The sequence below is a fragment of the Kocuria atrinae C3-8 genome (assembly GCF_000286355.1).
In the GTDB taxonomy this organism is placed as follows: Bacteria; Actinomycetota; Actinomycetes; order Actinomycetales; family Micrococcaceae; genus Kocuria; species Kocuria atrinae_A.
The window spans coordinates 1-57,671 of record NZ_AJXN01000110.1 but is presented as its reverse complement, the minus strand read 5'-3'; the positions used below and the strand labels follow the sequence as shown (position 1 = coordinate 57,671).

Genomic DNA, 57,671 nt, shown 5'->3' with positions numbered 1-57,671 from the left:
GGCCAGCGTTCGCGAGCCCCAGTTCAATGGCCTGCCGACAGGACTGTTCCGAAGGCACCGGGAGTTGAGCCAAGCGGGCGGACGCGCAGAGCCGGCGGTAGTGCGCACCGAACTTGTAGACCTCGCCGTCCAGAGCGTGCATTGTCTCGAAGACACCGTCGCCGCGGGTCAGCCCCTCGTCGTCGATGAGGACCAGCGGTCGAGAGGGATCGACCAGGTGAGGCTCTTGATCCACGGGGGCCATCATGACTACCGCGCGCTGCACATCACTCATGACTGTCCCTGTCCGTCTTCGGGAGATGTTGCTGATTCCGGGGCCGGTCCGGGGTGCAGAACTTCCGCGTTCTCCCAGACCGGATCCGCAGCGAGATAGGCCTGTTCCTGTTCGGCCCAGATATCCCAAAATTTCTCGTAGGAGCGGCCGTCGCGCTCCAGGGCGCGCAGTTTCCGCAAGTTTGCCGGGAGCTCGACCCACACCGAGGTGTCGAGCAGGGGGCGGGCGAGTTCATTGCAGGCTCCCACGCCCTCCACCAGCACTATTTCTGCGGCGCGAGTGAGCCGGGGAGTGCCGGGCTCATTGGTCAGCCAGTCCCACGCGGTCCAATGAGCATCTTGCCCATTGCGCAGGGGTTTCAGGACCTCGTTCACGTACTGGTCGATGCCCTCTTCCAGGCCGTTCCACCCCGGGTAGATGTCCTCCAGGTGGAACACCGTGACATCGTGGCGACGCTCCAACACGGCGGCGAGCTGTGCGGTCAGGGTGGTTTTTCCGGCACCGGACCGGCCGTCGATGCCGACGATGAACGGTCGCTGCGTGGGCACGGGAAGTAACCGGGCCAAGTTCACGCCCTCGGGATAGCCGCGAACAGGGCGTCGTCGAAATTTTCCTCGGGGTCGATCACGATGTCTTGAGCCTCTGCGAGACCTCGGAGACCACGTGCGGGACCGCCGCCTGGATTTGTTCCCAGGCCAGGTCGAAGTCTTCCGCGCCGCCGTACCAGGGGTCGGCGATGTCCAGGTCGTCCCCGTCGCTGTCCTGCGCACCGAACGAGCGCATGAGCCGCACCTTCTCGGCGTGGTCATCGCCCAGCCGACGGCGCAGCTCGGCCTGATGTGCGGCCGTCATGGCCAGCAGCAGATCGGCGTCCTGGAGTTCGTCGTCGGTGATGCGGTGGGCCTGATGGTCCGGCAACTCGAGATCGTTGCGGGACAACACAGTGACGGCGCGGGAATCCACGGGATTGCCGTGCTCCTCATCGCTGATTCCAGCGGAGATCACGCTCACCCGGTCCTGCAGACCCGCCTTGGCCAGCTCTGCGTCGAGCAGGGCGTGGGCCATGGGGGAGCGGCAGATGTTGCCGGTGCACACCGTGACGATTTTGAACATGACCCCCACTTTACGAAACTTTGCATGAATGTGACGGCTCCGGTTCGATCCGCCCACAAAAATGGGGGCCTGGTGCCGATCCGCACCAGGCCCCCAATTCAGGAACAGTCAGCTAATGACCGCAGATTACTGCTGTGTGGGGGAGTCGTTCCCCTTCTTCCAAGGAGCCTCGCTGTCCGGAGTGGTCTCCGCAAGGTCGTCCACGGGGGACGAGGACCACGCGGTCTCGTACTCGAACGGGATCTCCTTGCCGTCCTCATCGGTCTGCCGGTACCACTCGGTGACCGAGGGGTCGTGGGAGTCGAAGTCCTGGCCGGCGGCGCGGTGGCCCTCGGCATGTTCGACCTGCAGCGCGAAGTCATCTCCGTGCTCGGCCAGACCCGTGGAGACTGCCTTGTCCACTGCGGACGCTGCGAAGCGCGAACGCAAGGTGGCCGGGTCCTTCCGGAGATCCTTGAACAGCGAGATCATCATGCCGGCCATGATGATGGCGAACGGCAGCGCGGAGACAATCACCAGATTCTGCATCCCGGCCAGGGCGTTGTCGCCGCCCACGAGCAGCATCACGATCGCGATGCCGGCCAGGCACAGGCCCCAGAAGATGACGATCCACTTGGACGGGACCGGCTTGCCCTTCTGCGTCATGGTGCCCATGACCACGGACGCGGAGTCCGCACTGGTCACGAAGAAGATGCCGATCACGATCATGGCCAGCACGGAGGTGATGGCCGACAACGGCAACTGGTCCAGCAATCCGAACAGCATGGACTCCGCGCCGCTCTCCACGGTCAGATCCGCACCGTTCTGCGCGTAGTACATGGCCGAACCACCGAAGACGATGAACCACAGGACACACACGGAGGCGGGCACCACGAGCACCACGGTCACGAACTGACGGATGGTGCGGCCCCGGGAGATCTTGGCGATGAACATACCCACGAACGGCGCCCAGGACATCCACCAAGCCCAGTAGTACACGGTCCAGGTGCTGGAGAACTCAGCAGCGGCGGGTCCCCATGCGGCCGACTGGCCGGTCATGAAGAGGTACTCGGAGATATAGGTGGAGAACACGGACGGGATCAGGCTGAGCATGAATACCGTGGGGCCCACGACGAACACGAACAGGGCCAGGATGAAGGCCAGCACCAGGTTGGTGTTGGAGAGGTAGCGGATGCCGCGGGACACACCGGACACCGCCGAAACAATGAACGCGATCGACAGAATGCAAATGACCACGATGGCCGTCGAGTTACCGGCCGAGCCGATACCGCCCACGATGTTCAGACCTTGGGAAATCTGAATCGCGCCGAAGCCCAAGGACGCAGCGGTGCCGAAGAGGGTTGCGAAGATGGCGAACACGTCGATGAGCTTGCCCAGCGTGCCTTCTACCTGACGCTGGCCGAGAAGCGTGGTGAAGATGCGGGAGATCAACGGCGCACGGCCACGGCGGTACGCACCGTAGGCCACGGAGACACCCACCACTGCGTAAATGGCCCAGGGGTTCAGTGCCCAGTGGAACGCGGTTTGGACCAGGGAGTACACGACGATGGAGTCGCTGCCGGCATCGGCCACGCCCTCGAAACCGGGGATGCCGCCTTCGAAGTAGGTCATGGGCTCGAACGCGCCGTAGAACATCAGGCCGATGCCCATGCCCGCAGCGAAGAGCATGGCGAGCCAGGAGAAGAAGGAATACTCGGGCGGCTCGTTGTCACGACCGAGCTTGATGCGGCCGGTGCGAGTGAAGCCGATGACCAGCATGAAGAGCACTGCTGCGGTGGAGAGCAGGATGAAGAACCAGCCGGTGTTGGCAGTGACCCAGGCCAAGGCGGTCGTTGAGACGTTGCTCAGGGTTTCCGTGGAGAGGATGCCCCACAGGATGAAGGCCAGGATCAGGGCCGCGGTGACCAGGAAGACCACCTTGTCGGTACCGAAGGACAGCTTGCGGTCCTCCACGCCCACGCCCGGGACCAGCGCCGGGTGGATGCCGTGGGGGTAGGTCAGCTCGTCGAAGATTCGGCGGGGACGGCTGCGGTTGTCCCGGTAGATGATTTCACCGTTGGGGGATTCGGTGGTCGTGGTCGAACTGGAACCGGGTTGGTTCTCTGGAGAATGTGGCGGCGTGCTCAAGACGGTCCTCCTGGACATGGCGTCGAGTGGATGAATCGTGGAGTCGAGTAGGGGTGCATCTCCTCTGAAGAGCGGGGTCCTGCGCTACCTAGCTAGCGCCGAAAAGGAATCCCCGCGCACAAACACACGATTGTATCGAGTTCGCAGTGATTAGTCAGACTGCCTGAATGTGACCTTGCTGGTGTTAGGTCCGTCACATTGAGTGGATCTGACTCAACTTTGCTTGACTTCTGGCGCTCACGTGGCAGACTTGAGTCATAACAACTCAAGTTTGGACTTCTCTCGATCGTCCGCGAGTGCAGCGGCGTCGGGAACAAGCAGAACAAGCAGTCGAACGAAAGGACCCGCAACTATGTCTCGTGCAGTAGGTATTGACCTCGGCACTACCAACTCCGTTGTCGCCGCCCTCGAGGGTGGCGAACCGGTAGTTATCGCCAACGCGGAAGGTAACCGCACCACTCCCTCCGTCGTGGCGTACTCCAAGGACGGCGAAACCCTGGTGGGTGACGTCGCCAAGCGTCAGGCAGTGACCAACGTTGACCGCACCATCGCGTCGGTCAAGCGCCACATGGGCACTGACTGGAAGACCCAGGACATTGACGGCAAGAAGTACACGCCGCAGGAAATCTCGGCTCGTACGCTCATGAAGCTCAAGAACGACGCCGAGTCGTACCTGGGTGACAAGGTCACGGACGCCGTGATCACCGTTCCCGCGTACTTCAACGACGCAGAGCGTCAGGCCACCAAGGAGGCCGGTGAGGTTGCGGGCATGAACGTGCTCCGCATCATCAACGAGCCCACCGCTGCGGCTCTGGCCTACGGCCTGGAAAAGGGCAAGGAAGACGAGCTCATCCTGGTCTTCGACCTCGGTGGCGGTACGTTCGACGTCTCGCTGCTGGAAGTTGGCAAGGACGACGACGACTTCTCCACCATTCAGGTGCGCGCCACCGCCGGTGACAACCGCCTGGGCGGTGACGACTGGGATCAGCGCATCGTGGATTGGCTGCTCCAGCAGGTCAAGTCCAAGACCGGTGCGGACCTGTCGAAGGACAAGATCGCTCTGCAGCGCCTGAAGGAAGCCGCTGAGCAGGCCAAGAAGGAACTGTCCTCGGCCACCTCGACCAACATCTCCCTGCAGTACCTGTCCGTGACCCCCGAGGGTCCGGTGCACTTGGACGAGAAGCTCACTCGCGCCAAGTTCCAGGAACTGACCTCCGACCTGTTGGCACGCACTGAGAAGCCCTTCAAGGACGTCATCGCAGAAGCAGGCATCAAGGTTTCCGACATCGATCACGTGGTGCTCGTGGGTGGTTCCACTCGTATGCCCGCCGTGGTCGAGAAGGTCACCGAGATGGCCGGTAAGGCTCCCAACAAGGGCGTGAACCCGGATGAGGTCGTGGCCGTTGGCGCCGCGATCCAGGCCGGCGTGCTCATGGGTGACCGCAAGGACGTCCTGCTGATCGACGTGACCCCGCTGTCCCTGGGTATCGAAACCAAGGGTGGCGTGATGACCAAGCTCATCGAGCGCAACACGGCCATCCCCACCAAGCGTTCCGAGACCTTCACGACCGCTGAGGACAACCAGCCGTCCGTGTCCATTCAGGTCTTCCAGGGTGAGCGTGAGTTCACTCGGGACAACAAGAACCTGGGCACCTTCGAGCTGACCGGTATCGCACCGGCTCCTCGCGGAATGCCGCAGATCGAGGTCACCTTCGACATCGACGCCAACGGCATCGTGCACGTGTTCGCCAAGGACAAGGGCACCAACAAGGAACAGTCCATGACCATCACCGGTGGTACTTCCCTCTCCAAGGAAGACATCGACCGCATGGTCAAGGATGCTGAAGCCAACGCTGAGTCGGACAAGAAGCGCCGCGAAGCCGCTGACCTGCGCAACAACGCCGAGCAGACGGCTTACTCCGTGGAGAAGCTGCTCAACGACGACGAAGGCGCACTGCCCGAGGACGTCAAGTCCGAGGTCCAGGCCGACGTTGACGCCGTCAAGGCCGCACTCGAGGCACTGACGACGACGCAGTGAAGACCGCGTTCGACAAGCTGCAGTCCTCACAGACCAAGATCGGTGAGGCCCTGTACGCGCAGTCCCAGGCTGACGGTGCAGCTGATGCCGGTGCCGCCGGTGCGGAAGAGGCTCCCAAGGAAGACGACGACATCGTTGACGCCGAGGTTGTCGACGATGAAGAAGACAACAACGGAAAGAAGTGAGCATGAGCGATTCCGAGAACACCAAGGGCCACGGCCAGTCCGTGCCGGAGGGGGACCCGGAGCACTCCGCTCACGCCCAGTCCGGTGAGCAGCAGTCTCAGGGCGAACCGGGGTTGACCGTGGATGACATCCTCGACACCCCGCAGTCCGAGGGCGTAGAAGCTGCCGACGCGGCGTCGTCGAACCCCGAAGACGCCGCCCCGGGCGGCGACAGCGCCGCGCAGGAGCTCGCGGACGAGCGTCTTGAGGACCTGCGCCGCTTGCAGGCGGAGTTCGTGAACTTCAAGAACCGCACCACGCGGGAACGCGATCAGCTGCGAGACTTCGTCTCCGCGGACATGATCACCGCGTTGCTGCCGGTTCTGGACGACATCGAAGCCGCTCGCAAGGCCGGTGACCTCACGGATGGACCGTTCGCCGCGATCGCCAACAAGCTGGACGAGACGTTGACCCGTCAGGGTCTGGAACGGCTCGGCGAAGTGGGCGAGGTATTCGACCCCAACATTCACGAAGCCGTGTTGCAGCAGCCCACCGATGAGGTGGAACCGGACCATGTGTCCATGGTGTTGCGATCTGGTTTCAAGATCGGTAACCGGGTGGTCCGCGCGGCTCAGGTAGCCGTAGCGGCACAGCCGTAAAGCGACACAAGGTCAGGGCGGGTCTTCATGACGAGACCCGCCCTGACTCGCACAAAACACATATTCTTAATTGAAAGGAGGCGTCATGGCCAGTCAGGACTGGATCGATAAGGATTTCTACAGTGTCCTGGGCGTCTCCAAGGACGCATCCCAGGCCGATATCAAGAAGGCCTATCGCAAGCTGGCCCGCAAGTATCACCCGGACCAGAACCCAGGGGATGCTGCTGCGGAGAAAAAATTCAAGGACATCACCGAGGCCAATTCGGTGCTCTCCGACAAGGACGAACGCGAAGAGTACGACGCGATCCGAGCCATGGGCTCCGGTGCTCGATTTGCCGGTTCCCCGGGTGGCGGAGGCGCGGCCGGTGACGCGAGCTTCGAAGACATCTTTGGCGGAATGTTCGGCGGTGGCGGCCGCGGTGGCCGTCGCACGAGCTACTCCACGTCCGGCGGAGGGTTCTCCGGCGGGGGCGGATTCGAGGATCTGTTCGCGCAGTTCGGCGGTCAGGACGGTGGCACCCGCTTCACCACGTCGGGTGGCCCCGCGTACGGCGCCCCGGGTGGTTACGGTGGCTATCAGGCCCGCCCGCCAAGGGCGAGGACATCCACACCACCACGACCATTCCGTTGCGTTCGGCCTACAACGGCACCACCGTGAAGCTGCGCCGTGGCAACGGCCAGACCACCACGGTTCGCGTGCCCAAGGGCGTCAAGGACGAACAACGCCTCAAGGTCGCGGGCAAGGGGCATTCGGGCCCCGGCGGCAACGGCGATCTGTTCGTGACCATCAAGGTCAAGGACCACCCGTTCTTCACCCGTGACGGTCAGAACGTGGCCGTTACCGTGCCGGTGACCGTGAGTGAAGCCGCCCTGGGCGCCACCATCGAGGTGCCCACCTTGGACGGCAACCACGTGAACGTGAAGATTCCCGCGGGTACGTCTTCCGGGCGTCGCTTCCGGGTCAAGGGCAAGGGGTTCACCTCCGGCTCCAAGACCGGGAACATGATCGTCACGGTCGACATCGAGCTTCCCAAGACCCTGGATGATCAGGCGAAGGAGGCTGTGGAAGCGTTCGCTAAGGCCACCGAGGATTTCGATCCCCGTGCAGGTTTGAGCGAGAAGGCGGCTGAGTGACATGGCCCTTGATTTCACGCAACCCGTGTTCGTGATCTCGGTAGCCGCCGAGCTCGCGGACATGCACCCGCAAACCCTGAGACAGTACGACCGGTTGGGGCTTGTCACGCCCTCTCGCGCGTCGGGTCGGGCGCGGCGCTACTCCCAGATGGATGTGGAGAAGCTGCGTCAGATCCAGGGGTTGTCCCAGCAAGGGGTCTCCCTGGAGGGCATCAAACGGATCATCCAGCTCGAGAACCAGGTCAGTGCCCTGCAATCACGGATTACGGAACTATCCGAGGAGCTGGAACGGGAACGCGAGAAATCACGGGTCTTCGCCGCGGACACTTCCGGGGATGTGGTCAGGCTGACCCACGGAGGCCATCGCGCGCCTCGTAAGGTTTCCCAGTCGCTCATGTTGTACCGCCCGGCCAAGGTGCGCAGCAAGAAGAAGTAAGCGAGCGGCGTCGTTGTAACGTCGCATGAGAAACGCGCCGGTCTCCCAGAGGGGAGGCCGGCGCGTTTCGCTGTTGTGGCTACTTGTCGGAGCGGTCCTTGGAATCAACGACGTCGTTCGGCTCGGTGTACTCGCCGGTCTCGTAGTCGTACGGGATGGGATTTCCGTCCTCGTCGGTGCGCTGGTACCAGTCGGTGACCTCGGGGGCGGTGGAATCGAAGTCCGCACCCGCGGCCCACTTGCTCTTGTCACCGGAAGCGCGCTCGACTGCCAGAGTGAAGTCGTCGCCGTACTCGTCGATGCCGTGGCGGACCGACTTGTCGATGGCCCAGCGGGAATACTTCTCGCGGATGATCATGGGGTCGCGGCGCAGATCCTTGTGGAAGGCCACGACCATGCCGAACATGATCACGGTGAACGGCAGTGCGGTCACGGTGATCATGTTCTGCAGACCGGTGAGCGCGTTCTGACCGCCCACCAACAGCATGACCACGGCGATGCCCGCCATGCACAGGCCCCAGAACACCGTGACGGTCTTCTTGGGCTCGGGGTTACCCCGCTGGGACATCTGCGAAGCCACCACCGAGGCGGAGTCCGCCGTGGTGATGAAGAAGATCGCGAGCATGATCACCACGATGCCCGCCATGATTCCGGCACCGGGCAGGCCGTCCAGAACCACAAAGAAGATTTCCTCAGGGGCCGGCAGGGTTGCTGCAGTGCCGTCCGGGGCGATCGCGTTGGACTCCATCTGCTGGTGGATCGCGGTTCCGCCGAGCACGGTGAACGCGAGCACCACGATGGACGAGGGGATCAAGAGCACGCCCAGAATGAACTGGCGGATGGTGCGGCCGCGGGAAATTTTGGCCACGAACACGCCCACGAAGGGTGCCCACGAAACCCACCAGGCCCAGTAGAACGTGGTCCAGGAGGACAGGAACGCCTGCATGTCTTCCCCATCCGCCATGGACGCGGACAACATGTCGGGGAGTTCGCCAAAGTAGGTCACCACCACGGACGGCACGAAGTTCAGAAGGAAGGCCGTGGGGCCCACGATGAAGAAGAACAGTGCGAGGCTCACGGCCAGAACCATGTTGATGTTGGACAGCCAGCGGATGCCCTTGGCCACACCGGAGACCGCGGAAGCGATGAAGCCGGCGGTCAGCACGGCAATGATGATGAGGGCCGCGTTATTGCCCGTGGGGCCCAGTCCCGCGAAGATTTCCACGCCGCGACCGATCTGCAACGCGCCGATACCCAACGAGGCTGCGGTGCCGAACAGCGTGGCAATGATGGCGAGCATGTCGATGATCTTGCCCGCAGTGTTATCCGTATTGCCGTTGCGGAAGAACGGGGCGAACACGGAGCTCATGAGGGGCACTCGGCCGCGGCGGTAGGACGCATAGGCCACGGCCACACCCACCAGACCGTAAATGGCCCAGGCATTGAGTCCCCAGTGCAGGGCAGCTTGCGCGGCGGCCTTGGTCATAGCGTCCACGGTGGCGGGATCAGCGGACCCGGGACGCGGAGACAGGAAGTAGGTCATCGGCTCGAACGGGCCGAAGAAGATGATGCCGATACCGATACCCGCGGCGAACAGCATGGCCGCCCACGAGGCGGTGGAGTAGGTGGGCTTGTCATTGTCCAGGCCCAGCGGGATGCGCCCGTACTTCGAGAGCGCCACGTATAGCAGGTAGAGCAACAGGCCGATGGCCAGCACGTTGAAGACCCAGCCCATGTTCACCATGGTCCAGTTCAACGCTGCGGTGGACGCCGCAGTGAGTGACTCGGTGGCCACAACGCCCCAGATGATGAAGCCAACGATGAGCGCACCGGCAACACCCACCACCAGCTTGTCCACCCCGTAGCGGACCTTCTGGTCATCCACGGACACACCGGGCACCAGCGCCGGGTGAATGTTGTGGGGGTAGCTGATCTCGCTCAGGAACGAACGCGTGGCGTCCATGCGGCTCGCTGGCCTGCGAACATCCACACGAGGTGGCGAAGGATCGGCCTGCGCATCAGCTGGATTGGGTGGTCGCTTACTACTGGAAGACACGGGGACTCCTGCGGGGGTAGTCGGTCAGCAACCTTTCCAGGTTAGGGTGGCGAACCACTTTTCCCCACATTTGTGTGCCGGGGTGCGGTATGTGTCCGGGGTGCATCCGAGGTGGCGCTGGAACCATGAACTACACCTGAGGGGCCGTTAGAACCCTTCTGCGGTGGCGAAAAGGTTCCAACGGCCCCTCAGGTGTTGGGGGAGGCGCTATCGGCACCTCAGATGTTCCTCTGTGACTGAATTACTGACTGCTGGGGGAGGACGTGCTCTCCGGGGAGGCGGATTCGCTCGGTTCTTCGGAAGCGCTCTCCGAAGGGTCGGCCGATGACGAGGAATCCGTTGAGTCCGAAGAACTTTCCTTCAACCCAGTCGCCTGGAAGTCACCGAACACCAGGCCGCAATCGCCTTGTTCGCTGGTCAGCCGGGCATCGATATTGAGTCGAACCACGTCTGCCACGGAGAACTTCACATCAACGGGGTTGGAGAACGTGACGTTGTAGGTCCCATCGCCGAGTGGGCGACCCTGTTCATTGGTGAACGAGACGGTTGCCTTGCACGCGGTGTCACTGTCTGAGGTATTGATGCCGAGTTTGCCTTCCACCTCGCTGTAATCCCCGGCGAGATTGACGCCGAACTCAGAAGACGACCTGCCGTACGACTCGAGTACCCAAGCTTCTGCGTACTCCTCGTTCCCGATCTGGCACTGTCGACCTGGGGGCCGGAGCCGCCGCCGGAGGTAATGGGCTTCGTGTCCTTGAACGGCATGCTCTGAGGCGGGCGAGCCACCTCCAAGGTCACGGTGGCGGCATTACTGTCACCCGCGTCCGGATCCTGTCCCACGACCTCACCGTTGGGTGCATCGGGTGCGAAGACGTCAGTTTCTTCGACCGTGAAGCCGAGTTTTTCGAGGTCTCGACGGGCGTCGTCTACTGGTGAACCCATGACGTTGGGAACGGCAGGTGGATCCCCGGCCACAGTGAGTGTCACTTGCGGGCCATCGCCTTCGACCGGGGTGCCTTCTTCAGGATTCTGCGCGATCACTGTTCCGGCCTCTTGGGAGGAGGACTCGATCTTGGAATCGAATCGAACGCCCAGCTCTGTCAGCTGCTCCTCTGCGCTGGACTGATCTTCGCCCACGAGATCCGGGATCTCATTCGCAGTTGCAGCTTCGGTAGTTGCTTCGACTGCAGCTGATTCGCCGCCGGAGTCGTCGGATGAACCACCGCCCCCGCAAGCGGTAATAGCGAGCAAACAGGCTAGCGCCAAGCCAGCTCCGGCCGTCGATCGTGAACGCATCTGTAACTCCTAGGGGTGAGGGGATGGATGAGTTAGTTGAGGACAGCGTCTTCTATCGCCAAAACTTCATTGGTTGCATCGCAGGAGGATCCAAGGTCTGGCCGGTGTTGCGCGGAAATTGTGATGTTTAAGTCTCCGTTTTCCTGGGCGCTCGCTTGAATTCGCTGGATTGCACCGCGGGATATCCGGTAATTCTCTGATATCCCTGCACCGTGAGCAGTGACGGCATATGATCCGGAATCGTTGTCACCGGGGAACCCCTTGAGGGAGAAACTCACCCGGTCGCCCTGTTCCAGAGACTTGATGGTGAAAGAAGAGGTCTCCTGCGGGCAGGACTTAGCCTGCATCTCCACGCCGCTCACGGTTGCAGTGCTGCCATCACGTTGAACCTGGAACTTCTGCGGCGTAGGTTCGATGCTCTCCATGAGCGTCCGGTCGCTTGTGCCCCCACCGCCTGGAATATTCGGCTGGATAAGCGATATCAGGAGTGCTACGACTCCGCACGCTGTCAACACGATGGTCGCGATAATCAATAGCTTGGTTTTAAATGTGGATCGTTTCAAGCTTGGCAGCCACATGACCATTGTGAGACCCGCGCCAAGGAACGCGGCCATAGACAAAAAGCTCAATATGGGGATCGAATTGAAATTAAAGGTGTCGCTGTCAATGTTGAAAAACCCCAGAATGGTGATGATTGAGGACAATACGGCGAGTATCCCGATGAGCTTTCCGCCGGGACCTTTGAGTCGATCAACCAGCGCCGACCAACCTGATTGGCTGGTCGGATCATCACTCTCATCCCCCATGTGTGTCCCCTGACCTGCATGAGCGCCCCACTCATGTCTTCTCCAGTGAGTGTGGGCAGTAAGGCCCACCGGGATCAATAGGTCAAGGCAATAAATGGCGAAAAACAGCATATAAACGCCATTGTTACGCGTGAGTGACTAGGGGAAACGCAATTTATGTGTAATTACATGGAAATTGACGAGTGTCAGTGGACGTCAACCACACATACTCGACAGTTCATGTGCCATTAGGACCCTCGGATGCACCTCAGGTGTCGTGAGAACCCTTCTGCATCCGCGAAAAGGCTCTAACGACACCTGAGGTGTTGGAAGTGGTTCTTGCAACCCCTGGAATGTTCCCCTCGACGTCTCACACGCGGAGTAGCAGCCCAGGCCACGTAGAAATCGTCACCCGCTACGCCGAAGATCACCGACGGCGGTACGTCAGGTCTCTCGGAATCCGCCCGGCCTCGGTGGCCTTGCGCTCGAAGCTCGTGAGGATGCGGCCGTCCCAGCGGGGAGCCCAACCCTGCTCGGGGTTCTCGTCGGTGGCGGCGGGGCCGGGGTTGACGTTCTCGAAATCATCGGAGGCGCCGTCGAGCACCTCGCGCATGACCACCGCGTACTCCTGCCAGTCGGTGGCCAGACGCCACAGCCCACCCTGCTCCAGCACACGGGCGGCGAGTCCGGCGAAGCGCGGGGACACCAAACGCCGTTTGTGGTGGCGAGTCTTGTGCCACGGATCCGGGAAGAACACCCACAATTCATGGACGGAACCGGGCTCCAGCATGTGCTCGAGCACCTCGGGGGCATTCGCCTGGGCAACCCGAACGTTGGTCACACCCGCCTGGGATGCCTTCATCAGTAGGTCTGCGATGCCCGGCTTGTAGACCTCCACGGCCAAGTGTCCAACTCGGGGTGCGCCAGCGCGTGATTGACGATCGCTTCACCCAGGCCCGAGCCGATCTCAACGACCAGCGGTGCCTTGCGGCCGAACAGCGCCTCGTGGTCCAACCGGAAAGAGGGATCCACAGAGGTGTCCGGCATGACGCGCGGAATGTCCAGCACCCACTGCGAGGCGTACTCATCCCAGGCTTTTTGACGCTTGGGGGAGAGGCGGTCCCCACGGCGCACGAACGAGTACGGCTGCTTGTGGAAGACCGGGCGCTCGCCCGAGGTCTGCGAATCAGGGGTCTGGGAGGAATCGTTGCTGGAGTTCATCGTTGAACATCCTAAGTCCCCGAGTGACATGTTGGCCCACGAGCAATCGGTGAGGCCCTAGCATTGAGTGGCCCGCGGCATCCTCGACAGCCCAGAACAACGCTGGGCACACGCAAAGCGGGACACCACCTAAAGGAGCAGGACACCCATGAGTCAGAGTTCCGCCGAGTCTCACCCGTTCCGGAGCCGTTTGGCGCTGAAACCGCGGGTGGATCGTGTGGTGCTGATCGGTGCGCTGGGCATCCTCTCCGCGGTCAGCCCCATGGCCACGGACGTGTATCTCGCGTCCATGCCGGACATCGGTCAGTACTTCGAATCGACCGCCTCGCTAGTTCAGCTCACCCTGACCACCTACATGATCGGCATCGCCTGGGTCAGTTCGTACTGGGCCCATTGTCCGATGTGCTCGGTCGGCACAAGCTCATGGTTGCCGGCAACGCGTTGTTCGTGGTGGCGTCAGTGGGCATCGCCTTCGCGACGTCCATTGAAATGGTCCTGGTCCTGCGCGGAATCCAAGGAATTGCCGGTGCGGCCGGGGTGGTGATCGCGCGCGCCATGGTGTCGGACATGACCTCGGGCCGCACGGCAGCGCAGCTCTACTCCGTCCTGGCGCTCATCACCTCACTTGCGCCGGTGATCGCACCCTTGTTGGGCGGCGTGATTGCCACGGTGGCCCAGTGGCAGGCCGTGTTCTGGTTGCTCACGGGCTTCGGGCTGTTGATGCTCGCGTGCTCGGTGTTCGTGATTCCGGAAACGCTTCCCAGGGCACGGCGCTCGCAAGGTGGACTGGGCCGCATCGTGCGCAACGCGATCACGGTCGTGAAGGACCGCCGGTTCACGCTGTACGCCATGGCCTTCGCCTTCGGTTTCGGCTCGTTGTTCGCCTACGTCTCAGCCTCCTCCTTCGTGATCCAGAACGTGATGGGTTACAGCGCGCTCGCATACTCGGTGATTTTCGCGGTCAACGCCGCCGGCGCGATCGTCACGGCCACGCTCAACACCAAACTCGTCAAAAACCACGAACCGCGCGCGCTCCTGCTCATGGGCGTGACGGGCATGAGCGTGACCGCGTGCCTCAACATGATCCTGGTGCTGCTGGGCGTCGTGGGCATCCCCACGCTGATCCTGCTGTTCCTCATGCAGTCCTGCATCGGCTTCATCTTCGGCAACGCGGTGGCCTGGCTCAGCAACGCGCACACGCTCACGGCCTCTCCGGCACCGGTTCCGCGGTGGTCGGCATGTCCCAATTCATCTTGGGCGGCATCGTCTCGCCCCTGTCCGGCCTGGCCGGGGACCACTCCGCAGTTCCCATGGTGATCACGATGGCCGCGTGCGCACTCGTCGCGCTGGGCGCAGTTCTCGCCGCCCGAAAGTAACGCACCTCCAGATTCACGACAGACGACGACGCCGCTCACGCGAGCGGCGTCGTCGTCCCGAAACGCCCGCTAAGCAAGCTACGAGGTCGACACAACCACCCGGGAAACGCCCGATCCCTGGTGATTGGCCCTGAATGTGGTTCAATTCCACCCAACGAGATACAGCTCACAATTGGTGACGTATCACAGATCCCACCTCACGATCAGAGGCTTCTCCATGATTGATTCACTCACTAATGCCCTGGATGCTGCCGGCGCCTTCATCTGGGGACCCTGGTTCCTCATCCCCCTGCTGTTGGGAACCGGTGTTTATCTGACCATCCGTCTGGGTGGTATTCAACTGTTCAAATTGATCCCCGCGCTGCGGCTCGCACTGTTCGAGCGCAAGGACAAGGATGCTCTGGGCGGTGACGTCTCCCAGTTCCAGGCTTTGACCACCGCGCTCGCGGCCACCGTGGGCACGGGCAACATTGTGGGTGTTGCCACGGCAATCGCCATCGGTGGTCCCGGTGCACTGTTCTGGATGTGGGTCACCGGCGTGGTGGGCATGGCCTCCAAGTACTCCGAGGCGTTCCTGGGCGTTCGATTCCGTACGCGTGACGCCGCCGGTGAGATCTCGGGTGGCCCGCAGTACTACCTCAAGCGCGGTATCCCCAACGGTTTCGGTACGTTCCTGTCGCTGTTCTTCGCGATCGCGGCAGTGCTCGCATCATTCGGTATCGGCAACATGACCCAGGGCAACTCGATCTCCGCGAACGTGGAGTCCTCGTTCGGCGTGCCCGTCTGGATCACCGGCCTGGTGCTGGCCGCACTGACCCTGTTGGTCCTGGTGGGCGGCATCAAGTCCATCGGTAAAGTCACCGCCGGCTTGGTTCCCATCATGATCATCTTCTACGTGCTGGGCGCGCTCTACATCCTGATCGTGAACGTGGACGCGGTTCCCGCAGCCTTCGGTCTGATCTTCGGTGACGCCTTCACCGGAACCTCCGCCGTGGGCGGCTTCGCAGGTTCGGCCATCATCCTGGCCGTCCAGATGGGTGTTGCTCGAGGCATCTTCTCCAATGAGTCCGGCATGGGCTCCGCGGCCATCGCAGCTGCAGCAGCGCAGACCACCCACCCGGTGCGTCAGGGCCTGGTGTCCATGACCCAGACCTTCATCGACACGATCATCGTGGTGACCTGCACCGGCCTGGTCATCGTGACCACCGGTGTGTGGGATCAGGGCAGCGACAGCGCCGCGACCATGACCGGTGAGGCCTTCACCCACGGTCTGCCCGGCGTGTGGGGTCACTTGATCGTGACCGTGGGCCTGGTGCTCTTCGCGTACTCGACCATTCTGGGTTGGGCCTACTACGGCGAGCGTTGCATGGAGCGTCTCTTCGGCCGTCGCGCCGTGATGCCCTACCGCGTGTTCTTCTCGATCGTCGTGTTCATCGGCGCCACGGTTCCGTTGGCTCTCGTGTGGTCCTTCTCGGACGTCATGAACGGCCTGATGGCGCTGCCCAACCTGTTGGGTCTGCTGATCCTGTCCGGTCTGATCGCCCGCGAGACCAGGCACTACCTGCGCAACGACCCCAAGCTCCGGGCCACCCGGAGCGACGTGGACAGCTTCATGAAGGACCACGAGGGCGGTATCGACACGTACGAACACACCAATCGCTGATCGAGCAGGCTCGGTTCGCGCAGTGAAAATCGCTCTGTGAACTGATCACGTAGCCTGACTTTCGTCAGCCATCTCAACGGCCCCCGGTCTCCGAACCGGGGGTCGTTGCTATGTATCCGCAAGCGCCGATTCCGGCTTCAAGGGCTTGACGGTCGATGAGCAAAGTTGCGCGATCTGCTGGGAGCATCCAGCGCTAGCCAGTGCCTAAGCTGGATGCATGACTCGACTTCCTGCGCCCTTGACCTTCTCCAGCCCGTCCGGATCCGGGACGGTTCGCACCTATGGTGCGCACGTCATGTCCTGGGCGCCCACCGGACTCGACCCGGTGCTGTGGGTTTCGTCCCAGGCCAAGGACAGCGTGGGGATGCGATCCGCGGCGGCGTACCGATCTGTTTCCCGTGGTTCGGCCCCGGTCGCTCGGTAGACATGAAGCCCGCCCACGGCTTCGCGCGCGTCACGGAGTGGAAGGTCGCAGATGGGATAAGCAACGACGACGCCGCTTCTACCGCGTGCTTTGTCCTCACCCACGAGGACATCGACCCCCGGCTGCGCGGCGAATTTCTGCACGAGTTCCGTGCCGAGTACACCGTGGATTTCGGTGCCGACCTGACCATGTCCCTGACCGTCACGAACACCGGCTCCACCGCGTTCGAATTCGAAGAAGCCCTGCACACCTACTTGTCCGTGGGTGATTCCCAGCGGATCAGCATCGAGGGCCTGGATGGCGCACGGTATTTCGACAAGGTCGCCCAGCAGGAACAGGAGCAGTCCGGGCCCATTGCGATCACGGATGAGACGGACCGCGTCTACTATTCCGAGGACACCGTTCAGGTGAAGGACCCGGCCCTGGCTCGCACCATCACCGTGGCCAAGGAGGGCTCGGCCAATACTGTGGTGTGGAACCCGTGGACCGAGAAGTCCAAGGACATGACCGACTTCGCGGATGACGAATGGCAGACCATGGTGTGCGTGGAAACGGCCAACGTGCTGGACAACGCCGTCCGCCTGAACGCGGGCGAATCCCACACCATGACCCAGCGGTTGTCGGTGAGTCGCGGGGCCTAGAACAGAACCGCTGCAGACGCGGAGACGAAAGTGGCGGGTGTCCGGGCAATCCGGGCACCCGCCACTGTTTCTTTACCTGGATGGTTCAGTGCGTCGCTACTTCGTGGACGAGGTAGCGTCCGGACGGTGGCGCGAACTCGACGTGTCGTCCGTCTTGACGATCGGCATGGACCCGGTTTCGGACAGCGCGGGTTGCTCCGAGCTCAGGTCGACCGTGTGGTCGATCTGAGCGTCCAAGGCGCCGGGTGCTCACCCATGAACCGGTCGATCTCCTCGGTGGTCGCGGTGAAGTGCGGATCGTGCTTGAGGTAGAGCCGGGTCTCACGCACCACCAGGCCGGACAGGATCACCAATCCGATCAGGTTGGGGATGGCCATGAGCCCGTTCATGATGTCCGAGAAGGACCACACGAGCGTCAACGGTGCCAGCGCGCCCAAACCTGCAGCGATGGAGAAGAGCACGCGGTAGATGACCGCGGCCTTATAACCGGCCAGGCGTTCCATGTTGCGCTCGCCGTAGTAGGCCCAGCCGAGCACGGTCGAGTAGCCCAGGAGCACCAGGCAGATGGTCACCACAATGCCGCCCCATTCACCGGGCAGGCCGGTGGAGAAGGCGATGGAGGTCATCGTGCCGGGGTCACCCTGATCCCACACGCCGGTGGTGAGGATGACGAAACCGGTGATGGAGATGACCACCAGGGTGTCCACGAAGGTCTGGGTCATGGAGACCAGGCCCTGGCGTACGGGGTGGTTGGTCTGGGCCACGGATGCGGCGATCGAGGCGGTGCCCATGCCGGACTCGTTGGAGAACAGCGAGCGAGCAGCACCCATCTGAATGGCCATCATGATCGTAGATCCCACGAAACCGCCGGTGGCACCCATGGGGGTGAACGCACCGGTGAAAATCAACCCGAAGGCCTCCGGAATTCCCGAGAAGTTCACACCGATGATGTACAGGCCGGCACCGATGTAGAGAACGATCATCAGCGGCACCATGAGCGTGGTGACCTTGGCGATCGAACGGATGCCGCCCAACAGGGCCAGGCCGGTAGCGATGGCCAGCACCACGGCCGTGAGGATGGGCGGGACCGAGAAGGTGTGGTCCAGGTTGCTGGCGATCGCATTGCCCTGAGTCATGTTGCCGATGCCGAAGGTCGCCACCACGCAGCACACCGCGAACATCAGGGACAGGAATCGTCCAAATTTGTTGGGAATGCCGCGCACCAGGTAGACCTGCGGTCCACCGGTGAGCTGACCGGCAGAGTCACGCGTGCGGAACCGGACGCCCAGGAAGCACTCCGCGTACTTGGACGCCATGCCGAACAGAGCAGTGATCCACATCCAGAACAGTGCGCCCGGACCACCGATGAAGATTGCGGCCGCGACACCCACGATGTTGCCGGTGCCCACGGTTGCGGCCAGTGCAGTGGACATGGCCGCGAACGAGGAGATCTCGCCCTTCTCGCCGTTCTGCTTGGAGCGTCGGCCGAAGCCCAGGCTCATGGCCTTACCGAAGAGCACGAATTGGATGCCGCGCAGTCGGATGGTCATGAAGATGCCCACCCCGAGGAGCAGGGGAATCAGGAGCCAGGGCCCCCAAATCACATCGCGGATGGCATCCAGAACTGATTGCAAGGTGTCCATGGGGAACGAGGGCTTTCCTTGAGGAGGGAAGGGCAACGATTAGTTCGTTAACGTACCAGCGAGTCACCTGTGACTTACCGCTCATCCGGCGGCGAGTCCGCTTAAGACCGAACCGTTAAGGCAGGTGGTGTTAAACGGCGACGACGCCGCAGCGTCTCGCTGCGGCGTCGTCGAACTTCCCGAGGGGGAAAGGAACTTACTTCTGGACCACCAGAGCTGCGCCGATGGCTGCCATGAAGGCGTCCTTGGACAGCGTCATGCCCGCCTCGGACGGGCGGATGCCGTCGTCCTGGGTCATCTCCGGGTTGCGGAAGTACATGGAGAGCAGGCCTGCGGAGAATGCCAGCAGGGCTGCGCCGGCCAGGCGCTTGGAGACGATGGGGGTGACCAGCAAGCCACCGATGGCCAGCTCGGAACCGGCGATGAACTTGCCGAAGGTCTCGGCATCCCAGTCAGCGAACTGGGGCACGCCGGTGGCGGCGAACTGCTTGAGGCCCTCTGCGGACTCTTTGTCCAGGCTCAGCTTGCCGTAGCCGGACTGCAGGAGGAATGCGCCGGGTACGGCGCGGAGGATGGCGTTGGAAATGCGCACGTCAATGCCCTTTCGGTGGAAAGCACGGGCGATCTACACGACCCGCGTGAATTGTCGATTTCATGCTAACAGCGATGGGGCGTGATGTGTCAACAGTTGCCGCGACAAGGTGCCATCAGCGAACGCCGCTGGAAGCACACTGATCACCGCGCTAGGGTGAACTCGTTCACACGCGCGCAGTACGCGCGCCGGCCGAAAGGAGCACGCATGGACATTGGCACCATGAAAAAGGTTCTGTTGGTACTGACCAGCCATGACACCCTGGGCGACACCGGAGAGGCCACGGGCTACTTCGTGGGCGAGGCGGCACACCCCTGGAAGGTGTTCCGCGATGCCGGGTACTTCGTGGACTTCGCGTCCATCGAGGGTGGCCAGCCGCCGCAGGACGGACTGGATGAGGAAGACCCCATTCAGGTGGAATTCACCACTGACGAGACCGTCAAGGCCTCCATGTACAACACCCCCAAGGTTTCCGTGGTTGACCCCAGCCAGTACCACGCAGTGTTCCTGGTGGGTGGCCACGGAACCATGTGGGACTTCACCGGTAACAAGGATCTGCAGAAGCTGATCGCCTCCGTGTACGACAGCGGCGGCGTGGTGGGCGCAGTCTGCCACGGCCCCTCCGGCCTGGTGGACGTGGAGCTCAGCAACGGTATCGGCCTGCTCTCCGGGCGCAAGGTGGCAGCATTCACCAACGCGGAGGAAGAAGAAGTGGGTAAGACCAAGGTGGTTCCGTATCTGCTCCAGGACAAGCTCGAAGAGCAGGGCGCCACGGTCAAGGTCGACGACAACTGGGCGGAGAACGTGCAGGTGGATGACCACCTGGTCACGGGGCAGAACCCGCAGTCCGCCGCTGGCGTGGCCAAGGAAATGACCAAGCTCCTCACCGAGGTCGTGCTCGAGGAAAAGGCAGAGGAAGAAAAGGCCTCCGAGGAACTGCGTGCCGAGAAGGACGCGGAGAAGGCAGCCGAAGAAGAGGACTGACATCTCGATGATCAGCAGGTGACCGCACTGTGCGAGCCCGAACGTCAGCGGAAGCGGCCCGGGAGACCCCGGGCCGCTTCCGCTGTCTGCGAGACCGGTCAGCAACACGGGGGATTCCCTGGCATTTGTGGCCCAAAACACTAAGACTTGAAGGGACGAGATGATCCCCAAGAGAAGGAGTGGAAATGTCTGAATTCAGCGGACGCGTGGCACTGGTGACCGGAGCGGCGTCGGGAATCGGCGAGGCGATTGCCAAGGATCTGGCCAAGCGCGGCGCCAAGGTCGTGGTGACCGATATCGATTCGACCGGCATCGACAACGTGGTCCAGGCCATCATGCCGCCGGTGGTGACGCGGCCGGCATTCGCCAGGACGTCTCCAAGCGCGAGGACGCGCAGGCGGCCGTTGATTTTGCGGTGCAGACCTACGGCGGCCTGCACTACGCCGTGAACAACGCCGGTGTGGGCGGTCAGGTCGAGGCCCTGGGCGAAACCGATATGGATGCCTGGGACCGCACCGTGGCCATCGACCTCAATGGCGTGGCCTACGGTATGGCCGCTGAGCTTCCGGTGATCGAGCAGCACGGTGGCGGAGCCATCGTGAACATCGGCTCCATCCACTCGACCGTGGCCACAGGTGTTGGCAACAGCGCGTACACCGCCGCCAAGCACGGCGTGGTGGGTCTGACCAAGCAGACCGCCGTGGACTACGGCCAGCGCGGTGTCCGCATCAACGCGGTGGGCCCGGCCTACATCGAGACCCCGTTGCTCGCGAACCTCCCCGCCGGCGCCAAGGAAGCCCTGGTCAACGCGCACCCGATGGGTCGCCTGGGCACCTCCGAAGAGGTCGCGCAGCTGACCACGTTCCTGCTGTCGGACGGTGCTTCCTTCATGACCGGCGGCTACTACCTGGTGGACGGCGGCTACACCGCCATCTGATCCGCCACCTCGTGGACACGTGCGGCCCGGAGCCTGGAAACGGCCCGGGCCGCACGCTTGTTCCCAGTCAGAGTTGAGTGGAGCTGTGGCATGCGTCCTAACCGGTCAGTAGGTGACGTGTGTACACTGGCTAAGTTCCCTCGTGCATTTCACGAGGTTGGCGCGCCGGTCCAAGGCGCGCAGTTCGCGCCCCAGATTTGGCTTATGGCGCGTGCGCGCGGAATCGTTTCGCGTGGACCAACCTGAAAGACTTTCCTTGTCTACTAATTTTGTAAACCTCGGCGTGCCCGAGGTCCTTTCGGCTGACCTTGCCCGTACCGGCATCACCGAAGCCTTCCCCATTCAAGAAAAAACCCTTCCCGATTCGCTGGCCGGCCGGGACGTCCTGGGTCGCGGCCGCACCGGCTCCGGCAAGACCGTGGCCTTCGCGCTTCCGCTCGTGGCTCGCCTGGCGGGCATGGTGGACGACGCCGCTCGGGCACCTCGCCGCGCCAACCGCCCCACCGGTCTGGTGCTGGCTCCCACTCGTGAGCTGGCGACCCAGATCGACCGCACCGTGGCTCCGCTGGCCAAGGCTGCCGGACTGAGCACCACCGTGATCTTCGGTGGCGTGTCCCAGAAGCGTCAGGAGCAGGAGCTCGCCAAGGGTGTGGACATCGTGGTGGCCTGCCCGGGCCGCCTGGATGACCTGCTCAAGCAGGGCGTCCTGACCCTGGACGAGATCCGCGTGACGGTCCTTGACGAGGCCGATCACATGGCCGACATGGGCTTCCTGCCCGTGGTCACCCGCATCCTGTCCCGTACCCCCAAGGGGAGCCAGCGTCTGCTGTTCTCCGCCACCTTGGACAACGGCGTGGACACCCTGGTCAAGAAGTTCCTGAGCAACCCCGTGTTGCACTCGGCGGACGTTGCCAAGGCCGCGGTGACCACCATGGATCACCACGTGCTGGTCGTGAACAACGACGACAAGCAGGCGCTCATCGAGACCCTGGCCTCCGGTACCGGTCGCCGCGTGATGTTCACGCGCACCAAGTACCGCGCCAAGAAGATGGCCAAGAAGCTCAACCAGTCGGGTATCCCCGCAGTGGATCTGCAGGGCAACCTGTCGCAGAACGCTCGCGACCGTAACCTGGCCGCGTTCTCCAACGGTGAGGTGCGCGTGCTCGTGGCTACCGACGTGGCCGCCCGCGGCGTGCACGTTGACGACGTGGAGCTGGTCGTTCACATCGACCCGCCCGCCGAGCACAAGTCCTACCTGCACCGTTCCGGTCGTACGGCTCGCGCCGGCGCTTCCGGTTCCGTGATCACCATTTCCACGACCGAAGAGCGCGGCGACGTGGACAAGCTCATGCAGAAGGCCGGCGTGCGCGCTCGCATTGACGCTGTGTCTCCCGGTTCCGAGATCGTCGCGGACCTGGTGGGCGAGCGCGCCGAGCGCGTTGCCTACCAGCCCGCGCCCCAGTCCGGTAACGGTGGCGGCCAGGGCGGTCGCGGTTCCAAGCCGCGCTCGGGTGGTCGTTCCGGTGGCCGTAACGACGGCGCTCGTTCCGGCGGTCGCAACGGTGGCCGTTCCGGCGCTGGCAGGTCCCGCACCGAGCGTGACGGCTCCGCACGCGACGGTGCTGCTCGTACCGAAGGCAAGCGTTCCGGCGGCACACGTTCGGGCGGTGCTCGCAGCAACGTGTCCCGTTCCGACGCCGCCGGTTCCGGCAATCGTCGCTTCGGCGGTAAGTCGCAGGGTGCCGGTTCGGCATCGGGCGCTCGCAGTGACAAGCCTCGCGGTGAGCGCAGCGGCTCCGGCCAGCGTTCGCACTCGGCCGGCCAGACTCCTGACCGCGCAACCGCCGCGGCCCAGCGTCGTCGTCGGGCGAATCGCCAGGACCAGGGCGCGCTAAACCCGGGTACTGATCAAGCAGGGCGCAGTTCGAATCGAAACTGGCCCCCCTGCTTTCTGTTGTCTGAAAGTGCTGTTCAGCTGCTCAGCGCATGAACGTCACGGCTTGAGCATGCGTAGGAAGTCCAGGGTGAGCTCGGAGTGATTGGGTACGTGCACCACGCCGGGCTGGGCCGGGATCTCCTGCTCGCCCGGGACCGCCACGGTGATGATGCCCGCGGCAACACCGGCTTGAGCGCCCGACGGGGAATCCTCGATGACCACGCAGTCCTGCGGGTCCACACCCAGGCGCTTGGCTGCCTGCAGGTAGGCATCCGGGTCCGGCTTGGGCTTCACACCCGCAGCGACCTCTTGATCGCCGATAATCACCTGAAAGAGGTTGTCCGGCGCGATGGAGGCCGTGTACTTGGCGACGTCCGTGGTCGCGTTGGTGACGATCGCCGCGGGGATCCCGGCGTCCGCGAGATCCCTCAGTAGCGGTTCGACTCCCGCGATGAAACCGGGAGGGTTCTCTTCGAGGATCTTTCCGAGTACCTCGTAGAACTCCTGGAACACCTGATCCAGGTCACCGGGCACGCCCAGTTCGCTGAGTCGTTCGACCGTTTTGGCGATGGGCTTGCCCAGGGTTGCGTCGGTGTCCGCCTGGGTCCATTCCCCACCGTGAGTTGCCGCCAACTGCTCCTTACCCTGGGCCCACAAGGTTCGGTGTCCACCAGGTTCCGTCGTGGTCGAACAGTACTGCGCGAGGGAATGAAGTAGCGGTCATGGTGTCACTGTACTGGCCAGAACTGACACCAAAATGGGCATGACCGGCGCGAAGATAGGGTGACTGCTGATCTTCGTGAGGTGAGCGCTGGGATGCTCAGCTGCTTGGGGGCAGCCCGAGGGCTGCCATCAGTCCGGGTGCGATGAGATTCATGGTTCGGGGGCTCAGTGCCCCTGTCGGCTCAGCTTGATTCAGATCTTCATCCCAGAGTTCCGTCAAGGAATCGCAGACGACCCATCCGTGAATGCTCTCGCCCGCGGGGAGTGCGATAACCGTCGGAAGGTTCGCGTGCCGATTGGTCGTGGTCACGCGAACCGCAAGCGCGGTGTCGAAGTTTCTATTTCGAGGATTGTGAGAGACCACGACCCACATTTTCGAGCCCACGCTCTGATCCAGTGTTGCTTCCCAAACTTGCCCCCGGAGCATCCGGGTCATTGGGGGCCCGCTGTGCCGCGAGGCCGTTGGGTAGCCCGCTTGCGTCGACTATCCCGGGAGTCTTGGATTTCCACTGCGATGTGGGCGTACTGAAGGTCCATATGGAACTCGCGAATTCGCTGGAAGCCCATTTCAACAACCGCATGAAGAAGGGCCGCATCGGAGGACTTTTCAGAGACATTTCCGGGGAGGGTCTCAAGTACCTCGGGCGCTCGTCTGAGAGCCTCAAGATCTGCTTCGTCCCGATCTGAGAGGGGAAGGGAAAGGCGCCGGGTCTTCTGCGTGGATGACATGCATCAATCCTTGCATCATGAATTGAATCACTCAAGAGCAGTGGGACCGCAAATCACCTTGCTGTCTGGGTAGGGAGGTCGCGTTCGTGGCTGCTGGGGCACTTACGATGAAGACATGACCCCCTACGACACGCATCCCGGCGAATTGCACCGATCTGGTTCCGCAGGGCGGCGCGCCTTACCGATGACCATGATCGTTGCGGCCATCGTGTTGGTGATGTGGGTGGTGTTCGGGCGCATCACGGTGGGTGCCCTGGGATCGCTCGTGTGGGTCTACGCATTCGGTCTGGGCGTTCCCCTGATGGCGCTGCACACCGCGGCCGCGGTGCTGTTCGCCAGAGATGCGAAGTTCTATCCATCGGAGTCGGTGAGTCTGCGTGCAAGTCTGACCGCCATGGGTTCATGGATTGTCACGGCGCTGTTCGGATTCTTCCTCCCGGACTCCACATCGGACGGAATGGAATCAGTATTCACAGCCCTGACCGGTCCGAACATGTCGGGGATCTCGTATGGGTTCGCCAACACCTTCGGCGTGATCTCCATGGCCATGGCGGTCGCCTGGTGCTGCTGGCGCTCACCGACCTCCGCAATACCCGCCGAGCCTTGCGCGGCGAACCGCTCAGTGAGGACGAGCTACTCGATCGCATGGAGGCCCAGGATGCCCATGGCGAGCCGAGGCACGAAGGTGGCGCAGCGGCGTCGTCGGAATCGAACCGGTTGTGACGCATCCCCTGGAGACGCAGCGGTTGTTATTGCGGCCCTATTCGCTGGCTGACGCGGCGTTCGTCCAGGACCTCTATTCACGAGCGGACGTGCAGCGTTACCTGGGCGACGGTGAGCAGCGCGTGCGGACCCCGGAGGCGGCGCGGACCAAGATCGCGGCATGGAACGAGCGCTACCTGGACGAACCGGTGCAAGGGCTGTGGGCGGTGTGCCTCGAAGACGGAACGGTGACGGGGTCCCTGCTGCTCAAGCCCATTCCGGACAGCGGCACCAAGGCGGAACGGGACATCGAAATCGGTTGGCATTTCCACCCCGATCATTGGGGCCACGGTTACGCCACCGAAGCGGCTCGGGTGGTCCTGGAACACGCCTTTGCGGCCGGTCTCGAGCGCGTGGTGGCCGTGACTAATCCGGCCAACAAGCCATCGCAAGCGGTGTGCCTACGGCTGGGCATGACGCACCTGCGCCTGAGCGACGCCTATTACGACGCCGCCTGCGAGCTTTTCGAGATCACGGCACCGACGGCGCGGAAGGGGCAGTCGAATGGCAATGAATCCTGATCTGGTCATCGGCGAGGACGGCCTGGCGCGCCCGTGTGGGCCGCCAAGGACCCGTTACTGCGCGACTACTACGACACCGAGTGGGGGATGCCCGTGACGGACGAGACCGGGATGTTCGAACGGGTGACGCTCGAGGGGTTCCAAGCCGGGCTGTCGTGGCGCACGGTCCTGGCGAAGCGACCGGCCTTCCGGGAAGTGTTCAAGGACTTCGACCCGGACGCGGTGGCGACCTTCGGTGAAACTGACGTGGCCAGGCTCTTGGTAGACGCCCGCATCATCCGGAACCGACAGAAGATCGTCGCAGCCATCAATAACGCCAAGCCACGGTGCCCTGCGCGAGGACGGGGGACTGGTGGACCTGGTCTGGTCGTTCAAACCCGCCGACACCCCGCGACCAGAGACGTTCGAGCAGGTCCCGACCGTGTCCGAGGAGTCCAAAGCCCTGTCCAAGGAACTCAAGAAACGTGGGTTCTCGTTCGTGGGACCCACCACCATGTTCGCCCTGATGGAAGCGATCGGCATGGTGAACACCCACCTGATGGGTAGTCACCGGCGGGGGAGCTCCGGGGTGTGGGCCTGACATTTAAGGAAGCGTTCGTGTCCGATCGCTACGGTGGAACGGAGGGTGCGGTTCCGCGCCCCATCGCCACCAGCCTCTCCGGCTAGGAAAGGACATCACATGGCACGATTCACCGACAAAGTAGTGATCATCACCGGCGCAGCATCCGGCCTGGGTCTGGAATCCGCCGTTCGCATCGGCTCCGAGGGCGCCAACCTGGTCCTCGTGGACCTCAACGAAGATGCCCTGGAGGCCGCCAAGCTCTGGTGCTCGAAGCCGCACCCAAGGCCAAGATCCTGACCATGGCCGCGGACGTCTCCGATGAGGTGCAGGTCCAGAAGTACGTGGACGCGACCGTCAACGAGTTCGGCAAGATCGACGGCTTCTTCAACAACGCCGGCATCGAAGGACGTCAGAACCTCACCGAAGACTTCGGTGCCGATGAATTCTCCAAGGTGCTGGCCGTCAACCTCAACGGCGTGTTCTACGGAATGGCCGCGGTCCTCAAAGTGATGCGTGAGCAGGGCTACGGTTCGATTCTGAACTGCGCCTCCGTGGGCGGCATCCGCGGCGTGGGCAACCAGTCCGGTTACTCCGCCTCCAAGCACGGCGTGGTGGGCCTGACACGCAACTCGGCGGTCGAGTACGGCCAGTACGGCATCACGATCAACGCCATTGCCCCGGGCGCCATCATGACCGCCATGGTCGAGGCGTCTCTCAAGCAGATGGATCCCGAGAACTGGGAGGAAGCGGGTATGCAGTTCGTGTCCGTGAACCCGTTCAAGCGCTTTGGTAAGCCCGAGGAAGTCGCCTCGGTCGTCGCGTTCTTCCTGTCCGGGGAGGCGCCGTTCGTCAACGGCACCGTCCTCCCCATCGACGGCGGCCAGTCGGCCAAGTACTAACGATGGCGGCGGCGTCGGCCTGTTCGCCGACGTCGCTCACAAGACTGCCCCGCGCATCTCAGGGATGGGCGGGGCAGTTGTGGTTCTACTGGCTCTCAGGGCTCATTTGCCGCGGCGGCGCAGATAGGTGTGGCCGTTGGCGTCCTTGACCATCTCGAAGTCGTTCTGGAGATTGTCGTACCAGTCCTTGGCCTCGTCGCTCATCTCCGTGTTGCCGCGCAGGTTCATGGAGCTTCGGTTGGCGGGGCCCACGAATCGCATGACGAAGTTGTCGAAGCGGCGGAACTTGCTCGATTTGCGCGGAGCGGGCTGTTCTGACGGGGAATCGCTGTCCACGGTGGGTCCCTTCGGAAACGGCAGGCGACGTGCTGGAACAGCCCGACACCCATGGAATATGTCTACTAATGATCTTAATGCACTAACTGGTGCTCAGTGGACGAGAAGAAAACCCCTGACCGTTGTCGGTCAGGGGCCTTCTTCCTCAAGAGCAACGGTCAGGTATTAGCCCTGGTTCGTGTTGTTCTTGACGTTCTTGGCGGAGTCCTGAGCCGAGCCCTTGAGCTGGCCGGCCTCCTGCTGACCCTGGGACTTGACCTCTTCCGCGCCGGACTGAGCGGTCTCCTTGACGGACTGTGCGGCCTGCTTGGCCGGTTCCTTCAAGTCCTGCGCGATGTCCTGTGCGGCTTTCTTGGCGGTGGCCGGTGCATTGCTGACGGCGTTACCGGCCTGATCCATACGGTAGGAGGCCTGATCGTGGCACCTTTCATACAACGCATGGTCGATTTCGTAAGGCTACAGATCATTGCGCTGTTAATAAGGGTGCATATTAATTTTTCTGCTACGAGCGGCGAACCTGGGGGTGGGGTCATGCGGATCACACCCATCGATTTGCTTTTTAGGACAAAAACCCCTTCACATCCAGAGTTGAGCGTAGTAGACTCAACTTAACTGAACTAACTACGATCACAACCAGAGGAGCTGCTGTGGACACTAAATTCACTACTAAGTCTCAAGAGGCGTTGGCCGCAGCGGCCACGAACGCCTCGACCGCGGGTAATCCGCAAATTGAACCGGCACACTTGCTCAAGGCGCTGATGGATCAGCGCGAGGGTGTGGCCGTGGCCGTCCTCAAGGCCACCGGCGCCAACGCTGACGCCGTGTCGGTCAAGGCCAGCGACATCATCAGCCAATTGCCCAGTGCCTCCGGCTCGAACACCGCGCAGGCGCAACTCAATCGCGCAGGACTGCAAGCACTGCAGGCTGCCGAGAATTACGCGCGCGAGCTCGGGGACGAGTACGTCTCCACCGAGCACCTGCTCTTCGGTATCGCGTCCGGCAGCGACAAGGCCGCTGACGCCCTGGAGCAGGCGGGTGCTGGACCGGCCGAGCTTCGCCGGGTGATCCCTGCCGTCCGCGGGGATCGCAAGGTCACCAGCCCGGACCCGGAAGGAACTTTCCAGTCCCTGGAGAAGTACGGCACGGACCTCACCGCGGTAGCCCGTGACGGAAAGTTGGACCCGGTCATCGGCCGTGACTCCGAAATCCGTCGCGTGGTGCAGGTGCTGTCCCGCCGTACCAAGAACAACCCCGTGCTGATTGGTGAACCCGGTGTCGGTAAGACGGCCGTGGTTGAGGGCCTGGCTCAGCGCATGGTTGCCGGTGACGTGCCGGAGTCCTTGCGCGACAAGACCCTGATCTCGCTGGATCTGGGTTCGATGGTCGCCGGTGCCAAGTATCGCGGTGAATTCGAGGAGCGGCTCAAGGCCGTCCTGGATGAGATCAAGCAGTCAGAGGGTCAGATCGTGACCTTCATCGACGAGATCCACACCGTGGTCGGCGCCGGAGCCTCCGAGGGTTCCATGGACGCGGGAAACATGCTCAAGCCCATGCTGGCCCGCGGTGAGCTGCGCCTGATCGGTGCCACCACTCTGGACGAGTACCGCCAGAACATCGAGAAGGACGCCGCCTTGGAGCGTCGTTTCCAGCAGGTCTACGTGGGTGAGCCGTCGGTGGAGGACACCGTGGCCATCCTGCGTGGTCTCAAGGAACGCTACGAGGCGCACCACAAGGTGCAGATCGCTGACTCGGCACTGGTTGCCGCCGCCACGCTGTCCAACCGCTACATCCCCAGCCGTCAGCTGCCGGACAAGGCCATCGACCTGGTGGACGAGGCCGCTTCGCGGTTGCGCATGGAGATCGACTCCGCTCCGGAGGAGATCGACCAGCTGCGCCGTCAGGTGGATCGCTTGACCATGGAGGAACTGGCGCTTGAGGACGAGACGGACCCGGCGTCCGTCGAACGTCTTGCCGCGCTTCGCCAGGACATGGCGGACAAGCGGGCCGAACTGGATGCGCTCAATGCTCGTTGGGAGGCCGAGAAAGCCGGTCTGAACCGCGTGGGTGACCTCAAGGCCAAGATCGACGACCTGCGCTCGCAGGCCGACCGCGCTCAGCGCAATGGTGACCTGGGTGAGGCCTCGCGACTGCTGTACGGCGAGATCCCGAGTCTGCAGAAGGACTTGGATGCCGCGCAGGCGCAAGAGGAACAAGCCGGTGACATCGCTGAGGACACAATGGTCTCGGAAGAGGTCACCGCGGATGACATTGCCGAGGTGATTTCCGCCTGGACCGGTATCCCCGCAGGCAAGATGCTGCAGGGCGAATCCGAGAAGCTCCTCGACATGGAGGAGATCCTCGGTAAGCGCCTGATCGGTCAGAAGCCCGCGGTACACGCCGTGGCGGATGCCGTCCGTCGCTCGCGTGCCGGGATCTCCGATCCGGACCGTCCCATTGGTTCGTTCCTGTTCCTGGGCCCCACGGGTGTCGGTAAGACCGAGCTGGCCAAGTCCCTGGCGGACTTCCAGTTCGACGACGAGCGCGCCCTGATCCGCATCGACATGTCCGAGTACTCGGAGAAGCACTCCCTCTCCCGTCTGGTCGGTGCCCCTCCGGGCTACGTCGGTTACGACGAGGGCGGCCAGCTGACCGAGGCCGTGCGCCGTCGTCCGTATTCGGTGGTCCTGCTGGACGAGGTGGAGAAGGCTCACCCCGAGGTCTTCGACATCCTCCTGCAGGTCCTCGACGACGGTCGCCTGACTGACGGTCAGGGCCGCACCGTGGACTTCCGCAACGTGATTCTGATTCTGACGTCCAACATGGGTAGCCAGTTCCTGGTCGATCCGAACCTGGACATCGAGCAGAAGGAAGAAGCGGTCATGAACGTGGTCAACGCCTCGTTCAAGCCGGAGTTCCTGAACCGCCTGGACGACATCATCATGTTCGATCCGCTGTCGGTCGAGGACCTGGCCAAGATCGTGGACATTCAGGTGGCTCAGCTGGCCAAGCGCCTCGAGCCGCGTCGCTTGACCCTGGACGTCACGCCCGCGGCAAGCGAGTGGTTGGGCCTGGCCGGTTACGACCCGGCCTACGGCGCCCGCCCCTTGCGCCGCCTGGTGCAGCGCGAGATCGGCGATCGCCTGGCTCGCGGCTTGCTCTCCGGCAACATCGTGGACGGCGACACGGTGGTCGTGGACGTCAACCCGGACGTTGCCACCGAGGGTCTGACGGTCACGTCCTCCCACGACGACGCCGCAGGGTCGCCTTCCAGCGACAATGACGACGATGTCGTGGACGCGGAGATCGTCGAGGACTGAACCACGCTGATCAGGTGGGGTGCGAACCCAGCCTGACTGGTGCGATAACGCGCCGGTGGTGCCCGATCATGGGCACCACCGGCGCGTTTCGCATGTGGGAAAAACGAGTGTGCTGGAGCGCGACGTTCAGTGGGACTTACCCATCGCTGCGTGAACCGGTTCGGATCGATGGGAGCGAACGGACCGAGGTTGCGCCGCGATCGCGACTGCACCGATGGCCGTGGCTGCCAGGAACATCACGGATGTGGAACTGAAGTCCTGCAGCGCACCGAGCAGCCAAGCCCCCATGGCCTGTCCAAGGGCGAGCGCCACGAACAGGACAACCGTGCTCGCTGCCGGGGTGTGAGGAGTCAAGCGCATAGCCCAGATGATGAGGACGCCGGTCATGGCGGTGTAACCGACACCGAACAAGGAGATGGCGGCAAAGGCGATCACCGGTTGCCCTGGCAGTAAACCGATGCCCACCGTGCCGAGCAGCATGGTCAGATTGGTGACGGACCATGCCACGGTCAGGGACCACCGCTGAACGAGCCTGGCGGCCAGTGCACCGGCAACACTCATGGCGCCCAGCAGGATCCAGGCTGTGACCGAATAGGACTGTGCGGGGAAAGAGCCCGGTGAAGCGCCGTCGAGAGCGGTCCGACCAAAGGTCCATACAGCGGCACTGCCGGCACCCGAGCAGAGGGCAATGGCCACCACGCGTCGCAGGGCAAGAAAGTCTCGCGGGCGAGGGCGTGCGATGGCCGCCGGTTCACCAGAGCGTGGGGCAGGCCTGGGATCTCCGGAGCGAGCCGAGGTAAGTGTGGCGATCGTGGCAAGGGTGGCCGTGACAGCAATGATGATCCAGCCGGTGCGCCAATTCTCGGTCGTGCCGGCCAACAATAGGCCGGCGGCGACAAGACCCACGCCCGTTCCTGAATTCACCGTCGTCTGTGCGCGTTCTCTGCCGGCCTCGCCAACCAATCGCGAGATCAGGCCCACCGTACCCGGGGTAGCGAAACCGGCCCCCGCGCCGGCCACGACAACTCCGATTCCCAATGCTGTGGCATTCGGGGCCATCGCGATCAGCGCCGAACCCAAAGAAGCCGAGGCTCCTGCACTGACCACGAGAGCACGTGGCCATCTGGCGCCCGGAACCGCAATCGTTGCGGCCAGGCAGTAAGACAGGAAACTGCCCGCCTGAATCATGCCGGCCGTGGCTCCGTCGAGATCGAAAGCAGCCTGGAACTGTGGAAGAAACAGTCCGTACCCGAACCGCGCCAAGCCGTACGTGGCCGCTATGAGTCCCATGCTGCTGAGGATGAGGCGCACGGTGGACTCCATTTGAAAACGACCGTCATGGATACAGTAACGTACGTTTTAGTTTTCGAGGTTTAGAGTTGACCTGATGATGGTGACGAGAGCTCCGGCGCGGACCCGACTGCTGCGCGCAGCGGATCGATTGCTGTTCACTCGCGGCGTCCAAGCGACCCCGGTGGACGATCTTTTGCGCGAGGCGGAGACCTCCGCGGCAACGCTCTACGCACAGTTCGGTAGCAAGGATGGGCTGCTGGCGGAGGCGCTCGAAGGTCGGCTGGCCAACTGGCAGGCCGTCTGGGATGCCCATATTGCCGAGGCCTCCGACGACACGTCCCGGTTGCTGGCGATCTTCGACGCCCTCCTCGCGTATCGCGATGGCGAGCGGGTCTCCGCGCGGTGGTGCGCGTTTCTCGCGACCGCCTCGGAGATTTCGAACCCTCCGAAACCGGTTCGTACAGTTCTGGATGCGGACTCGGCACTACTGAGAAAACGCCTGCTTCACCTGTCGCGTCCCTTGGCCGGAGATCGAGCCGCGGAATTGGCTGATGCCGTGGAACTCATGTACTCGGGCGTTCTGGCCTCGTTCCTCCGAGGTGATCCCGCAGATCCGATATCGGTGGGTCGTCGATCCGCAGAGGCTCTCGCTGCCTCCTATCGCTCTTAGAAAGGACACCCCATGAGTGCGACCTCGAGTCTGGCCCGCGTGGACGATGTGCTGCGCTCGCGGAACTCCGTGCATCATGCGGTAGTCCTCCTGGAGAGCGCGGACGGCTCCCGACGCCACACCGCGACCACCCATCGCATGGGCCTCGATGATCGCTTCATCACCGCTTCCATCAGCAAGCTCTTCGTTCACGCGATCGCCTACGCGCTCGTGGATCGGGGCATTCTTGCGCTCGACCAGCTAGCTGAACCGTGGGTCGGCGCGGACACGATGCGCGGGATCCATACGATCAAGGGCCGCGACTACGGCGCTTGGATCACCCTGCGTCATCTCGTGACGCACACGTCCGGCCTTCCCAACTTGGAAACGGCCAGCGTCAACGGGGCGCCGTCCATTGAGAAGCAGATCCTGCAGCGGGATCGTGAGGTCCCGCTTTCCGACGTGCTCGATCTTCACCGCCGTGTGCCCGGGAAGTTCCCGCCCGGGTCGGGTCACAGGGCCCACTATTCGGATACCAACGCCGACCTGCTGGCCTTGCTTCTCGAACGGGCCACGGACACGCCCTACGACCAGTTGCTCAAGGGGTTCATCCTGGAGCCCCTTGGTCTGCATCGCACGGGCCTGGTCCACACAGACACGAGCGACCCGGCCCCGGTCTTCCGACGACGCCGCCCCGTCACCTTCACGCGCTACCTCTCGTCCCAGCACGGTTCCGGGGGAGTGGTGGCATCGGCATCGGATCTCATGGTCTTCTTGCGCGCGTTCATGGAAGGCGCACTGTTTTCGCGCGAACACCTGACGAACCCTGATTGGCGGCGGACACAGTACGGGCCGCTGCAGTACGGTCCCGGAGTGATGCGACTGGCCGTCCCGCGGTTGTTGTCGCCACTTTTCCCAGCCCCGGCCATCGTGGGTCACTCGGGATCCACGGGAAGTTTCGCCTTCTACTGCCCTTCGTACGAGACCTACATTGTGGGCACTGTGAACCAGATGTCGGGCGTCCCGTTCGAATACGTCTACCGGTACCTCAACGCGTTCGCGCGATAGGTGGCGCGAGCGGCGTCGTTGGCGGGGAGGAATGCAGAAAGCGCCGGTGACCGTCCTCGAAAGGGTGGCCACCGGCGCTGTGCAGCGTGAGGACGTTACTTGGAGGGTTCGTCCTCCACGTACTTGTCCTCGCGGTAGTCGTAATCCACCGGGCGATCGTCCTCGTCAGTGCGCTGATACCAGGCACTGATGCGCTCCGAGGTGGAATCCACGTCGTGACCCGCGGCGGCCGGGCCGTTCTCGTGACGGATTTCAATGGCGAAGTCGTCACCGTGCTGGTCCATACCCTGGCGGACCGCGTTGTCCAGTGCCTTGCGCGCGTAACGGTGGCGCAGGCTCATGGGATCGGTGCTCAGATCCCGTAGGAATGCGGGGATCAACGCGAGCAGGATGAGTGCGAACGGTAACGCCGCAACGGTCACCAGATCCTGGAGACCCTGCAGTGCATCCGAACCACCCACCAGAAGCATCACCGAGGAAACACCGGCCAGCGCGAGGCCCCAAAAGATGGTGATCTTCTTGTCCGGGTGGGGCTTACCCTGCTGCGACATGGACGCCATCACCAGGGTCGCGGAGTCCGCGGACGTGATGAAGAAGACGGACAACAGGATGATGATGGCGATGGGCGTGATCTGGCTCAGGGGCAGCGCACCCAGCATCAGGAAGAGCATTTCTTCGGGAGAGGCGGCGCTGGCGATGTCCGTGCCGGAACGCTGCAGCCAAATGGCGGTGCCGCCGAAAATGGAGAACGCGAGCACGCAGATCAGGGTGGGTGCCAGAAGCACCACGGTCACGTACTGGCGCAGGGTGCGGCCGCGCGAAATGCGTGCCACGAAGACACCTACGAAGGCGCCCAGGAAACCCACCAGGCCCAGTAGAACAGGGTCCAGTAGCGCATGAACTCTTCGGCTTCGGGCCCCCAGGACGCGGACATTGAGATCATCTGGAACATCTCGCCGAAGTACGTTCCGACCACGGAAGGGATGAAGTTCAGCAAGAACACGGTGGGTCCGGCCACGAACAGGAAGAACGCGACGACGGCCGCCAGGACCATGTTGAAGTTGGACAGGCGACGAATGCCCTTGGCCACGCCCGAGACGGCAGAAATCAAGAACACACAGGTCAGTACGGCAATGATGCCGATCAGCAGGCCGTTGCCCACCTCGCCCAAGCCGGTGACGATCTGCAGACCACTACCGATCTGCAGGGTGCCCAGCCCCAGGGAAGCGGAGGTGGCGAACAGGATGCCGATGATCGCAAAGGTGTCGATCAAACGCCCGCCCACGGTCAGGTGGGCACGCTGTCCGAAGATGGCGGACATCAGCAGCGGACGGCCGCGGCGGTAAGCGGCGTAACCAACGGCCGCGCCCACCAGGCGTAAATCGCCCAGGCCTGCAGGCCCCAGTGGAAGATGGTCTGCGCCATGGCCGAGTGCATCGCCTGATACGTTTCCGCTTCCGCGCGACCCGGCGGCGGCGTCATGTAATAGGTGATCGGCTCGTACACGCCAAAGAAGATCAGGCCCACACCCATACCCGCGGCAAAGAGCATCGCGATCCAGGAACCCATGGAGTAAGCGGGAGCTTCGCCGTCCTTACCGAGCGGGATCCGGCCGTAACGGGAGAAGCCCACGTAGAGCAGGAACAGCAACACCACGGCAGCCAGCAGCGTGAAGACCCAGCCGCCGTACGTGACCACTCCGGTAAGTGCCGCGGAAGCGACCTGGGTCAGGGTTTCGGTGGACACCGCACCCCACACCACGAAGCCCACGATCAGGGCACCGGCCACACCAAAGGTGATCTTGTCGGTGCGGTAGCGGACCCGCTGCTCCTCTACAGAAACACCGGGAACCAGGCCCGGGTGAGTGTCGTGGGGGTAACTGGCGGTGGAGTCGTCGGACCCGGAGGCCGGACGGGACGATGAGCTCATAACGGAACCTGCGTTCTGAACTGAAAGGCGACGGATGTAACCGCCCGGACCCCAAGACCTTACAGGGTTCTACGAGCCCGCCAGCGACTTGTTGAAGTGCGGCAGAGACATAAAGATGTCCGCCGAAAAGGCGCTAACCGGCGAGTAGGTGCGGTCAATATGCTCATGAAGGGCTGGAACTGACCCGGGGGAGTGGGCAATTTCACGTTCGATGGGGAACCAACATGACAATTCAATATCGATCCATGATCCGTTCGACCCTGGCTTTCGCCGCGGCGTCGTTCATGTTCGTCAACGCCATGCCTGCCGCGGCCGCAGATGCCGGTGACGACTCTTTCTCGTTCGCGGTACTGGGGGATACCCCCAACAATCCGACCTTCACGGAGAAGTTCCCGCAGCAGGTTCAAGAGATGAACCGGGACTCGTCGCTGGAGTTCGTGGCGCACGTGGTGATATCAAGAACGGATCACAGCGGTGCAACTGGGCCTACTTCAAGTCGATTCGCGATCGCTTCGACGAGTTCGCCGCCCCCGTGGTGTTCACCCCGGGCGACAATGATTGGGCGGACTGCCACCGTGACACCAATGGCGGGTACAACCCCATGGAGAGGCTGACCGTTCTGCGTAACCTGTTCTTCGACCAGCGGAACCGGACTCTCGGGCAGGACAAGCGCTACATCCCCACCCAGGTGGATGCGGGCTACCCGGAGAATTCGTCTTTCCACCACCGCGGCGTGAGCTTCGCGGTGATCAATGTGACGGGATCGGGTAATGGTCTGGCTCCCTGGTACGACTGGGGTTACAAGACAGCCAATGCGCGACAGACCGCGGAGTTGGAGGCTCGTACGGCCAACAACATCAAAGTTCTGCGCGAGTCATTCGACCGGGCCAAACGTGAAAACCACCCCGCCGTGGTCATCCTGACCCACGCGGATATGTTCGGTCCGGGTCATCCCAACCCCACGGCCAACACCCATAAGGGGTATCGGAGCACCGTGGCGGAGATTGCGCGGTTGTCGAGGGACTTCGGGAAACCGGTGTACCTGATCAACGGGGATTCACACGAGTACAACTCGGACGACCCCTTGGCAGCAGGGTCACGTTGGCTGGGTGTCTACGGGCAAGAACCCGAGCCCAATCTGCACCGCATCACGGTGGACGGTGACAACAAGGCCAACAACTACTTGAAGATCACGGTGGGTCCGCAGCTCGCGGGAGCTGCTGGGAGTGGCACGACATCCCCGGGGCGCTCGATCAGTCATGAAAGGGTCAGCTTCGCGCCATAAACCGACCAGCTGGTCGGATCGAACCGGCCGACTCTCCCCGAATATTGCCCGCCACTACTGTTCGACTGGCGTTCACTGGGGCGTTGCGTGCCGGACTTACGCTGCCCCCGGGGCTCGGGAAGTGAGCCCCGGGGGCAGCTCACTCATCTCAGGGGGACGAACATGGCACAACACAGTCGATTCGCGGTTCGAGTTTCAACCGCAATGATCACCGCGGCGCTCGCGGTAGGCGCGGTCGCGCCGGCTCATGCCGCACCGGCGCACGGTAAGGCCAACGGCAACCAGTATTCCTTCGGGGTCATTGGAGACACCCCGTACGGCGCGGACGCATTGGCCGAGTTCCCCGCACAGATCGACCAGATGAATCAGGACAAATCGCTGCGTTTCGTAGCCACGTGGGCGATATCAAAGCGGGATCGCAGCGCTGCGATACCGACTACTTCAAGACCATCCATTCGCATTTCGAGAGTTTCGCGATGCCATTCGTCTTTACACCCGGTGACAACGACTGGACGGACTGCCACCGTGTGAACAACGGCTCGTACAACCCGTTGGAACGGATGTCGGTGCTGCGGCACATCTTCTTCGCCGAGCCCCATCACACGCTGGGCGGAAAGAACATGCACCTGGATTCGCAGGCGAACGCGGGATTCCCCGAGAACTCAACCTTCGAGCAGAAAGGTCTGAGCTTTGGCGTCATCAACGTTCAGGGCTCCAACAACGGACTGCTGCCGTGGACGGGCCTCGGTTTGAGCGAGCCCACTGCCGAGCAACTGGCTGAAGAGCGAGCCCGCACCGAGAACAATCTGGAGGTCATCCGCGAGGCCTTCGCCGCGGCAGAACAGAAGCACCGCCGGGCAGTCGTGATCATGACCCAGGCCGACATGTTCGACCCTTCCTACGAGGACCCCACGGCCGAGACCCACAGTGCTTCCAGGAGACGGTCGATGAGATCTCGCGGCTGTCCCGGGACTTCAGCAAGCCCGTGTACCTCATCAACGGAGATTCGCACGTATTCAATGACGATTACCCGCTGGCCGAGGGATCAAGCTGGCTGGATGTTTACGGGCAAGATCCAGTGCCCAACCTGCACAGAATCACCGTGGACGGTGATGATGCCGCGGACAACTACATGAGGTTCACCGTGAATCCGGAAACCCCGGGTGCGGCCTCGGGGAAGAAGCCCGCACGTGAGGACGTCCTCAGCTACGAGCGGGTACCGTTCGAATAACCCCGGCGGATGAGTTTCTCGTCACATGCCGATCGGGTCATATACCCTTCTTGGGGGTCCAGGGAGCGATCGGTTGAACCTCAAGCGGTCACGGGTGCGCGAAGCCCGCGTAAAGCATGTAACCTGGACCTACGAAAAACTGACAAGATACTCCGGGGCCGTACTGTGTGCGCAGTGCGTTGAACAGTGCCGCCCATCGGACACGAGACGCAGAGGGGGTCACGCCATGGGGCGCGGCCGTCAAAAGGCGAAGGCGACACGGCAGGCGCGGGAGATGAAGTACTTCAGCCCGCAAACCGACTACTCGGCGCTGCAGCGCGAGCTGCGGTCCAACAAACCGTCCTCCCGAGCCGTAGACCACGAGGATCGTCACGAGGAAGAAGATGATTACTCGGCCTACGCGGAGAAGTACTCCGACTACGACTGACCTGGTTCACGCGGAAACCCACTGAGGCCCGCACGACCGTCAGTACAGCGCATGCGTCACGCGAACGTGGAACACCACGTTTCGGGTCCAAGGACGTTGTAGTTCACAAGGAACCGCCCCACACCACGAGTGGTTGGGGCGGTTCCTTGTGCGCTTTTAATCCCGCTCCGGGAATGACTCAGTTGGCGTACTTGCCCGTCATGAGCACGCCGCCGCCGTCCACGCCCTTGGCGCCCTGGACCCAGTCGAGTCCGGCGTCCTTGGCGGACGGCTCCACGGGGCCCACCTGGCCCATGATCCAGGAGTTCACACCGCGCTTGTTGAGGTGCTCCACCGCAGCGTCCGCGACTGAGGGATCGACGATTGCCACCATGCCCACGCCCAGGTTGAGCGTGCGTTCCAGATCGGCCTGGGGAACGTTGCCCAGCTGGCCGACCAACTGGAAGATCGCGGGCAACTCCCACGTGGAGCGATCCACGGTGGCCTGCAATCCGGCGGGTAGTACGCGGGCCAGGTTCGCGGCCAAACCGCCGCCGGTCACGTGTGAGAAACCGCGCACGCCGTGGCCAGTCTGCCCGTCTTCACCGTTGACGGGGAAGGTCCGTGCCAGATCCAAGACGTCCGCGGCGTAAACCCGCGTGGGTTCGAGCAGTTCTTCACCCAGGGTGCGGCCGAGTTCGGACACCTGACGTTCCAACTGCCAACCGGCCACGTTGATCACGCGGCGCACCAGGGAGTAACCGTTGGAGTGAATGCCGGAGGAGGCCATGCCGATGATCACGTCGCCGGACTTCACGCGGTCCGGGCCGAGCAGCTCGTCGGCCTCGATCACGCCGGTGGCAGCTCCGGCGACGTCGTACTCGTCCGGAGCGAGCAGGCCCGGGTGCTCGGCGGTCTCGCCACCGACCAAGGAGGTTTCGGCGGCGTCGCACGCTGCGGCAATGCCACGCACGATGTCCGCGATGCGTTCCGGTACCACCTTGCCGGTCGCGATGTAGTCGGTCATGAACAGCGGCTTGGCGCCCACCACCACGATGTCGTCCACGACCATGCCGACCAGGTCCCAGCCGATGGTGTCGTGGATGTCCAGGCTCTGAGCGATGGCAACCTTGGTGCCTACACCGTCCGTGGAGGTCGCCAGGTAGGGCTTGCGGTACTTGGTGAGCTCCGAGACGTCGTAGAGTCCGGCGAACCCGCCCACGCCACCGACCACGTTGGTCGAGTGCGTTGCCTTGACCGCGGACTTCATGAGTTCCACGGCGCGATCGCCGGCTTCAACGTCCACTCCGGCGCTCGCGTAGGTCACGGACTGGGCGCTGGCGCCGTCTTGGATGTTGCTCATGCGCTGTTCTCCTGGGTGGCAGGGGTTTGGGGTTCGGTCTCGATGGTCGTGGTGTCCTTGGAGGACGGCACCGTGCTGCCCGGTGCCTCAAGCACAGCCTTGCCGAGCTTGTCGGCTTCGGGCAAGGGGGTGGGGTAGGTACCCGAGAAGCACGCGGTGCACAAGATCTCCCGCGGCTGCTTGGTTGCTTCCACCATGCCCTCCTGGGAGATGTACCCCAGGGAATCGGCACCCAGTGAGGCGCGGATGTCTTCTACGGCCAGACCATTGGCAATCAATTCCGCACGAGAGGCGAAATCGATGCCGTAGAAGCACGGCCACTTGATGGGCGGGGACGAGATTCGGATATGGATCTCGGCAGCACCGGCCTCACGGAGCATGCGCACCAGGCGCGCTGGGTGTTGCCGCGCACGATCGAATCGTCCACCACAATGAGCTTCTTGCCGGCGACGATTGAACGCAGCGGATTGAGCTTGAGCCGGATGCCCAGCTGACGAATGGTGTCCGAGGGCTGGATAAAGGTGCGTCCCACGTAGGAGTTCTTGACCAGTCCGTGCCCGAACGGAATACCGGAAGCTTCCGCGTAACCAATGGCCGCCGGGGTGCCAGATTCGGGGGTGGGCATGACCAGATCGGCCTCGACCGCGTGCTCGCGAGCCAACTGGCGGCCCATCTCCACGCGGGATTCATACACCGAGCGGCCGTTGATGGTGGTGTCCGGGCGGGCCAGGTACACGTACTCGAACACGCAACCGGCGCGCTTGGGCTCGGCGAACTGACGGGTGCGCAGGCCGTTCTCGTCCACGGCAATGAACTCGCCGGGCTCGATTTCGCGAACCAGCGAGGCACCGACGATGTCCAGGGCGGCGGTTTCGGATGCGACCACCCAGCCGCGCTCCAAGCGACCCAGCACGAGTGGGCGGATGCCCTGGGGGTCGCGAGCGGCGTACAGTGTGGTTTCGTCCATGAAGGACAGGCAGAAGGAGCCGGTGAGCTTGGGCAGCAGATGCATGGCGGCGTCCTCGAGTGACTCGTGAGGATGCTCGGCCAGCAATGCCGTGATCAGCGCGGTGTCCGTGGTGTTGCCCTGGGCCATCTCACCGCGGGACGGGAAACCGGATTTGTCGATGAGCTGGTCGTAGAGCTCAGCAGAGTTGGTCAGGTTGCCGTTGTGCGCCAGCGCTACGGTCCCGTGCGGGGTGGCGCCCAGGGTGGGCTGTGCGTTGGCCCAGTGGGAACCACCGGTGGTGGAGTAGCGGCAGTGACCCACGGCCACGTGCCCTTGGAGGGTGTTCAGGACGGTCTCGTCGAAGACCTGGGACACCAAGCCCATGTCTTTGTAAACCGAAATGCGCTCGCCACTGGACGTGGCAATGCCCGCGGACTCCTGTCCGCGGTGCTGCAGCGCGTACAGACCGTAGTATGCGAGTTTGGCTACGTCCTCGCCGGGGGCCCACACACCGAAAACGCCGCACGCGTCCTGGGGGCCTTTTTCGCCGGGGAAGATGTCATGAGTGAGTTTTCCATCGGATCGAACCACAAGAGCAGTGTCTCATGATCCGGGGCGGTCACCACTGTCGTGTACGTCATCAACCTGTGCGGTGACATCGCGGCTGCGCTTGAGCGAAATCTTGTCGATGATCAAGGAGATCACCGAGCCCAGACCGGCGCCGATCACCAGTCCGATGACCAGGAAGAATCCCATGATGGAACCGCGGGTGTAGGACTGCGACTCGGGACCCAGTAGACCGAACAGAACGCCTGCCACGGCACCCAGAATCGCACCGGTGATGAGGAATGCGAGCAGATTGGGCGCACGGCGGATGGTCATCCGTTCCTCACGCGAAGGCTCGTGGGAAGCGGGCTCGGGGGTGTTGTTGGGCACGGAACTCATGGGTTCCAGGCTATCGCGGGATACCGCGCCCCACGTACACGGGAGTCGGTGCGGGCCGGGGGGGGTTTGCTGACAACCGGTTCAGTCGAACAGCGGTAACCAGTCGGAGAGGTCGGTCCTGGTTCCCGACGCCGCCACGGCCCCGTTCGCCACGGCACTCGCCCATTCGAGTTGTCCGGTCGCAAGACGGAGCCAGGTGGCTGCATCTGTCTCCACCACATTCGGGGGAGTCCCGCGCGTGTGACGAGGCCCGGCCACGCACTGGGTCACGCCGAAGGGCGGTACACGCACCTCCACGGAATTTCCCTCCGCACGGGTGGCCAGTTCCTCCAGGCAGTACCGCACGGCCAAGGCCGTGGTCTTGCGCGGGGTGGATTCGGGATCCTGGCGCCACTGGGCCAGTGCCAGAGTTCCGTCCGCGGGATTGATCTTGCGACGCACGCTCACGGTGCGGTTCCTCCAGAATTCGTTGCGATTTGGTCGGAGCGGATCAATGGGGGACCACTGATCAGTCGAGCAGGTCCAGAACGGGACGCGCGAGCTTGATGGCGCCCACGGGTTTGCCGGCCCCGGTAATGGGGCGCAGGACCTTGTCGAGGACGCGGGCGGCGTCGTCGGAAGAAATCGCGCCCACCTGGGCCAGGAGCGTGAGGCCCACCAGCGCGTTGGCGCGGGAGGAACCGTCGAGCATCTTGATGGCCACGGACCAACCGCCGCGCGTGCCCAGACCCAGGACGCCTTCTGCGCCGAGCTTGGTGATCACATCCAACTCCTCCATGATTACGGTGTTGGAGCGGCCGGGGCCCTGAACGTATTCGGGGTAGTCGAGCATGGAGGTCGCGACCGTGGCCGCGCGGGCGTCCGCCTGGATATTGCGAGCGGCGCGCCCCAACGTGGAATACATGCGCGCCAGTCCGGTGAGGGTGAGTGCGGTGAGCGGCGCACCGCAGCCGTCGATGCCCACGTGCTGCACCTTTTCACCGGAGAAGTCCTCGATGGTCTCGACCACGAGCTTCTGCAACGGGTGCTGTGGATCCAAGTAGGTGTCCAGGGGCCATTCGTTGACCACGCAAGCCCACAAGAAGGCCGCGTGCTTGCCCGAGCAGTTCATGCACATGCGGTTCTTGCCGCGCTCGGTGCGAATCAGCCACGCACGGGTGTCCTCGTCCTGCGGCCAGTCCTGCGGGCACTGCAGGGAGTCTGGGGTCAGGCCTGCGGCCTTGAGGATGGAGCTCACGGCGTCCAGGTGATCGAACGTGCCGGTGTGAGAGGCGGCGGCGATGGCCACCTGATCCCCGCGCAGCGGCGCGCCGGCCTTCATGGACGCGATGGCCTGGAACGGCTTGAGGGTGGAGCGGGGGAAGATCAGTTCGTCCGGGGCGCCCAGGGACAAGGCCACGGAGCCATCGGGTGCCAACACCACGGCGGAGCCGCGATGCCGGGATTCCACGAATCCGCTGCGCTCCACTTCGGCGAGATCGACGGCCTGTTCAGAACTGAATGTGTGCATACAGCCCAGTATGTCAGCGCGATCATGCGAAACGTTGGAGTAGGTGGACCCGGTGCCGATACGCTGAGCACGTGAAGGTTTTGGTAGTGGGCCCAGGCGGCCGAGAACACGCGATCATCAAGTCTCTGCTGGCAGATCCCAAGGTCAGCGAAGTCCACGCTGCGCCCGGTAACGCCGGGATCGCCCAGGACGTCCCGGTGCACGCCGTGAACGCTCAGGACCCTGAAGCGGTTACCGAGCTGGCTCGCCAGCTGCACGCGGACCTCGTGGTCGTGGGCCCGGAAGCGCCGCTGGTGGCGGGCGTGGGCGATGCCCTGCGTGAAGCCGGGTTCCCGGTGTTCGGCCCCTCCAAGGACGCTGCGCACATCGAGGGCTCCAAGCGTTCGCCAAGGAGATCATGGCCGCAGCCAACGTGCCCACCGCTCGCGCCGTGGCCACCTCGGACATGGCGGAGGTGCGTGAGGCGCTCGCCGAGTTCGGCGCGCCGCACGTGGTCAAGGACGACGGCCTGGCCGCGGGCAAGGGCGTGGTGGTCACCAACGAGCGTGACCGTGCGGAAGCCCACGCCCGCGAGTGCATCGAGGCCGGCGGCTCCGTGGTGATCGAAGAGTTCCTGGAGGGCCCCGAGGTCTCGCTGTTCGTGATCACCGACGGTGAGCGCGTGGTGCCGTTGATCCCCGCGCAGGACTTCAAGCGCGTGCGCGACAACGACCAGGGCCCCAATACCGGTGGCATGGGCGCATATACGCCTCTCGAGTGGTTGCCCGAGGGCTTCACGGAGCAGGTCATCGAGCGTGTGGCTCGGCCCGTGGTCGACGAATTACGACGCCGCGGCACACCCTTCGTGGGCGTGCTCTACTGCGGTCTTGCGGTCACCCAACGGGGCGTGCAGGTCATCGAATTCAACGCTCGCTTCGGCGACCCGGAGACCCAGTCCGTTCTGGCGATGCTCGAGTCACCGCTCGGTGAGCTCATGCTCGACGCCGCCAGGGGTCGCCTGTCCGAGGACCGCACCCTGCAGTGGAAGTCCGGCGCCTCCGTGACGGTGGTGCTCGCGGCCCAGAACTACCCCGGTGCCCCGCGCAAGGGCGATGTCATCAGTGGCCTGGACCAAGTGGAATCCGTGGACGAGACCCACGTGATCCACGCCGGCACCGCAAAGAATGACGCGGGGGACATCGTTTCCGCCGGTGGCCGCGTGCTGGCCGTGGTGTCCCACGGAACAGATCTCCATGAAGCACGCGAGCGCGGATATCGGGGAATGGAACTGATCTCCCTCCCCGGCGCGCACTACCGCAGTGACATCGCGCTCGCTGCCGCCGAGGGGCGCATCACCCTCCCGACCACAGCTGAGGAGCAAGCATGAGTGAGCACCCCGCACCGCCCGAGATCCCCGGGTGGAAGCACGCGTATTCGGGAAAGGTCCGCGAACTCTACATTCCGGACGAATCCCGATTGCGGGCCACCGGCGTGGCCATCAACGACAACGCCGAATACCGCGCCGGTTCTGTGCTGGTGCTCGCGAGCGATCGGATTTCCGCGTTCGACCAGGTGCTGCCCACCGAGATCCCGGATAAAGGCATCATCCTGAACCAGTTGTCCCTGTGGTGGTTCGAACAACTCACGGGGATCCCCAACCACATCCTCACGACCGACGTGCACGAGTCCGTGCGTGGCCGCGCGGTGATCTGCAAAAACCTGTCCATGTTCCCGGTCGAGAACATCGTGCGCGGTTATCTGACCGGCTCGGGCCTCAAGGACTACAAGGCGTCTGGCTCCGTCTGCGGGGTGGAACTGCCGGAAGGCTTGGAAGACGGTGATCGGCTGGAAAGCCCCATCTTCACGCCCACGGGCAAAGCGGAACTGGGCGAACACGACGAACCCATCACCTTCCAGGAGATGGCCGCGGTGGTCGGCAACGCCGTGGCCGACCGGCTGCGTGAGCTTTCGCTGAACATCTACCTCGAGGCCGAGGAGATCGCCCGTGAACGCGGGATCATCGTGGCCGACACCAAGATGGAGTTCGGACTGGATTCCTACCGCGGTGCCATCACCCTGGGCGACGAGGTTCTGACCCCGGACTCGTCCCGCTTCTGGGACGCGGAGACCTACAAACCGGGACAGGCGCAGCCCTCGTTCGACAAGCAGTACGTGCGCGACTGGTTGCGCTCCGAAGAGTCCGGTTGGGACGGCAACGGACCGGTCCCGGAACTTCCGGAAGACGTGGTCGAGAAGACCCGTGCACGCTACGTGGAAGCCTACGAACGTCTCACCGGACGCGCCTTCGATCCCAAGGGACCGTTCTACGAGGTCGCCGGCCCCACGGAGTACTGAGTTTCACCCGGCAATCCCGCGAAGGACTGAGTCACCCGCCCACGGATGTGCGGAGTTATGGGAGCTCAATCCGCAGGGCTCGGGAAAACTTCCGGGGGGTCGTCCCAGCGCGCCGTTCGCATGGCGACCTGCACCAGGTGAGCGTCGGTCTCCTTGAGGGGTGTCCCCTCGGCCAGATAGTGCTCACGGGCGGCGATCTGCAGGTGATCCGGCAGAGAGCCGTCCGCGCGCACGATTCGCCACCAGGCGACGTCGTCCCCGGCCAGGCCACGGGACATGATGCGGGCGGCGAGCCTGGGGGAACTCAGTCCCGCAAGTTCCGCTACATCACCGTAGGACAGCACCGCTCCGGGGGGAACGGCGAGCACCACGCCGCGGACCGCCCGTGCGGCGGCTTCTCCCGTGAGAGGTGCCGACGGCTCAGGCATCGGTGAACGGTATCCGCACATCCAGGACCCAGCGGCCGTCTTGGGCGCCGTAAGTGACCTCGCCGTTGAGCAGCGCCACACGCTCCTGGATGCCGTGCAGGCCGTAACCGGACGTCATCGGGTATTCCCCGTAGCTGGGTCGGTAAGAGTGCTGTAGCTCGTTCTCGGTGCGGATCATGACCGAATTGGAATCCGTGGTGAGGGACAACAAGCACTCCGAACCGGCCGGGGCGTACTTGATGATGTTGGTGGAGGCCTCCTGGAGGATGCGCGCCGCAGTGCCTCGAACGGAGGTGGGTAGCTTGTCGAAGCCATCCACGGTCTTCACGGTGACGGAGAAACCGGATGTCGTAAGGCTTGCGCTGAGAGAGTCGAGAAGGTTCTCGAGGGAGCCGGTGGTCAACCCTGACGAGCTGTCATTGCGACTCGCGGCGCCCGGGGATTCACGCAAGATGTGAAGCAACGTACGGAGTTCTTGGAGGCCGGAGCGGGCAGCGTTCTCCATGGTGGAAATGGTCTCGTGCAGCACCGCAGGATCGTTCTGGCGGTGGGCTCCCGCAGCCTGCATGGTAACCAAGGTGAGTTCGTGGGCCACCACGTCGTGCAGGTCTCGCGCGAGCTCCAATCGTTCTTGTTCACGCAACTGCTGATGCGCGGCCTCGATACTCCTCAGCCGAGCCTTGTTCTCCCGGTGCTGAATCACGAAGAATCGCAGTGCCACCCCGATCACCACGCCGATGACAAGGGGTGTTCCCATGAGCCACAAGGCGTCCGTGGTGCTCTCCACCACCACGGCCGTAATGGTCCACGTCGCGAGGACCACGCTGTAGAGGAGAGTCAACGTGCGCGGCAGCATGCTCACAGTCGCAATGGTGATGATCACCGCGCAAATGAGTGTGAATGCGTAACTGTGGGTGAACAGCGCGAGGACGAGTGGGACCAGGAGGAGCGCGCTCGCAATACCTGGCCGCCAAGCCACCAGGGCCAACGAACCGTAGCTCAGAATCATTTGAACGGCTACGAGGACCGTGGTCGTAGCGGCGTGATCCTCGGGCTCCAGCGCCCGAAGATCGTCGAAGAGCGCGATGGCAGCAAAGAGCACCAGCGTGACACGAAGCCAGACCGGGAGTGGACTGGTGCGGTTGAAACCCTCCCGCACTGAGGTGGATCCGGCCGGAGCGGCGATTACCACCCGCCGCAGAGCTGGGGGAAGTAGCGGCACACTACGGCGCTGGGTCCCTTCTCTGCAGGACCCTGCTGAGCGCTCAAGGCAGGACCGCCCACCGTGAACACGATGGAGCACGTGATCAGTGTTGCAGCGAGGGCTCGCTTGAAACTCGATAAAGAGTCGGTTTGGTCAGTATGGATGCGGGAAATGGCATGAGGAGAGTTCATGCGATCAGTTTATGATCAGACTATGAGTTTGTGCACCCTAATTCTGGTAGATGACCATCCACTCATGCGCGACGCGCTACGGAATTTATTTGATGCCGAACCCGGTTTCGAAGTTTTGGGTGAAGCGTCCGAAGGAGCCGAGGCCGTTCAGAGGTGCCTGGAGCTGGACCCTGATGTGGTGCTCATGGACATCAGAATGCCCGGAATGGACGGGATCGAGGCCACCGCTCAGATCGTTCAGCAAGCTCCGCGCTCCAAAGTTCTGGCACTCACGACCTTTTCTACTTTGGAGTATGTCGTGCCCGCCCTGCGAGCGGGTGCCTCCGGATATCTCGTCAAAGACGCACGCCACGAAGAAATTGTTTCTGCGGTGCTCCAGGTGCGTGAAGATGAAATGACACTGTCACAGTCCGTGGCGAATTCGCTGGCAAATAATGTGCTGGGTGATGTGCCGGTTCCTTCGGTGCGCAGAAGTCGTAGCGAGGTGTCCAGCGCACCGGCTGAGGAGTCACCCGTGCCGACCAGTCAGCAATCCTTCGTCCCGGATCTGACCACCCGTGAGTTGGAAACACTGCGCTGGATCGCCAAAGGCTCAACAACAACGAGATCGCCGAACAGATGAAGGTCTCCCACGGCAGCGTCAAGGCGTACGTCTCTCAACTGTGCGACAAGCTGGGCGCTCGGGACCGTGTCCAGGTGCTGATCGCAGGCATTCAGAGCGGTCTGGTGCAGCCCGAATTGACCGAAGATCTGACCCAGTGAACTCACTCACAGGCTTTTAACAGGTTAGGGGCCACAACTCTGGCCATTTGGCCATGTTCCCCCGGCGGTGCAGTGCGGCAAAGTAATACATGAACACGACGAAGGAAGTGTTCACCGGCTCAGGACCTTGAGTGGATGCGGTGAGTGTACGGCGCCGCGGCACGAAAGCTTGGGTCACGCTGAACTCGCGGCGGGGGTCTTGTATGGCCCTCCCCGGTTAGAGCTCCGGAAGACTTGGATCACCTTGCGTGACGCTCCGAGACTCCCGTCGCGTCAGCACCATGAGAAGTGAAAGTGCGGCCCCTCTCGACCAGGAGGGGCCGCACTTTTTTCCGTTGTCCACGGTGGCCTAGAACCCCGCGGTTACTTCTCCGTGCGGGGTACCAGACTGTAGAACCAGTTGATGTGATCGCGCAGCATGCGGGTCGCCTGCTTGCCGTCGCGAGCGGTTACTGCGGCAAGGATCTCGCGGTGCTGAGTCTGCAACCTGGTACGGATGCTCGGCCAGTCTTCGAGGGTGGCCACCGTTTCCTGGACGTAGCCGATGGTGGCCTCGCGCAACGACACCATGATGGTCTCCAGCACCACGTTGCCGGCCAAAGACGTCAGGAGCAGGTGGAACTGAGCGTCCAACGTATGGAATTCCTCGTTGGAAATCTCGGGATCGTCCATCCGGTCGAGTAGCTCTCGCGCTTGGTTCAGGATGTCGTCACGATTCGAGAGGTCGGCATTCTCTCCCGACGCCGCATCCCACGCCGCCTGCGTCTCCAGCATCAAGCGCGTGGTCACCACGTCCTTGACCGGCAGCGCCCTGGTCGCGATGTGCATGCGCAGCGCCCACCCCAGGGCGGCCGAGGGCTCGGAGACCACGGTGGCTCCCGCTTGCGGGCCGGAACCCGTGGCTGAGCGAACCAGCCCCATGGCATCGAGGATCCGAATGGCCTCCCGCACCGAGGCGCGGGAAATGCTGAAGTGCTCGGCGAGCGCCCGTTCGGCCGGCAGTTTGTCACCCACGCGGATCTTCCCGTGGCGCAGCTGCTCCTCGAGCCAGTTCAACACCACCGTGTAGGCGGGGGTGGCAACCATGCGGTCCTCCTGCGGTCGTTGAAAGAAAACCGCCCGCCACCCGTGATGCACGAGTAGCGGGCGGTTTATGCATCGCCAAGTCTATGCGGCGGGAAGCATCCAAGCGAGCACGTTGGACTGCAAGAACACCAGGCGCACAGCACGATCAGCATGCCGATGGACCACGGGATCACCGAACGGAAGATCTTGGACTCCTGACCCTGCATGCTCACGGCGGTCGCGGCAATGGCGAGTGACTGCGGCGAGATCATCTTGCCCACCACGCCACCGGAGGTGTTGGCGGCGGTCATCAGGTAGGGATCCAGCCCGGATTCCAGGGCCGCGGTCTTCTGCAGGTTGGCGAACAGCGCGTTGGCGGAGGTGTCCGAACCGGTCACGGCGGTACCCACCCAACCGAGCACGGGGGAGAAGAACGCGAACGCCGCACCCAGGCCGGCCACGAACGTGCCGATGGAGATGGTCTGGCCGGAGAAGTTCATCACGTAGGCCAGGGCCAGCACCGAGGCAATGGTCAAAGCGGAGAAGCGCATCTTCCACGCGCTGCGACCGATTTCCGCAATCGCGTTGCCCACGGTGAGCTTGAAACGGCCGTGGTGGTTGAACACCGAGTAGATGATGGCGACCAACAGGCCGGAGATCAACAGCAGCGTGCCGGGGCTGGAGAGCCACTGGAAGTTGTAGACGGAACCGGAAATCGGTTCACCCGCGGCGTTCAGCAGGTGCCCGTGCAGGCCCGGCCAGGGAATCTTGATGTCGGTGGCGGCCAACGCCTGGGGAATGTTGATGCCCCAGGTCCACAGCTTGGCGATACCGAAGACCACGACCACCAGGATGTAGGGCAGCACGGCCATCCATGCGCGCACAGGGGTCAGGCCCTCTACACTCTGGGGGCGATCAATGCCCAGATCTGCACGGACCTCCTCAGTGCCCTTGGGCTTCCAGAAACGCATCAGGATCACGGCGGCGGCCAAGCCGGCCAGCGAGGCCACGACGTCCGTGAGTTCGTACGAGAAGTGCGTGGCGCACCACCACTGGGCAATTGCGAACGTGCCGCCCACGGCCAGCGCGGCGGGCCAGGCCTGCTTGAGGCCCCGAACGCCGTCGACAATCATGAGCAGGAAGAACGGGACCACGAACGCGAAGAACGGTGCCTGGTGACCGACCACGGCACCGATGTGTGCCGGATCCAGGCCGGTGAGCACGCCGGCGGTGGTGATCGGGATGGCGATCGCGCCGAAGGCCACGGGCGCGGTGTTGGCGATCAGCACCACGGTTGCGGTCTTCAGCGGCTTGAGACCCAGCGCCAGGATCATGGTTGCGGTAATCGCCACCGGTGCGCCGAAGCCGGCAAGGGCTTCCAATAGACCGCCGAAGCAGAACGCGATCAGCATGGCCTGGATGCGCAGGTCTCCGCCGCCGATGGTGTCGAAGATGGTGCGCAGGTCCTCGAAGCGCCCGGACAGCACCGTGACCTGGTAGAACCACAGCGCCATGACCACGATCCACACGATGGGGAACAGGCCGTAGACGGCACCCTGCGTAGCGCTCAGCGCGGCCAGCTGCGCAGGCATGTTGAAGCCGAAGATCGCCACGAGCAGCGCGGCGCCCAGTGCGGTGAGGCCGGCAACGTGGGCGCTGGTCTTGAAGGCCAGCAGCATCACGAAGAACGTGAGCAGGGGGATGCAGCCCACCAGGCTGAAAGTCCGACACTGCCACCCACGGCGTCGGTCATGGCGGTAAATGTGGTCACGCTGTCTCCTGTGCGCTCCGGTGGGTCCGTTCGTATGGTCGGACCACAATGGTCAGACCACGAAGCATACATGATGCTCGTCACACTGAACAGTCACTTTCCAAGCCTCTTCTTGTGATCCACAGGGAAAGCTTGCTTGTGTGATCGTGTTCACTCACCTAGCATGGTCAGACCACAGGAGCCAGAGGTATCGGAGATCAACGTTGTGAGAATCGCACTGTTCGCCACGTGCATCGTGGACGCTATGTATCCCAAGGTGGCGCTGGCCACCGTGCGCGTTCTGGAGCGGCTCGGCCACCAAGTGGTGTTCCCGCAGGGGCAAGGTTGCTGCTCCCAGATGCACGTCAACAGCGGCTACTTCGACGACGCGATGCCGGTCATCCGCAATCACGTCAAAGCCTTCACCGAGGTCGAGTACGACGTAGCCGTGGCGCCTTCCGGTTCGTGCGTCGCCTCGCTGGGGCACCAACAGCCGATGGTTGCCCGCAAGTGCGGTGACGACCTGCTGGCCGAGCAGGCCGCAGACGTTGCCGCCAACACCTATGAGCTGTCCGAACTGTTGATCGACGTGCTGGGTGTGACTGACGCCGCTGAGCAGCTCGGTTCGTGGTTCCCGGAGACGGTGACCTACCACCCCTCGTGCCACGGCATGCGCCTGCTGGACCTGGGGGACCGGCAGAAGGACCTGGTGAAGTCCGTGGGTGGCATCGACTACCGCGAGCTACCGGATGCCGAGGAATGTTGCGGATTCGGTGGCACCTTCTCCTTCAAGAACCCGGATGTCTCCGGTGCCATGGCCGAGGCCAAGCTGCGCAATGTCGAGGCCACGGGTGCCTCGTTGTGCACCGGCGGGGACGCTTCGTGCCTGATGCACTTGGGCGGTGCCGCGTCCAAGCGCAAAGCGACCGTGCGTACCGTGCACTTCGTGGAGATTCTGGCCTCCACCAAGGAGAACCCCCTCGTGGTGGAGGGGCCCGTTGAACTGTCCATTCCCGCGCGAGGTGCGCGAGCGGCGTCGAACGCTGGAGGAAACCGATGAGCATCACCAATCTGGGCATGCCCGCGGTGCGGCCCGTGCACGGCAGGGCAATCTGCACGCGAAGGTGGCGTTCCCTAAGGCCGCCAAGGAAGAACTCAAGAACGATCAGATGCGGGCCAACATCCGGCACGCGACGCACACCATCCGCGGCAAGCGCGCCAATGTGGTGGGCGAGGTCCCGGACTGGCAGCAGCTGCGCGATGCCGGTTCGGCCATCAAGGAACGCGTGATGGCGAACCTGCCCGAACTGCTCGAGGCGTTCGAGCAGAACGTGATCGCGCGCGGCGGAGTGGTCCATTGGGCGCGTGACGCGGACGAGGCCAACCGGATCGTGACCGAGCTGGTGCAGGCGACCGGCACCTCGGACGTCATCAAGGTCAAGTCGATGGCCACGCAGGAAATCGGCCTGGATGCGCACCTCGAGGAACATGGCATCACTGCGACCGAAACCGACCTCGCGGAGTTGATCGTGCAGCTGGGCCACGACAAGCCCTCGCACATCCTGGTTCCCGCGATCCACAAGAACCGCGAGGAGATCCGCGAGATCTTCCGCCGCGAAATGCCCGAAACCACGGACGAGCTCACGAGCGAACCGCGCGTGCTGGCCGAGGCCGCGCGTCAGCACCTGCGAGAGAAATTCCTGACCACCCGCGTGGCGATCAGTGGCGCGAACTTTGGTATCGCCGATACCGGCACGCTGTCCGTGGTCGAGTCCGAGGGCAACGGTCGCATGTGCCTCACGCTCCCGGACACCCTGATCACGGTCATGGGAATCGAGAAGCTGCTGCCTTCGTACGAGGACCTCGAGGTCTTCTTCCAGCTGCTCCCGCGGTCCTCCACGGGCGAGCGGATGAACCCCTACACTTCGCTGTGGACGGGTGTCACCCCGGGCGACGGGCCGCAGAACTTCCACGTGGTGCTGCTCGACAACGGCCGCTCCGCGGTGTTGTCCGATCCGGACGGCCGTTCGGCGCTGCACTGCATCCGCTGCTCAGCATGCCTCAACGTGTGCCCGGTCTACGAGCACGCCGGCGGTCACGCGTACGGCTCCACATACCCCGGGCCCATTGGCGCAATCCTGTCGCCGCAGCTCACGAGCATCACCTCCGAGGAGAACGCCTCCCTGCCGTATGCGTCCTCGCTGTGCGGCGCTTGTTACCAGGTGTGCCCGGTCAAGATCAATATTCCGGACATCCTGGTGCACCTGCGCGACGAGGACATTCGCACCCAGCACGGCGAACGCACCCAGGACGACGCCGCTCCGGCTCCCGTTTCGCACGATCCCGCCGTGAACGCCGCGGACAACTGGCGTGCCGAGAAGGCGCTCACGGGTGATGCGGATTCCGAGCGGACCGATCCGGGCACGCGTATTCGCGGGGCTGCCGTGCGTGACGCCGCGAGTGATGTTGCGGCGTCCGTGCGCTCCGCCGGGCGGAAAATCTCCAAGTCCGCGCCGGCTAAGAAGGTCCCGACTCAGATGGACGCCATGATGAAGGGCGCTTCCTTCGTGATGTCCTCGGGTAAGCGCATGTCTCTGGCTGAAAAGGGTCTGCCGCTGGGCCGTGTGGTGGCCGGACGCGATCACGCCATCGGCTGGCTGCCCGGCATGGTCGGCGGTTGGACGCAGCAGCGAGACATCCCCGAACCGCCCAAGCAGTCCTTCCGCAACTGGTGGAAGAAGCACGAGGGTGAGACCGAGCAGCGACTGCGGGAGGACGGCGTCGTCGCTTCCTCCGCAGTCGAAGATGCCCGAACCAGCCCGCGACCGAACCGGATCAGTCCACCATCGGCACCAACGACCAGGACGGAGCGCAGCGATGAGCGCGGACGCCAAAACCGAAATCCTGGCCCGCATCCGCGGAGCCCTGGCCGATGAGCCCGCCGTTCCGGAGACTCCGCGGGACTATCGGAAGACGTCGGAGCTGTCCCGCGACGAGATCGTGGAGATGCTCGAAGATCGACTGATCGACTACAAGGCCAATGTGTTCCGTGAGTCGGCGGAAACCGTGGCCGAGCGGATCGCGACGCAGCTCGGCGCGTCGGCACGTTACGTGATCCCCGCCGGCTTCGATACCGCATTCCTGCCCGAAGACACCGCTGCCCGCCGAGCGATCGTTGATCCCAACGATGATCGGAAGGCTTCTGCCTGGGCGTGCGCGAGCTCAACCAGGTGGATGCGGTGGTGACGTCTTCGACTGTGTCGTGTGCGCAGACGGGGACCATTTTCCTGTCCGGTCGCGAGGACGAGGGGCGCCGCGCGATCACGCTGGTCCCGGATCACCACATCTGCATTGTCCCGTTGGACTCGATCGTGGAACTGATCCCGGAGGCCATGGCCCGCGTGGAGCCCACCGCTCCGACCACCATGATTTCCGGGCCGTCAGCGACCTCGGACATCGAGCTGGAACGAGTGGAGGGCGTCCACGGACCACGCACCCTGGATGTGATCCTGCTGGGCTGATTGGGTCGGCTGGAGCACCGACCGGGTCACCAGGAGGTGTCGCCTCGGGTCAGGGCGTCGTAACCGGAATCCACGAACAACACCTGGCCGGTGACCTTGCCCGCTGCGGTGGACGTCAGGAAGCAAATGGCCGACGCAATGTCCTCGGCACGGGCGGGGCCGTTCAGCGGAGAGGGCATGCCCTGTTCCATCTGCTGGCGGCCCTCTTCGGTCGCGAAAAGCTGCTCGGTCATGGGAGTGATGACCACACCGGGAGCCACGGCGTTGAGTGAGATTCCTGCGCCGGCAAACCGTTCGGTGGTGGCGTTGCGGCGCACCCAGCGAGCCACGGCCTGCTTGGAGGACGAGTAGTTGAGGTAACCGGCCATTCCACCGGCGGCCACCAACTGCTCACCAATGGCGGCGGCGGTTGCCCGGTCGCCATTGAGCATCGCCTCGAGGAGTTCATCGTTGGCGGGGTGCAGTGATGCGGCGCTCGCAGTGATGCACACGCGAGGGGCGTCGGAGTTGTTCAGAAGGGGAAGCAGCCCTTCGACCGTGCCCACCGCACCGAAGTAGTTGATGGCCACGTCCAAGGGAGCCTGCAAAGATGTTCCCGCGTTGGCGACCACTCCGTCCACCACGGAGGTCAGCTGGGAGACCTCTTCGACCATCCCGGCGAGGCCCTCTTCGGTGGAGAGGTCCGCGACCACCTCCGTGTTCTTGAGGTCAACGCCGATGACCCGGTGACCTTGGTCGATGAGTTGAGCGGCGGCGGCCTGACCGATGCCGGATCCAGCTCCGGTGACCACGTAGACGCGAGGGGCAGCAACTTCAGTGTTGGGCACGATCTCTCCTCAGTAATACGGCCGGCCCGGGTGGCGCAGCCGTCACTTTAATGGTGACACGCGTATCTGAAAGCAGGGGCTCGAGGCACCCCGTGTGGGGGAAACGCGGCCCTGCACTCTCAGGGGATGAGAGTGCAGATTCCGTACCGGAAATTGGCATGTGAATCACATGAGACTTCAAAGCACTTCAGTAGCGCGGCAGCGACGGGTCCACTTGATCGACCCACGCGAGAACACCGCCGTCCAGATGTTTAACCGTGTCCTCCCGCAGTGCGTAGTCCCCGCGCAGCGCACCGAGCGCCTGAGCGGAGCGGACTCCGGCCTTGCAGTGCAGCACCACGTTGCCCTCCACCGAATCCGGCAGCGCAGCCACGCCGCGGACGAGGATCTCCTGCAACGGAACCGGTACGGATCCCGGGATGGAGACCAGATCCCGTTCCCAGTCATCGCGCACGTCGATCAGCGTGAAGGACGTTTCACCCAATGAGCGAGAGGTCAGTAACCCGGCCAACTCGGAAGCGGTGAGGGTTTCGTGGGAGGCGGGAGCGGCGTCGTCGGCGGTGGGGAGGCCGCAGGCCACGGCGACCTGTGAGAGATCTGTGATCGGTGGGCGGTCGGGGTCCGGCAGGACGGACAGCTCGCGCCAGGTCTGGGCGAGGGCGTCGTGGATGAGCACGCGACCCACCAGCGGGCGGCCGATGCCGTGATGAGTTTGAGCGCTCGGTGACCATGACCGAGCCGATGGTGGCCGGGAGCATGCCGAGCACGCCGCCCTCCGCGCAGGAAGGAACTTGGCCCGGCGCCGGTGCCTCCGAGAAGAGGTCCCGATACACCGGACCGTGCCCGGACCAGAACACGGAAACCTGGCCGTCGAAGCGCAGGATCGACCCCCACACGACCGGAATCCCCACGAGCTCGGCGGCGTCGGACACGAGATAGCGCGTACCGAAATTGTCCGCGCCGTCCATGATCAAGTCGTACCCGGAGAAGATGTCCAGGGCGTTGTCGGTGGTCAGGCGCTCGCCGTGCGTGGTGACGGTGACCAGGGGGTTGAGGCGGGCCACGGCGTCGGCGGCGGAATCCACTTTGGGGCGGCCGATGTCTGCCATCCCGTGCACCACTTGGCGCTGCAGATTGGACACGGAGACCACGTCGTCATCGATCACTCCGATGGTTCCGACGCCCGCGGCCGCCAGATACTGTAGGGCCGGAGCGCCCAACCCGCCGGCTCCGATGACCAGCACGCGCGCGTTCTTGAGGCGCCGCTGGCCCTCGACTCCGAGTTGCGGGAGCGTGAGGTGGCGTGAGTAGCGCTCGAGTTCTTCGTGGCTGAGCGCCGGCGCGGGCTCGACGAGGGGCGGGAACGGGGGCGTTGCGGTCATGAAAGGTGCGACTCCGACTGAGATGGGGCGGGCGAAGATGACGGTGCCAACGGATCCGCCCGCGAGGGCGCCTGCCCGGACGACGGTGCGGGCCAATCGCCGCGAGGAACGTCGGCTTTTCCGGCTTCCGATCCGGCGGGCGCACCTCAGTGCCGATTCGCCCCGCCATCGGCGAGGACGCCACGCGTGCGTGCGGCGGGGCGATTCGGCCCGCGCCGCGTGCCAACCGAC

46 protein-coding genes and 13 pseudogenes (1 of these 59 running past the window's edge) are annotated in these 57,671 nt (G+C 63.5%); 31 read left to right on the top strand and 28 right to left on the bottom strand.

Annotation, left to right across the window (positions count from 1 at the left end; all coding sequences use genetic code 11):
• The 4 genes and pseudogenes from YO9_RS21710 to YO9_RS0112045 form a co-directional block, all read right to left on the bottom strand.
• Positions 1-142 (bottom strand): annotated as a pseudogene (locus tag YO9_RS21710) (aminodeoxychorismate lyase) (its annotated part extends 2 nt beyond the left edge of the window); the annotation flags it as partial.
• Between the two features lie 128 nt (positions 143-270).
• The gene (locus YO9_RS0112055; RefSeq protein WP_016997727.1) at positions 271-822 is read right to left on the bottom strand and encodes a uridine kinase family protein; all 552 of its coding nucleotides are present in this window, start codon (positions 820-822) and stop codon (positions 271-273) included.
• Positions 823-898: 76 nt separating this feature from the next.
• The gene (locus tag YO9_RS0112050) at positions 899-1,387 is read right to left on the bottom strand and encodes a low molecular weight protein-tyrosine-phosphatase (RefSeq protein ID WP_031273202.1); all 489 of its coding nucleotides are present in this window, start codon (positions 1,385-1,387) and stop codon (positions 899-901) included.
• A gap of 126 nt (positions 1,388-1,513) precedes the next feature.
• Positions 1,514-3,514, bottom strand: a complete 2,001-nt coding sequence (locus YO9_RS0112045; protein ID WP_016997725.1) for a BCCT family transporter — start codon at positions 3,512-3,514, stop codon at positions 1,514-1,516.
• A 352-nt stretch (positions 3,515-3,866) separates the two neighbouring features.
• Here YO9_RS0112045 and dnaK point away from each other — a divergent pair.
• The 4 genes and pseudogenes from dnaK to YO9_RS0112025 all read left to right on the top strand — a co-directional run bounded on the left by dnaK (position 3,867) and on the right by YO9_RS0112025 (position 7,945).
• Positions 3,867-5,737 (top strand): annotated as a pseudogene (gene dnaK / locus YO9_RS0112040) (molecular chaperone DnaK).
• A complete protein-coding gene (locus YO9_RS0112035) occupies positions 5,734-6,375 on the top strand; it encodes a nucleotide exchange factor GrpE (RefSeq protein ID WP_016997724.1) in 642 nt (213 codons plus the stop codon). Before dnaK ends, YO9_RS0112035 begins: the two are co-directional and overlap by 4 nt.
• A gap of 85 nt (positions 6,376-6,460) precedes the next feature.
• Positions 6,461-7,509, top strand: a pseudogene (locus YO9_RS0112030) (DnaJ C-terminal domain-containing protein).
• A gap of 1 nt (position 7,510) precedes the next feature.
• Positions 7,511-7,945 carry a heat shock protein transcriptional repressor HspR gene (locus tag YO9_RS0112025; RefSeq protein ID WP_016997723.1) on the top strand — a complete coding sequence of 145 codons (435 nt, stop codon included), beginning with the start codon at positions 7,511-7,513 and terminating at the stop codon, positions 7,943-7,945.
• Between the two features lie 79 nt (positions 7,946-8,024).
• Here the strand turns inward: YO9_RS0112025 and YO9_RS0112020 are convergent, their stop codons facing one another.
• The 5 genes and pseudogenes from YO9_RS0112020 to trmB form a co-directional block, all read right to left on the bottom strand.
• Positions 8,025-9,908, bottom strand: coding sequence for a BCCT family transporter (locus YO9_RS0112020; RefSeq protein ID WP_016997722.1), 1,884 nt, complete (start codon positions 9,906-9,908; stop codon positions 8,025-8,027).
• Between the two features lie 334 nt (positions 9,909-10,242).
• Positions 10,243-10,602, bottom strand: a complete 360-nt coding sequence (locus YO9_RS0112015) for a hypothetical protein (protein WP_016997721.1) — start codon at positions 10,600-10,602, stop codon at positions 10,243-10,245.
• Positions 10,603-10,793: 191 nt separating this feature from the next.
• Positions 10,794-11,297: pseudogene (locus YO9_RS21705) on the bottom strand (PASTA domain-containing protein); the annotation flags it as partial.
• A 32-nt stretch (positions 11,298-11,329) separates the two neighbouring features.
• Positions 11,330-12,103, bottom strand: a complete 774-nt coding sequence (locus tag YO9_RS0112005; RefSeq protein ID WP_016997719.1) for a hypothetical protein — start codon at positions 12,101-12,103, stop codon at positions 11,330-11,332.
• 406 nt (positions 12,104-12,509) lie between these two features.
• Positions 12,510-13,303 (bottom strand): annotated as a pseudogene (trmB, locus tag YO9_RS0112000) (tRNA (guanosine(46)-N7)-methyltransferase TrmB).
• Between the two features lie 423 nt (positions 13,304-13,726).
• On the opposite strand from trmB, the gene YO9_RS0111995 reads away from it, so the two are divergent.
• The 4 genes from YO9_RS0111995 (at position 13,727) to YO9_RS0111985 (ending at position 17,407) form a co-directional block, all read left to right on the top strand.
• Positions 13,727-14,620, top strand: coding sequence for an MFS transporter (locus tag YO9_RS0111995; protein WP_262925680.1), 894 nt, complete (start codon positions 13,727-13,729; stop codon positions 14,618-14,620).
• 276 nt (positions 14,621-14,896) lie between these two features.
• Entirely contained in the window at positions 14,897-16,342 is a 1,446-nt protein-coding gene (locus tag YO9_RS0111990) for an alanine/glycine:cation symporter family protein (protein ID WP_016997718.1), read from the top strand.
• 217 nt (positions 16,343-16,559) lie between these two features.
• The gene (locus YO9_RS18405; protein ID WP_223286502.1) at positions 16,560-16,766 is read left to right on the top strand and encodes a hypothetical protein; all 207 of its coding nucleotides are present in this window, start codon (positions 16,560-16,562) and stop codon (positions 16,764-16,766) included.
• A complete protein-coding gene (locus YO9_RS0111985; RefSeq protein ID WP_223286493.1) occupies positions 16,673-17,407 on the top strand; it encodes a D-hexose-6-phosphate mutarotase in 735 nt (244 codons plus the stop codon). Before YO9_RS18405 ends, YO9_RS0111985 begins: the two co-directional genes overlap by 94 nt.
• A 203-nt stretch (positions 17,408-17,610) precedes the next feature.
• On the opposite strand, the gene YO9_RS0111975 is transcribed toward YO9_RS0111985, so the two are convergent.
• Together YO9_RS0111975 and YO9_RS0111970 are read right to left on the bottom strand one after the other, a co-directional pair.
• Positions 17,611-19,050, bottom strand: a complete 1,440-nt coding sequence (locus YO9_RS0111975; RefSeq protein WP_016997714.1) for an alanine/glycine:cation symporter family protein — start codon at positions 19,048-19,050, stop codon at positions 17,611-17,613.
• 196 nt (positions 19,051-19,246) lie between these two features.
• Complete coding sequence (locus YO9_RS0111970) at positions 19,247-19,642, bottom strand: hypothetical protein (protein WP_016997713.1); 396 nt, start codon at positions 19,640-19,642, stop codon at positions 19,247-19,249.
• A 207-nt stretch (positions 19,643-19,849) separates the two neighbouring features.
• Between YO9_RS0111970 and YO9_RS0111965 the strand changes: the two genes are divergently transcribed.
• The 3 genes and pseudogenes from YO9_RS0111965 to YO9_RS0111955 all read left to right on the top strand — a co-directional run bounded on the left by YO9_RS0111965 (position 19,850) and on the right by YO9_RS0111955 (position 23,553).
• Positions 19,850-20,626, top strand: a complete 777-nt coding sequence (locus YO9_RS0111965) for a type 1 glutamine amidotransferase domain-containing protein (protein WP_016997712.1) — start codon at positions 19,850-19,852, stop codon at positions 20,624-20,626.
• A 185-nt stretch (positions 20,627-20,811) separates the two neighbouring features.
• A pseudogene (locus YO9_RS0111960) lies at positions 20,812-21,563 on the top strand (SDR family NAD(P)-dependent oxidoreductase).
• Positions 21,564-21,819: 256 nt separating this feature from the next.
• The gene (locus tag YO9_RS0111955; protein WP_223286492.1) at positions 21,820-23,553 is read left to right on the top strand and encodes a DEAD/DEAH box helicase; all 1,734 of its coding nucleotides are present in this window, start codon (positions 21,820-21,822) and stop codon (positions 23,551-23,553) included.
• 3 nt (positions 23,554-23,556) lie between these two features.
• Here YO9_RS0111955 and YO9_RS0111950 read toward each other — a convergent pair whose 3' ends face one another.
• On the bottom strand, positions 23,557-24,132 hold the full coding sequence (locus YO9_RS0111950) for an HAD family hydrolase (RefSeq protein ID WP_223286491.1): 576 nt from the start codon (positions 24,130-24,132) through the stop codon (positions 23,557-23,559).
• A gap of 187 nt (positions 24,133-24,319) precedes the next feature.
• Positions 24,320-24,649, bottom strand: coding sequence for a type II toxin-antitoxin system PemK/MazF family toxin (locus YO9_RS21700; protein ID WP_223286500.1), 330 nt, complete (start codon positions 24,647-24,649; stop codon positions 24,320-24,322).
• Between the two features lie 89 nt (positions 24,650-24,738).
• Between YO9_RS21700 and YO9_RS18395 the strand changes: the two genes are divergently transcribed.
• The 6 genes and pseudogenes from YO9_RS18395 (at position 24,739) to YO9_RS0111920 (ending at position 27,695) form a co-directional block, all read left to right on the top strand.
• Positions 24,739-24,909: a hypothetical protein gene (locus YO9_RS18395; protein WP_223286490.1), complete on the top strand. Its 171-nt coding sequence runs from the start codon at positions 24,739-24,741 to the stop codon at positions 24,907-24,909.
• A gap of 157 nt (positions 24,910-25,066) precedes the next feature.
• Positions 25,067-25,726 (top strand): hypothetical protein, encoded by a 660-nt coding sequence (locus YO9_RS0111940; protein WP_016997708.1) that lies wholly within the window; start codon positions 25,067-25,069, stop codon positions 25,724-25,726.
• Positions 25,671-26,234 (top strand): GNAT family N-acetyltransferase, encoded by a 564-nt coding sequence (locus YO9_RS0111935; protein ID WP_223286489.1) that lies wholly within the window; start codon positions 25,671-25,673, stop codon positions 26,232-26,234. The genes YO9_RS0111940 and YO9_RS0111935 overlap by 56 nt, the downstream gene beginning before the upstream one ends.
• Positions 26,218-26,814, top strand: a pseudogene (locus YO9_RS0111930) (DNA-3-methyladenine glycosylase I). The gene YO9_RS0111935 and the pseudogene YO9_RS0111930 overlap by 17 nt, the downstream one beginning before the upstream one ends.
• Before the next feature lie 99 nt (positions 26,815-26,913).
• A complete protein-coding gene (locus YO9_RS20100; RefSeq protein ID WP_262925679.1) occupies positions 26,914-27,093 on the top strand; it encodes an SDR family NAD(P)-dependent oxidoreductase in 180 nt (59 codons plus the stop codon).
• Positions 27,060-27,695 carry an SDR family oxidoreductase gene (locus YO9_RS0111920; protein WP_262925678.1) on the top strand — a complete coding sequence of 212 codons (636 nt, stop codon included), beginning with the start codon at positions 27,060-27,062 and terminating at the stop codon, positions 27,693-27,695. Before YO9_RS20100 ends, YO9_RS0111920 begins: the two co-directional genes overlap by 34 nt.
• 102 nt (positions 27,696-27,797) lie before the next feature.
• Here YO9_RS0111920 and YO9_RS0111915 read toward each other — a convergent pair whose 3' ends face one another.
• Positions 27,798-28,031, bottom strand: a complete 234-nt coding sequence (locus tag YO9_RS0111915; RefSeq protein ID WP_016997699.1) for a hypothetical protein — start codon at positions 28,029-28,031, stop codon at positions 27,798-27,800.
• 165 nt (positions 28,032-28,196) lie between these two features.
• Complete coding sequence (locus tag YO9_RS0111910; protein ID WP_016997698.1) at positions 28,197-28,430, bottom strand: hypothetical protein; 234 nt, start codon at positions 28,428-28,430, stop codon at positions 28,197-28,199.
• A 248-nt stretch (positions 28,431-28,678) separates the two neighbouring features.
• Between YO9_RS0111910 and clpB the strand changes: the two genes are divergently transcribed.
• Positions 28,679-31,348 carry an ATP-dependent chaperone ClpB gene (gene clpB / locus YO9_RS0111905; RefSeq protein WP_016997695.1) on the top strand — a complete coding sequence of 890 codons (2,670 nt, stop codon included), beginning with the start codon at positions 28,679-28,681 and terminating at the stop codon, positions 31,346-31,348.
• A gap of 126 nt (positions 31,349-31,474) precedes the next feature.
• On the opposite strand, the gene YO9_RS0111900 is transcribed toward clpB, so the two are convergent.
• A complete protein-coding gene (locus YO9_RS0111900) occupies positions 31,475-32,659 on the bottom strand; it encodes an MFS transporter (protein WP_223286488.1) in 1,185 nt (394 codons plus the stop codon).
• A 76-nt stretch (positions 32,660-32,735) separates the two neighbouring features.
• On the opposite strand from YO9_RS0111900, the gene YO9_RS0111895 reads away from it, so the two are divergent.
• Positions 32,736-33,311 (top strand): TetR/AcrR family transcriptional regulator, encoded by a 576-nt coding sequence (locus YO9_RS0111895; RefSeq protein ID WP_016997691.1) that lies wholly within the window; start codon positions 32,736-32,738, stop codon positions 33,309-33,311.
• Between the two features lie 12 nt (positions 33,312-33,323).
• Positions 33,324-34,358, top strand: coding sequence for a serine hydrolase domain-containing protein (locus tag YO9_RS0111890; protein WP_016997689.1), 1,035 nt, complete (start codon positions 33,324-33,326; stop codon positions 34,356-34,358).
• A gap of 95 nt (positions 34,359-34,453) precedes the next feature.
• On the opposite strand, the pseudogene YO9_RS0111885 reads toward YO9_RS0111890, so the two are convergent.
• A pseudogene (locus YO9_RS0111885) lies at positions 34,454-36,287 on the bottom strand (BCCT family transporter).
• A gap of 224 nt (positions 36,288-36,511) precedes the next feature.
• Between YO9_RS0111885 and YO9_RS18390 the strand changes: the two are divergent.
• The 4 genes from YO9_RS18390 (at position 36,512) to YO9_RS0111870 (ending at position 39,230) form a co-directional block, all read left to right on the top strand.
• Positions 36,512-36,901, top strand: coding sequence for a hypothetical protein (locus YO9_RS18390; RefSeq protein ID WP_223286487.1), 390 nt, complete (start codon positions 36,512-36,514; stop codon positions 36,899-36,901).
• A complete protein-coding gene (locus tag YO9_RS0111880) occupies positions 36,889-37,572 on the top strand; it encodes a hypothetical protein (RefSeq protein WP_223286486.1) in 684 nt (227 codons plus the stop codon). The genes YO9_RS18390 and YO9_RS0111880 overlap by 13 nt, the downstream gene beginning before the upstream one ends.
• Positions 37,573-37,967: 395 nt before the next feature.
• Positions 37,968-38,708, top strand: coding sequence for a hypothetical protein (locus tag YO9_RS0111875; RefSeq protein WP_223286485.1), 741 nt, complete (start codon positions 37,968-37,970; stop codon positions 38,706-38,708).
• A 321-nt stretch (positions 38,709-39,029) separates the two neighbouring features.
• On the top strand, positions 39,030-39,230 hold the full coding sequence (locus YO9_RS0111870) for a DUF3073 domain-containing protein (protein WP_031273197.1): 201 nt from the start codon (positions 39,030-39,032) through the stop codon (positions 39,228-39,230).
• A 178-nt stretch (positions 39,231-39,408) separates the two neighbouring features.
• On the opposite strand, the gene purM is transcribed toward YO9_RS0111870, so the two are convergent.
• From purM to YO9_RS0111845, 5 genes and pseudogenes are all read right to left on the bottom strand, one after another.
• Complete coding sequence (gene purM / locus YO9_RS0111865; RefSeq protein WP_016997680.1) at positions 39,409-40,572, bottom strand: phosphoribosylformylglycinamidine cyclo-ligase; 1,164 nt, start codon at positions 40,570-40,572, stop codon at positions 39,409-39,411.
• Positions 40,569-42,112, bottom strand: a pseudogene (gene purF / locus YO9_RS0111860) (amidophosphoribosyltransferase). The gene purM and the pseudogene purF overlap by 4 nt, the downstream one beginning before the upstream one ends.
• 12 nt (positions 42,113-42,124) lie before the next feature.
• On the bottom strand, positions 42,125-42,466 hold the full coding sequence (locus YO9_RS0111855) for a SecY/SEC61-alpha family protein (RefSeq protein WP_016997676.1): 342 nt from the start codon (positions 42,464-42,466) through the stop codon (positions 42,125-42,127).
• An 81-nt stretch (positions 42,467-42,547) separates the two neighbouring features.
• Positions 42,548-42,913: a sterol carrier family protein gene (locus tag YO9_RS0111850; RefSeq protein WP_016997674.1), complete on the bottom strand. Its 366-nt coding sequence runs from the start codon at positions 42,911-42,913 to the stop codon at positions 42,548-42,550.
• Positions 42,914-42,974: 61 nt separating this feature from the next.
• Positions 42,975-43,976, bottom strand: coding sequence for an asparaginase (locus tag YO9_RS0111845; RefSeq protein ID WP_016997673.1), 1,002 nt, complete (start codon positions 43,974-43,976; stop codon positions 42,975-42,977).
• 71 nt (positions 43,977-44,047) lie between these two features.
• Between YO9_RS0111845 and purD the strand changes: the two are divergent.
• Together purD and YO9_RS0111835 are read left to right on the top strand one after the other, a co-directional pair.
• Positions 44,048-45,342, top strand: a pseudogene (gene purD / locus YO9_RS0111840) (phosphoribosylamine--glycine ligase).
• Positions 45,339-46,310, top strand: coding sequence for a phosphoribosylaminoimidazolesuccinocarboxamide synthase (locus YO9_RS0111835; RefSeq protein ID WP_016997670.1), 972 nt, complete (start codon positions 45,339-45,341; stop codon positions 46,308-46,310). The pseudogene purD and the gene YO9_RS0111835 overlap by 4 nt, the downstream one beginning before the upstream one ends.
• Before the next feature lie 65 nt (positions 46,311-46,375).
• On the opposite strand, the gene YO9_RS0111830 is transcribed toward YO9_RS0111835, so the two are convergent.
• Both YO9_RS0111830 and YO9_RS0111825 read right to left on the bottom strand, forming a co-directional pair.
• Positions 46,376-46,738: an MGMT family protein gene (locus YO9_RS0111830; protein WP_016997669.1), complete on the bottom strand. Its 363-nt coding sequence runs from the start codon at positions 46,736-46,738 to the stop codon at positions 46,376-46,378.
• Positions 46,731-47,897: a sensor histidine kinase gene (locus YO9_RS0111825; RefSeq protein ID WP_016997667.1), complete on the bottom strand. Its 1,167-nt coding sequence runs from the start codon at positions 47,895-47,897 to the stop codon at positions 46,731-46,733. Before YO9_RS0111825 ends, YO9_RS0111830 begins: the two co-directional genes overlap by 8 nt.
• Before the next feature lie 234 nt (positions 47,898-48,131).
• Between YO9_RS0111825 and YO9_RS0111820 the strand changes: the two genes are divergently transcribed.
• Both YO9_RS0111820 and YO9_RS18385 read left to right on the top strand, forming a co-directional pair.
• Positions 48,132-48,755, top strand: a complete 624-nt coding sequence (locus YO9_RS0111820) for a response regulator (protein WP_223286484.1) — start codon at positions 48,132-48,134, stop codon at positions 48,753-48,755.
• Positions 48,752-48,895 (top strand): helix-turn-helix domain-containing protein, encoded by a 144-nt coding sequence (locus tag YO9_RS18385; RefSeq protein ID WP_016997663.1) that lies wholly within the window; start codon positions 48,752-48,754, stop codon positions 48,893-48,895. The genes YO9_RS0111820 and YO9_RS18385 overlap by 4 nt, the downstream gene beginning before the upstream one ends.
• A gap of 363 nt (positions 48,896-49,258) precedes the next feature.
• On the opposite strand, the gene YO9_RS0111815 is transcribed toward YO9_RS18385, so the two are convergent.
• Positions 49,259-49,981 carry a FadR/GntR family transcriptional regulator gene (locus YO9_RS0111815; RefSeq protein WP_016997659.1) on the bottom strand — a complete coding sequence of 241 codons (723 nt, stop codon included), beginning with the start codon at positions 49,979-49,981 and terminating at the stop codon, positions 49,259-49,261.
• 81 nt (positions 49,982-50,062) lie between these two features.
• A pseudogene (locus YO9_RS0111810) lies at positions 50,063-51,731 on the bottom strand (L-lactate permease).
• Positions 51,732-51,936: 205 nt separating this feature from the next.
• Here YO9_RS0111810 and YO9_RS0111805 point away from each other — a divergent pair.
• The 3 genes and pseudogenes from YO9_RS0111805 to YO9_RS0111795 all read left to right on the top strand — a co-directional run bounded on the left by YO9_RS0111805 (position 51,937) and on the right by YO9_RS0111795 (position 55,231).
• The gene (locus tag YO9_RS0111805; protein WP_016997656.1) at positions 51,937-52,770 is read left to right on the top strand and encodes a (Fe-S)-binding protein; all 834 of its coding nucleotides are present in this window, start codon (positions 51,937-51,939) and stop codon (positions 52,768-52,770) included.
• Positions 52,709-54,646, top strand: coding sequence for a lactate utilization protein B (locus YO9_RS0111800; RefSeq protein WP_223286483.1), 1,938 nt, complete (start codon positions 52,709-52,711; stop codon positions 54,644-54,646). Before YO9_RS0111805 ends, YO9_RS0111800 begins: the two co-directional genes overlap by 62 nt.
• Positions 54,588-55,231: pseudogene (locus YO9_RS0111795) on the top strand (LutC/YkgG family protein). The gene YO9_RS0111800 and the pseudogene YO9_RS0111795 overlap by 59 nt, the downstream one beginning before the upstream one ends.
• Positions 55,232-55,257: 26 nt before the next feature.
• Here the strand turns inward: YO9_RS0111795 and YO9_RS0111790 are convergent.
• The gene (locus YO9_RS0111790; RefSeq protein ID WP_016997653.1) at positions 55,258-56,058 is read right to left on the bottom strand and encodes an SDR family oxidoreductase; all 801 of its coding nucleotides are present in this window, start codon (positions 56,056-56,058) and stop codon (positions 55,258-55,260) included.
• 187 nt (positions 56,059-56,245) lie between these two features.
• Positions 56,246-57,440: pseudogene (moeB, locus tag YO9_RS0111785) on the bottom strand (molybdopterin-synthase adenylyltransferase MoeB).
• Between the last annotated feature and the right edge of the window lie 231 nt (positions 57,441-57,671).

Coding starts and splice junctions, on each gene's coding strand:
- YO9_RS0112050 (WP_031273202.1), bottom strand. CDS start 1,387: ATGTTCAAAATCGTCACGGTGTGCACCGGCAACATCTGCCGCTCCCCC.
- YO9_RS0112025 (WP_016997723.1), top strand. CDS start 7,511: ATGGCCCTTGATTTCACGCAACCCGTGTTCGTGATCTCGGTAGCCGCC.
- YO9_RS0112020 (WP_016997722.1), bottom strand. CDS start 9,908: ATGGACGCCACGCGTTCGTTCCTGAGCGAGATCAGCTACCCCCACAAC.
- YO9_RS0112005 (WP_016997719.1), bottom strand. CDS start 12,103: ATGGGGGATGAGAGTGATGATCCGACCAGCCAATCAGGTTGGTCGGCG.
- YO9_RS0111995 (WP_262925680.1), top strand. CDS start 13,727: ATGGTTGCCGGCAACGCGTTGTTCGTGGTGGCGTCAGTGGGCATCGCC.
- YO9_RS0111990 (WP_016997718.1), top strand. CDS start 14,897: ATGATTGATTCACTCACTAATGCCCTGGATGCTGCCGGCGCCTTCATC.
- YO9_RS18405 (WP_223286502.1), top strand. CDS start 16,560: ATGACTCGACTTCCTGCGCCCTTGACCTTCTCCAGCCCGTCCGGATCC.
- YO9_RS0111975 (WP_016997714.1), bottom strand. CDS start 19,050: ATGGACACCTTGCAATCAGTTCTGGATGCCATCCGCGATGTGATTTGG.
- YO9_RS0111965 (WP_016997712.1), top strand. CDS start 19,850: ATGGACATTGGCACCATGAAAAAGGTTCTGTTGGTACTGACCAGCCAT.
- YO9_RS21700 (WP_223286500.1), bottom strand. CDS start 24,649: ATGCTCCGGGGGCAAGTTTGGGAAGCAACACTGGATCAGAGCGTGGGC.
- YO9_RS0111940 (WP_016997708.1), top strand. CDS start 25,067: ATGACCCCCTACGACACGCATCCCGGCGAATTGCACCGATCTGGTTCC.
- YO9_RS20100 (WP_262925679.1), top strand. CDS start 26,914: ATGGCACGATTCACCGACAAAGTAGTGATCATCACCGGCGCAGCATCC.
- YO9_RS0111910 (WP_016997698.1), bottom strand. CDS start 28,430: ATGGATCAGGCCGGTAACGCCGTCAGCAATGCACCGGCCACCGCCAAG.
- YO9_RS0111895 (WP_016997691.1), top strand. CDS start 32,736: ATGATGGTGACGAGAGCTCCGGCGCGGACCCGACTGCTGCGCGCAGCG.
- YO9_RS0111890 (WP_016997689.1), top strand. CDS start 33,324: ATGAGTGCGACCTCGAGTCTGGCCCGCGTGGACGATGTGCTGCGCTCG.
- YO9_RS18390 (WP_223286487.1), top strand. CDS start 36,512: ATGACAATTCAATATCGATCCATGATCCGTTCGACCCTGGCTTTCGCC.
- YO9_RS0111880 (WP_223286486.1), top strand. CDS start 36,889: ATGGAGAGGCTGACCGTTCTGCGTAACCTGTTCTTCGACCAGCGGAAC.
- YO9_RS0111870 (WP_031273197.1), top strand. CDS start 39,030: ATGGGGCGCGGCCGTCAAAAGGCGAAGGCGACACGGCAGGCGCGGGAG.
- purM (WP_016997680.1), bottom strand. CDS start 40,572: ATGAGCAACATCCAAGACGGCGCCAGCGCCCAGTCCGTGACCTACGCG.
- YO9_RS0111855 (WP_016997676.1), bottom strand. CDS start 42,466: ATGAGTTCCGTGCCCAACAACACCCCCGAGCCCGCTTCCCACGAGCCT.
- YO9_RS0111845 (WP_016997673.1), bottom strand. CDS start 43,976: ATGCACACATTCAGTTCTGAACAGGCCGTCGATCTCGCCGAAGTGGAG.
- YO9_RS0111835 (WP_016997670.1), top strand. CDS start 45,339: ATGAGTGAGCACCCCGCACCGCCCGAGATCCCCGGGTGGAAGCACGCG.
- YO9_RS0111830 (WP_016997669.1), bottom strand. CDS start 46,738: ATGCCTGAGCCGTCGGCACCTCTCACGGGAGAAGCCGCCGCACGGGCG.
- YO9_RS0111820 (WP_223286484.1), top strand. CDS start 48,132: ATGCGATCAGTTTATGATCAGACTATGAGTTTGTGCACCCTAATTCTG.
- YO9_RS18385 (WP_016997663.1), top strand. CDS start 48,752: ATGAAGGTCTCCCACGGCAGCGTCAAGGCGTACGTCTCTCAACTGTGC.
- YO9_RS0111815 (WP_016997659.1), bottom strand. CDS start 49,981: ATGGTTGCCACCCCCGCCTACACGGTGGTGTTGAACTGGCTCGAGGAG.